Origin of the sequence: Streptomyces sp. DH24, assembly GCF_029813775.1 — a bacterium.
Classification (GTDB): Bacteria; Actinomycetota; Actinomycetes; order Streptomycetales; family Streptomycetaceae; genus Streptomyces.
In genome coordinates this window covers 1-57467 of sequence record NZ_JARVKW010000041.1, presented here as the reverse complement: position 1 = coordinate 57467, position 57467 = coordinate 1, and the positions used below count along the sequence as shown (strand labels likewise).

Annotated in this window: 44 protein-coding genes; 27 read left to right on the top strand and 17 right to left on the bottom strand. The window is 71.0% G+C overall.

What is annotated here, in order from left to right; all coding sequences use genetic code 11:
- Positions 1-295: 295 nt before the first annotated feature.
- The 3 genes from QC282_RS26545 to QC282_RS26535 all read right to left on the bottom strand — a co-directional run bounded on the left by QC282_RS26545 (position 296) and on the right by QC282_RS26535 (position 2487).
- On the bottom strand, positions 296-1195 hold the full coding sequence (locus QC282_RS26545; RefSeq protein WP_279552091.1) for an aminoglycoside phosphotransferase family protein: 900 nt from the start codon (positions 1193-1195) through the stop codon (positions 296-298).
- A 126-nt stretch (positions 1196-1321) separates the two neighbouring features.
- Positions 1322-1840: a ferritin-like domain-containing protein gene (locus QC282_RS26540; RefSeq protein ID WP_279552095.1), complete on the bottom strand. Its 519-nt coding sequence runs from the start codon at positions 1838-1840 to the stop codon at positions 1322-1324.
- A 5-nt stretch (positions 1841-1845) separates the two neighbouring features.
- Positions 1846-2487: a hypothetical protein gene (locus QC282_RS26535; RefSeq protein WP_279552090.1), complete on the bottom strand. Its 642-nt coding sequence runs from the start codon at positions 2485-2487 to the stop codon at positions 1846-1848.
- A 196-nt stretch (positions 2488-2683) separates the two neighbouring features.
- On the opposite strand from QC282_RS26535, the gene rimP reads away from it, so the two are divergent.
- The 9 genes from rimP (at position 2684) to QC282_RS26490 (ending at position 14638) form a co-directional block, all read left to right on the top strand.
- Positions 2684-3193, top strand: coding sequence for a ribosome maturation factor RimP (gene rimP / locus QC282_RS26530; protein WP_279552089.1), 510 nt, complete (start codon positions 2684-2686; stop codon positions 3191-3193).
- Between the two features lie 2 nt (positions 3194-3195).
- Positions 3196-4206: a transcription termination factor NusA gene (gene nusA, locus QC282_RS26525; RefSeq protein WP_279552088.1), complete on the top strand. Its 1011-nt coding sequence runs from the start codon at positions 3196-3198 to the stop codon at positions 4204-4206.
- A 90-nt stretch (positions 4207-4296) separates the two neighbouring features.
- Complete coding sequence (locus QC282_RS26520) at positions 4297-4590, top strand: YlxR family protein (protein ID WP_279552087.1); 294 nt, start codon at positions 4297-4299, stop codon at positions 4588-4590.
- A gap of 173 nt (positions 4591-4763) precedes the next feature.
- Entirely contained in the window at positions 4764-7826 is a 3063-nt protein-coding gene (gene infB / locus QC282_RS26515) for a translation initiation factor IF-2 (protein WP_279552086.1), read from the top strand.
- A gap of 154 nt (positions 7827-7980) precedes the next feature.
- On the top strand, positions 7981-8274 hold the full coding sequence (locus QC282_RS26510; protein WP_279552085.1) for a DUF503 domain-containing protein: 294 nt from the start codon (positions 7981-7983) through the stop codon (positions 8272-8274).
- A 38-nt stretch (positions 8275-8312) separates the two neighbouring features.
- The gene (rbfA, locus tag QC282_RS26505; RefSeq protein WP_279552084.1) at positions 8313-8768 is read left to right on the top strand and encodes a 30S ribosome-binding factor RbfA; all 456 of its coding nucleotides are present in this window, start codon (positions 8313-8315) and stop codon (positions 8766-8768) included.
- On the top strand, positions 8765-9670 hold the full coding sequence (truB, locus tag QC282_RS26500) for a tRNA pseudouridine(55) synthase TruB (protein ID WP_279552083.1): 906 nt from the start codon (positions 8765-8767) through the stop codon (positions 9668-9670). Before rbfA ends, truB begins: the two co-directional genes overlap by 4 nt.
- Positions 9671-10072: 402 nt before the next feature.
- Entirely contained in the window at positions 10073-13555 is a 3483-nt protein-coding gene (locus QC282_RS26495) for a serine protease (protein ID WP_279552094.1), read from the top strand.
- A 132-nt stretch (positions 13556-13687) separates the two neighbouring features.
- The gene (locus QC282_RS26490) at positions 13688-14638 is read left to right on the top strand and encodes a bifunctional riboflavin kinase/FAD synthetase (protein WP_279552082.1); all 951 of its coding nucleotides are present in this window, start codon (positions 13688-13690) and stop codon (positions 14636-14638) included.
- 42 nt (positions 14639-14680) lie between these two features.
- Here the strand turns inward: QC282_RS26490 and QC282_RS26485 are convergent, their stop codons facing one another.
- The 8 genes from QC282_RS26485 to eccE all read right to left on the bottom strand — a co-directional run bounded on the left by QC282_RS26485 (position 14681) and on the right by eccE (position 26377).
- Complete coding sequence (locus QC282_RS26485) at positions 14681-15700, bottom strand: ABC transporter ATP-binding protein (protein WP_279552081.1); 1020 nt, start codon at positions 15698-15700, stop codon at positions 14681-14683.
- Positions 15697-16698, bottom strand: coding sequence for an ABC transporter ATP-binding protein (locus QC282_RS26480; RefSeq protein ID WP_279552080.1), 1002 nt, complete (start codon positions 16696-16698; stop codon positions 15697-15699). Before QC282_RS26480 ends, QC282_RS26485 begins: the two co-directional genes overlap by 4 nt.
- Positions 16695-17621, bottom strand: coding sequence for an ABC transporter permease (locus QC282_RS26475; RefSeq protein WP_279552079.1), 927 nt, complete (start codon positions 17619-17621; stop codon positions 16695-16697). Before QC282_RS26475 ends, QC282_RS26480 begins: the two co-directional genes overlap by 4 nt.
- Positions 17618-18685, bottom strand: a complete 1068-nt coding sequence (locus QC282_RS26470) for an ABC transporter permease (RefSeq protein WP_279552078.1) — start codon at positions 18683-18685, stop codon at positions 17618-17620. The genes QC282_RS26475 and QC282_RS26470 overlap by 4 nt, the downstream gene beginning before the upstream one ends.
- Before the next feature lie 61 nt (positions 18686-18746).
- Positions 18747-20627, bottom strand: a complete 1881-nt coding sequence (locus QC282_RS26465) for an ABC transporter substrate-binding protein (RefSeq protein WP_279552077.1) — start codon at positions 20625-20627, stop codon at positions 18747-18749.
- 353 nt (positions 20628-20980) lie between these two features.
- Positions 20981-23953, bottom strand: a complete 2973-nt coding sequence (locus QC282_RS26460) for an SCO5717 family growth-regulating ATPase (RefSeq protein WP_279552076.1) — start codon at positions 23951-23953, stop codon at positions 20981-20983.
- A 313-nt stretch (positions 23954-24266) separates the two neighbouring features.
- The gene (locus QC282_RS26455) at positions 24267-24977 is read right to left on the bottom strand and encodes a hypothetical protein (RefSeq protein ID WP_279552093.1); all 711 of its coding nucleotides are present in this window, start codon (positions 24975-24977) and stop codon (positions 24267-24269) included.
- A gap of 65 nt (positions 24978-25042) precedes the next feature.
- On the bottom strand, positions 25043-26377 hold the full coding sequence (gene eccE / locus QC282_RS26450; RefSeq protein WP_279552075.1) for a type VII secretion protein EccE: 1335 nt from the start codon (positions 26375-26377) through the stop codon (positions 25043-25045).
- A 199-nt stretch (positions 26378-26576) separates the two neighbouring features.
- Here eccE and eccB point away from each other — a divergent pair, with 199 nt between their 5' ends.
- The 7 genes from eccB to QC282_RS26415 all read left to right on the top strand — a co-directional run bounded on the left by eccB (position 26577) and on the right by QC282_RS26415 (position 33797).
- A complete protein-coding gene (eccB, locus tag QC282_RS26445; protein ID WP_279552074.1) occupies positions 26577-28100 on the top strand; it encodes a type VII secretion protein EccB in 1524 nt (507 codons plus the stop codon).
- 14 nt (positions 28101-28114) lie between these two features.
- Positions 28115-29368: a type VII secretion-associated serine protease mycosin gene (gene mycP / locus QC282_RS26440; protein ID WP_279552073.1), complete on the top strand. Its 1254-nt coding sequence runs from the start codon at positions 28115-28117 to the stop codon at positions 29366-29368.
- A gap of 197 nt (positions 29369-29565) precedes the next feature.
- Positions 29566-29949: a hypothetical protein gene (locus QC282_RS26435; protein ID WP_279552072.1), complete on the top strand. Its 384-nt coding sequence runs from the start codon at positions 29566-29568 to the stop codon at positions 29947-29949.
- A complete protein-coding gene (locus QC282_RS26430) occupies positions 29949-31634 on the top strand; it encodes a hypothetical protein (protein WP_279552071.1) in 1686 nt (561 codons plus the stop codon). The genes QC282_RS26435 and QC282_RS26430 overlap by 1 nt, the downstream gene beginning before the upstream one ends.
- 148 nt (positions 31635-31782) lie before the next feature.
- Positions 31783-32934, top strand: coding sequence for a S8 family serine peptidase (locus tag QC282_RS26425; protein WP_279552092.1), 1152 nt, complete (start codon positions 31783-31785; stop codon positions 32932-32934).
- 151 nt (positions 32935-33085) lie between these two features.
- Positions 33086-33424, top strand: a complete 339-nt coding sequence (locus tag QC282_RS26420; RefSeq protein ID WP_279552070.1) for a WXG100 family type VII secretion target — start codon at positions 33086-33088, stop codon at positions 33422-33424.
- A 76-nt stretch (positions 33425-33500) separates the two neighbouring features.
- Positions 33501-33797, top strand: a complete 297-nt coding sequence (locus tag QC282_RS26415) for a WXG100 family type VII secretion target (protein ID WP_279552069.1) — start codon at positions 33501-33503, stop codon at positions 33795-33797.
- A 153-nt stretch (positions 33798-33950) separates the two neighbouring features.
- Here the strand turns inward: QC282_RS26415 and QC282_RS26410 are convergent, their stop codons facing one another.
- From QC282_RS26410 to eccCa, 4 genes are all read right to left on the bottom strand, one after another.
- On the bottom strand, positions 33951-34592 hold the full coding sequence (locus QC282_RS26410) for a hypothetical protein (protein WP_279552068.1): 642 nt from the start codon (positions 34590-34592) through the stop codon (positions 33951-33953).
- Positions 34593-34595: 3 nt separating this feature from the next.
- The gene (locus QC282_RS26405) at positions 34596-36905 is read right to left on the bottom strand and encodes a hypothetical protein (protein ID WP_279552067.1); all 2310 of its coding nucleotides are present in this window, start codon (positions 36903-36905) and stop codon (positions 34596-34598) included.
- Positions 36905-37423, bottom strand: a complete 519-nt coding sequence (locus QC282_RS26400; protein ID WP_279552066.1) for a hypothetical protein — start codon at positions 37421-37423, stop codon at positions 36905-36907. Before QC282_RS26400 ends, QC282_RS26405 begins: the two co-directional genes overlap by 1 nt.
- A gap of 97 nt (positions 37424-37520) precedes the next feature.
- Entirely contained in the window at positions 37521-41489 is a 3969-nt protein-coding gene (gene eccCa / locus QC282_RS26395; RefSeq protein WP_279552065.1) for a type VII secretion protein EccCa, read from the bottom strand.
- Positions 41490-41806: 317 nt separating this feature from the next.
- Between eccCa and eccD the strand changes: the two genes are divergently transcribed.
- Together eccD and QC282_RS26385 are read left to right on the top strand one after the other, a co-directional pair.
- Complete coding sequence (eccD, locus tag QC282_RS26390) at positions 41807-43324, top strand: type VII secretion integral membrane protein EccD (protein ID WP_279552064.1); 1518 nt, start codon at positions 41807-41809, stop codon at positions 43322-43324.
- Between the two features lie 106 nt (positions 43325-43430).
- Positions 43431-44885, top strand: coding sequence for a PQQ-binding-like beta-propeller repeat protein (locus QC282_RS26385; protein WP_279552063.1), 1455 nt, complete (start codon positions 43431-43433; stop codon positions 44883-44885).
- 70 nt (positions 44886-44955) lie between these two features.
- Here QC282_RS26385 and QC282_RS26380 read toward each other — a convergent pair whose 3' ends face one another.
- Positions 44956-45252 carry a DUF397 domain-containing protein gene (locus QC282_RS26380; protein ID WP_279552062.1) on the bottom strand — a complete coding sequence of 99 codons (297 nt, stop codon included), beginning with the start codon at positions 45250-45252 and terminating at the stop codon, positions 44956-44958.
- 152 nt (positions 45253-45404) lie between these two features.
- On the opposite strand from QC282_RS26380, the gene QC282_RS26375 reads away from it, so the two are divergent.
- The 6 genes from QC282_RS26375 to QC282_RS26350 all read left to right on the top strand — a co-directional run bounded on the left by QC282_RS26375 (position 45405) and on the right by QC282_RS26350 (position 52605).
- The gene (locus QC282_RS26375; protein ID WP_279552061.1) at positions 45405-46877 is read left to right on the top strand and encodes a PQQ-binding-like beta-propeller repeat protein; all 1473 of its coding nucleotides are present in this window, start codon (positions 45405-45407) and stop codon (positions 46875-46877) included.
- A 190-nt stretch (positions 46878-47067) separates the two neighbouring features.
- On the top strand, positions 47068-47355 hold the full coding sequence (rpsO, locus tag QC282_RS26370) for a 30S ribosomal protein S15 (RefSeq protein WP_010042739.1): 288 nt from the start codon (positions 47068-47070) through the stop codon (positions 47353-47355).
- A gap of 385 nt (positions 47356-47740) precedes the next feature.
- Positions 47741-49960 carry a polyribonucleotide nucleotidyltransferase gene (locus tag QC282_RS26365; protein ID WP_279552060.1) on the top strand — a complete coding sequence of 740 codons (2220 nt, stop codon included), beginning with the start codon at positions 47741-47743 and terminating at the stop codon, positions 49958-49960.
- Complete coding sequence (locus QC282_RS26360) at positions 49957-51336, top strand: pitrilysin family protein (protein WP_279552059.1); 1380 nt, start codon at positions 49957-49959, stop codon at positions 51334-51336. The genes QC282_RS26365 and QC282_RS26360 overlap by 4 nt, the downstream gene beginning before the upstream one ends.
- A 59-nt stretch (positions 51337-51395) precedes the next feature.
- Positions 51396-52148, top strand: a complete 753-nt coding sequence (gene dapB, locus QC282_RS26355; RefSeq protein ID WP_279552058.1) for a 4-hydroxy-tetrahydrodipicolinate reductase — start codon at positions 51396-51398, stop codon at positions 52146-52148.
- A 13-nt stretch (positions 52149-52161) separates the two neighbouring features.
- Positions 52162-52605, top strand: coding sequence for a hypothetical protein (locus QC282_RS26350; RefSeq protein WP_279552057.1), 444 nt, complete (start codon positions 52162-52164; stop codon positions 52603-52605).
- 110 nt (positions 52606-52715) lie between these two features.
- Here QC282_RS26350 and QC282_RS26345 read toward each other — a convergent pair whose 3' ends face one another.
- Positions 52716-53270 (bottom strand): hypothetical protein, encoded by a 555-nt coding sequence (locus QC282_RS26345; RefSeq protein WP_279552056.1) that lies wholly within the window; start codon positions 53268-53270, stop codon positions 52716-52718.
- Between the two features lie 161 nt (positions 53271-53431).
- Between QC282_RS26345 and thyX the strand changes: the two genes are divergently transcribed.
- The 3 genes from thyX to QC282_RS26330 all read left to right on the top strand — a co-directional run bounded on the left by thyX (position 53432) and on the right by QC282_RS26330 (position 57101).
- Entirely contained in the window at positions 53432-54169 is a 738-nt protein-coding gene (gene thyX, locus QC282_RS26340; protein WP_279552055.1) for an FAD-dependent thymidylate synthase, read from the top strand.
- A gap of 221 nt (positions 54170-54390) precedes the next feature.
- Positions 54391-55290 (top strand): 4-hydroxy-tetrahydrodipicolinate synthase, encoded by a 900-nt coding sequence (gene dapA, locus QC282_RS26335; RefSeq protein WP_279552054.1) that lies wholly within the window; start codon positions 54391-54393, stop codon positions 55288-55290.
- Positions 55291-55415: 125 nt separating this feature from the next.
- The gene (locus QC282_RS26330; RefSeq protein ID WP_279552053.1) at positions 55416-57101 is read left to right on the top strand and encodes a ribonuclease J; all 1686 of its coding nucleotides are present in this window, start codon (positions 55416-55418) and stop codon (positions 57099-57101) included.
- The last annotated feature ends 366 nt before the right edge of the window (positions 57102-57467 follow it).

Here is a 57467-nt window from a genome sequence, read left to right as displayed (position 1 = left end):
GGAAGGGGACGTGTCGGGGGGTGTCCGCCCGCAGCGGTTGGCGCGTCAACGCCAGGGCGTTTTCAAGTGACCGATTCCGCGCCGTTCCGAGGACGGACACCCCCCGGCGCGGCCCCGACCCACCCACAACGCGACGGCGCTACACACGCCACCCACCGAACCCGCACAGGCCGCCGCAGGCACCCCGCCCACACTGCCCCGCAGCCTGCCGCAGGCACCCCGCGCACCCTCCCCCCGGCGCGAGCCGCCGTCAGGCACCCCGCGCACCAGCCCCGCCCTCAACCAGCCCTCCGCCCTACAACCAGCCCGCGAACTCCAGCAACAGTTCCGCGTCCTGTCGTCGGCCCACCCGCCGCGCCCGCACGCCCGATTCCACCGCGCGGAACAGCGTCCAGCCCCGCAGCCGCTCCTGGTCCACCTCCAGCGACTCCGCCAGCCGCTTCACCCGCCGCCGCGTCGTCGCCGCCCCCGACGGCTGCGCGATCAGGTCCTCCACCCGGTCCCGCACCAGCCGCGCCAGGTCGAACGCGCTCTCCCCCACCACCGGATCCGGCCCCACCGCCAACCACGGCACCCGATCCCCGGCCAGCACCTTGCTCTGCCGGAACGTCCCGTGCAGCAACCGCTCCTCCGGCGGAGCCACCAGCAACTCCGCCCGCGCAGCCAACGCCACCTCTACCAGCGGCGCCACCTCGGGGTCCCGCTCGGCGCTCGCCCGCATCGCCTCGGCCTGCCGCCCGGTCCGCTCCGCGACGGTCTCGAAGGCATGCCCCGCAGGCGGCTCCACCCACAGCCGCCGCAACGCCCCCGCCGCCTCCAGCAACGCCTTCGCCTCCGGCAACGACCGCACCGACACGTCCGGATGCAACCGCTCCAGCAGCAACGCCCCGTCGCCCGAGGACTCCTCCAGCAGCTGAACGGCCCCCAGCCCACCCCAACGCGCCAACGCCGCCCGCTCACTCTCCGGCCGCGCCCGCCACGGCGCCAGCTTCAGCACCGCGGGCGAACCGTCCGCCCGCCGCACCAGCACCACCAGACTGCTGCGCCCCCCGGGCACCTGCACCCGCTCCACGGTCAACTCACGTACGGCGACGGCCCGTTGCGCCAGCCCGGACAGCTGCTCCAACCAGTCGTCACCGTCCGGTGCCGTCTCACCGAGCGCCCTGACCAGACGCGGCGGCGCTTCGAAAGCCATGCGCGAGCCGTTCCCTTCCTCGTTGCGCCGACGCCGCGACCACCACGACCGGCGACCACCACGACGCGGCCACCACGACCAGCGACCACCACAGCCGGTGACCGGCGAGGCCCACCCCGCCGACGCCTACCCCGCCGACGCCGACGCCGACGCCGACGCGGACGGTGTCGACGGCGCCCCCGACGCGGTGGCCGACCGTTCGGCGAGCCCAGGGAAGGCTACGCTCTCGCCGCGCCACCGCACCGCACGCACCGCGGCCTCCCGCAGCGCCCCGGCCGCCGCCGCCCGCCGCTCGCCCTCGGCCGACCGCACCAGATCGGAGTACACGCCGGCCACCCGGTCCTCCAGGTCGGCGGCCAGCCGTACGGCCGCGGCCGAGTCCGGCACCGCGAACGGCAGCGCGTACCCGGCGGCCGCCGCGACGGGCTCGCCGCCCAGGTCCCGCACCTCGCGGGCCAGCGCGTCCCGTCGCGCCCGGTGCGCGTCGTACGCCGCCCGCGCCTCCCCGCGCCGCTCCTCGCGGACGCGGCCGCCGACGACGCCGTAGCCGTACACGGCGGCGTGCTCGGCGGCGAGAGCCGCCTGGAGCGCCCGGAGAGCCTCCGCCTTCCCGTCCCTGTCCCCGCCGTCGTCCCCGTCCCGCAGCTTGCTCACCCGTCACCCTCCGTCAGCAGGTACACGTGCGCGGCCCCGGCAGCCGCCACGGAGGCGAGCAGCCGCGCCAGTTCGCCCGGCGCGTCGAGCAGCGCGCCCGAGCGCCGCTCGGCGAGCACGCGCTCGGCGGCGGCGAGCCCGGCCAGGGCGTCCTTCTCGTCGCCGGGCACGACGACGCCGGGCGCACCGGACGCGGACGGCGACACCGACGGCGATCCCGGGGGCCGGCCGGAGGCCTCGCTGCCCGCCTTCCCGCCGGTCCTCACTCCCGAATCGCCCCCGGCCCGCCCCGAACCGGCCGCCTCACCCACCGAATCCCCGGACGAATCGCCGGACGCATCCCGGCCCGGCCCCTCACCCGCCTCGAACGCCCGCGCATGCCGCACGACCTCGCCCCGCAACGGCGTCAGCCGCTCGGCCAGCCCCGGATGCGCCGCGATCACGGCGTCGTAGTGCTCGGCCAGCCGCCGGCTGTCCCGCGCCGCGCGCACGCGGACGCGCTCCGCGGCCGACGCCCGACGCCCGTCCGTACCGGGGGAGTCGGAGCAGCCGGCGAGCAGTACGGCCCCGGCGGCCGAGGCGAGCAGACTCCTTCTGCGCGGCCCGGAGGGCATGCGCGACGGTGGGGACAGCGGCACGGCGGACGTCCTCGGGCTCGTACGGAATCGGGGGCGGTATGGCACGCCGTGATCACGGTACCCGCGCACCCGTGCGTCATCACCCAACGGCACCGGTCACACCACGGGGTGGACGGCAACACCCCCTGGGACCGGATACCCTTTGTCAGACACGCGACCATCCCACAACAGCACACGCGGCCGAGGAGTCACCCGGATGAGCACCACCCAGAGCGAGAGGCTGCGAGAACTTCTGGAACCGCTTGTCAGCTCCCAGGGCCTCGATCTCGAAGAGATCGCCGTGGACTCCGTCGGCCGCAAGCGTGTGCTGCGCGTCGTCGTCGACTCCGACACCGGAGCGGATCTCGACCGGATCGCCGATGTGAGCCGCGCGCTCTCGGCGAAGCTCGACGAGACGGACGCGATGGGCGAGGGGGAGTACACCCTCGAGGTCGGCACCCCGGGCGCCGAGCGCGCCCTCACCGAGCACCGCCACTATGTCCGCGCCACGGACCGCCTGGTGAAGTTCCAGCTCCACGAGGGCGGCGAACTCGTCGCCCGCATCCTCGACGTGGACGACGACGGCCTCGACGTCGAAGTGCCCGGCGTGAAGGGCCGCAAGGCCACCAGCCGCCGGCTCGCCTTCGCCGACATCGACAGGGCCCGCGTGCAGGTCGAGTTCAACCGCAAGGACAAGAAGGACATGAAGGAAGAGGAGGAGGCGTAGCCGTGGACATCGACATGAGTGCCCTGCGGGGCTTGGTACGGGAGAAGGAGATCTCCTTCGACCTGCTGGTCGAAGCGATCGAGTCCGCCCTCCTCATCGCCTACCACCGCACCGAGGGAAGCCGCCGACACGCGCGCGTGGAGCTCAACCGGGAGACCGGGCATGTGACCGTGTGGGCGAAGGAGGACCCCGAGGACATCGAGGAGGGGCAGGCGCCCCGCGAGTTCGACGACACCCCGTCGGGTTTCGGCCGTATCGCCGCCACCACGGCCAAGCAGGTCATCCTGCAGCGCCTGCGCGACGCCGAGGACGACGCGACGCTCGGCGAGTACGCCGGCCGTGAGGGCGACATCGTCACGGGCGTGGTCCAGCAGGGCCGCGACCCGAAGAACGTGCTGGTGGACATCGGCAAGCTCGAAGCCATCCTGCCGGTGCAGGAACAGGTGCCGGGCGAGACCTACCCGCACGGCCTGCGACTGCGTTCGTACGTCGTCCGGGTGGCCAAGGGCGTCCGCGGCCCGTCCGTGACCCTGTCGCGCACGCACCCGAACCTGGTGAAGAAGCTGTTCGCGCTGGAGGTGCCGGAGATCGCCGACGGGTCCGTCGAGATCTCCGCGATCGCCCGCGAGGCCGGCCACCGCACCAAGATCGCCGTCCGTTCCACCCGTTCGGGCCTGAACGCCAAGGGTGCCTGCATCGGCCCCATGGGCGGCCGGGTGCGCAACGTGATGGGTGAGCTGAACGGCGAGAAGATCGACATCGTGGACTGGTCGGACGACCCGGCGGAGATGGTGGCGAACGCCCTGTCGCCCGCCCGCGTGTCCAAGGTCGAGATCGTCGACATGGCGTCCCGGTCGGCCCGGGTGACCGTGCCGGACTACCAGCTGTCGCTGGCGATCGGCAAGGAGGGGCAGAACGCCCGCCTCGCCGCCCGTCTGACCGGCTGGCGGATCGACATCCGGCCGGACACCGAGCAGCCCGCACAGCAGCCGGGAGAACAGCCCGGGGAATAGATCCAAGCCGCAGGCAGCTTGGATTACGACAACAACCGTTCGATTTTTGCCCCAACCGGGTGAGGTCGGTGCGGGGAGGTAGACTTAGCAGTGTCTGGCCGGACGCGAGCCCGAGCATGCCCTGAGCGCACCTGTGTGGGGTGCCGGGAGCGAGCGGCCAAGACCGAACTGCTGCGGATCGTGGCGGTCGAGGGCGCATGCGTCCCCGATCCTCGCGGTACGCTGCCCGGCCGGGGTGCGTATGTGCACCCCGCCCCGCTCTGTATCGACCAGGCGGTGCGCCGCCGGGCGTTCCCGCGGGCGTTTCGCGTCCCGGGGCCGCTCGATGTAATGGCGTTGCGCCACTACGTCGAGCAGGCACAAGGTTGCGGTCAGCAGCTCTGAGCTTGCTGAACAGGCAACATGCACGTAAGACGTGCCGCACGGAACCCCGTGCGGTCTGGTACCTCGCGAGTCGAAAGCAGGTCGAGATTGCGATGAGCACTCGATGAGTACGCGATGAGTACGCCCATGAACTAGCGACGGTCCGGACGCAACCCGGACCTCAAAGGAGCGAAGTGGCTAAGGTCCGGGTCTACGAACTCGCCAAGGAGTTCGGTGTCGAGAGCAAGGTCGTCATGGCCAAGCTCCAGGAACTCGGTGAATTCGTCCGTTCGGCGTCTTCGACCATCGAAGCACCGGTTGTACGCAAATTGACTGACGCCTTCCAGGGCGGTGGCAACGGCAAGTCCGCCGGCAAGCCCGCCCCGAAGAAGGCTGCCCCCAGGCCCGCCGCGCCGTCCCCGGCGCAGGCTGGCCCCTCCAACGGCGCCAAGCCGGTGGGGGAGCGTCCGGCTGCTCCCAAGCCGCCGGCCGCGCCCAAGGCCCCGACGGCGCAGCAGCCCGCTGCCCCGTCCTCCCCCGCGCCGGCTCCCGGTCCGCGTCCGACGCCGGGTCCCAAGCCCGCGCCGCGCCCGGCCCCGGCCGCTCCGGCCGCGCCCGAGTTCACCGCTCCGCCGTCGGCCCCGGCCGCTCCGAAGCCGAACACGCGCCCCGGCGCCCCCAAGCCCGGTGGCCGTCCGGCCGCCGGTCAGGGTCAGCAGGGCGGCCAGGGCGGCCGTCCCGGTGGTCAGGGTTCCCGTCCCGGCGCCTCCGCGCCGCGTCCGGGTGCTCGTCCGGCGGGTCCCCGTCCGGGCAACAACCCCTTCACGTCCGGTGGCTCCACCGGCATGGCGCGCCCGCAGGCGCCCCGTCCGCAGGGCGGCCCGCGCCCCGGCGGCCCCGGTGCCCCCGGCGCCGGTCCCCGTCCGCAGGCCCCCGGCGGCCAGGGCGGCGGTCCTCGTCCCCAGGGTCCGGGCGGTCAGCGTCCGTCCCCGGGCTCGATGCCGCGTCCGCAGGGCGGCGGCCCGCGTCCCGGCCCCGGTGGGCCGCGTCCCAACCCCGGCATGATGCCGCCGCGTCCCGCTGCGGGTCCGCGTCCCGGCCCCGGTGGCGGTCGCGGTCCCGGCGGCGGTGCGGGTCGTCCCGGCGGCGCCGGTCGTCCCGGAGGCGGCGGCGGCTTCGCCGGTCGTCCCGCCGGTCCCGGCGGTGGCGGTCGTCCCGGCGGTGGCGGCGGCGGTTTCGCCGGTCGTCCCGGTGGTGGCGGCGGCTTCGGCGGCGGCGGTGGCCGTCCCGGCTTCGGCGGTCGTCCCGGCGGTCCCGGTGGCCGTGGTGGCACGCAGGGCGCCTTCGGTCGTCCCGGCGGTCCCGCGCGTCGCGGTCGCAAGTCGAAGCGGCAGAGGCGCCAGGAGTACGAGGCCATGCAGGCCCCGTCGGTCGGCGGCGTGATGCTGCCTCGCGGCAACGGCGAGACCATTCGCCTGTCGCGCGGTGCGTCGCTCACCGACTTCGCGGAGAAGATCAACGCCAACCCGGCGTCGCTCGTCGCGGTCATGATGAACCTGGGCGAGATGGTCACGGCCACGCAGTCCGTCTCCGACGAGACGCTGCAGCTCCTGGCCGACGAGATGAACTACACGGTTCAGATCGTCAGCCCGGAGGAGGAGGACCGCGAGCTCCTGGAGTCGTTCGACATCGAGTTCGGTGAGGACGAGGGCTCCGAGGAGGACCTGGTCGTCCGTCCGCCGGTGGTCACCGTCATGGGTCACGTCGACCACGGCAAGACCCGCCTGCTCGACGCCATCCGCAAGACGAACGTCATCGCGGGCGAGGCCGGCGGCATCACCCAGCACATCGGTGCCTACCAGGTCGCGACCGAGGTCAACGACGAAGAGCGCAAGATCACCTTCATCGACACCCCGGGTCACGAGGCGTTCACCGCCATGCGTGCCCGTGGTGCGAAGTCGACCGACATCGCGATCCTGGTCGTCGCGGCCAACGACGGCGTCATGCCGCAGACGGTCGAGGCGCTCAACCACGCCAAGGCGGCCGACGTGCCGATCGTCGTCGCGGTCAACAAGATCGACGTCGAGGGTGCCGACCCGACCAAGGTGCGCGGTCAGCTGACCGAGTACGGCCTGGTGGCCGAGGAGTACGGCGGCGACACCATGTTCGTCGACATCTCCGCCAAGCAGGGTCTGCACATCGACTCCCTGCTGGAGGCCGTGATCCTCACGGCCGACGCCTCGCTCGACCTGCGGGCCAACCCGAACCAGGACGCGCAGGGCATCTCGATCGAGTCCCGTCTGGACCGCGGTCGCGGTGCCGTGGCCACCGTCCTCGTCCAGCGAGGCACGCTGCGGGTCGGCGACACGATGGTGGTGGGCGACGCCTACGGCCGCGTGCGCGCCATGCTCGACGACAACGGCAACAACGTGGCCGAAGCGGGCCCGTCGACGCCGGTCCAGGTCCTCGGCCTGACCAACGTCCCGGGCGCCGGCGACAACTTCATCGTGGTCGAGGAGGACCGTACGGCCCGCCAGATCGCGGAGAAGCGTGCGGCCCGCGAGCGCAACGCGGCCTTCGCGAAGCGCACGCGCCGTGTGTCGCTGGAGGACCTGGACAAGGTCCTGAAGGCCGGCGAGGTCCAGCAGCTGAACCTGATCATCAAGGGTGACGCTTCCGGTTCCGTCGAGGCCCTCGAGTCCTCCCTGCTCCAGCTGGACGTCGGCGAAGAGGTCGACATCCGCGTCCTGCACCGCGGCGTCGGTGCGGTCACGGAGTCCGACATCGACCTGGCGATGGGCTCCGACGCCATCGTGATCGGCTTCAACGTCCGCGCGGCAGGCCGTGCGGCGCAGATGGCCGAGCGCGAGGGCGTGGACGTCCGGTACTACTCGGTCATCTACCAGGCGATCGAGGAGATCGAGGCGGCCCTCAAGGGCATGCTCAAGCCGGAGTACGAAGAGGTCGAGCTCGGTACGGCGGAGATCCGCGAGGTCTTCCGCTCGTCCAAGCTGGGCAACATCGCGGGTGTTCTCATCCGCTCCGGCGAGGTCAAGCGCAACACCAAGGCGCGCCTCATCCGCGACGGCAAGGTCATCGCGGAGAACCTCAACATCGAGGGTCTGCGTCGCTTCAAGGACGACGTCACCGAGATCCGCGAAGGCTTCGAGGGCGGTATCAACCTCGGAAACTTCAACGACATCAAGGTCGACGACGTCATCGCGACGTACGAGATGCGCGAGAAGCCGCGCGCGTAAGCGCTCGGTTTCCGAGACGGTCCGGTCCGGGGCCGGTCGACGGAGAGTAATTTCCGTCGATCGGCCCCGGCCGTTCGTTGTACGGTTCTGATGTCCCTGCCACACGGATGGCGGGGCCATCGATCCCGTACCGGCGGGTGAACCGGCTACACACATGTATGTGGGGACGTTGTCCTTCGACCTCCTCCTCGGCGACGTACGGTCGCTGAAGGAGAAGCGCTCCGTCGTCCGCCCGATCGTCGCCGAGCTCCAGCGGAAGTACTCCGTGAGCGCCGCCGAGGTCGACCATCTGGACCTCCACCGCAGGGCCGGTATCGGCCTCGCGATGGTGTCCGCCGACGCGGGGCATCTCACCGACGTACTGGACCGGTGCGAACGGCTGGTCGCCGGCCGCCCTGAGGTGGAACTGCTGTCCGTACGACGGCGCTTCCACGGCGAAGACGACTGACCCAAGAACGCAGAAGAGAAAGAACGGGAGACGGACCAGTGGCCGACAACGCGCGGGCTAAAAGGCTGGCGGACCTCATCCGAGAGGTGGTGGCCCAGAAGCTGCAGCGCGGGATCAAGGACCCGCGGCTCGGCTCGCACGTCACCATCACGGACACCCGGGTCACGGGTGACCTGCGGGAGGCGACCGTCTTCTACACGGTGTACGGGGACGACGAGGAGCGGCAGGCGGCGGCCGCCGGCCTGGAGAGCGCCAAGGGCATCCTGCGCTCCGAGGTCGGCCGGGCCGCCGGCGTGAAGTTCACGCCCACGCTGACCTTCGTCATGGACGCCCTCCCGGACACCGCCCGGACCATCGAGGACCTCCTCAACAAGGCACGCCAGTCCGACGAGAAGGTGCGCGAGGCGGCCACGGGCGCCAAGTACGCCGGTGACGCGGACCCGTACCGCAAGCCGGGCGAAGAGGACGACGAGACGGACGACGCCGCCGAATGACCGCCAAGCACACCACGCCCGACGGACTCGTCATCGTCGACAAGCCGTCGGGCTTCACTTCGCACGACGTCGTCGCCAAGATGCGGGGCATCGCGAAGACGCGGCGCGTCGGGCACGCCGGCACCCTCGACCCGATGGCGACGGGCGTCCTCGTCCTCGGCGTCGAGAGGGCGACGAAGCTCCTCGGTCACCTCGCGCTGACCGAGAAGGAGTACCTGGGCACCATCCGCCTCGGCCAGACGACCGTCACGGACGACGCCGAGGGCGACATCACCGCCTCGACCGACGCGACCGGCATCACCCGGGACGCCGTCGACGCCGGGATCGCCAAGCTGACCGGCCACATCATGCAGGTGCCGTCCAAGGTCAGCGCCATCAAGATCAACGGCGTGCGGTCCTACAAGCGGGCCCGGGAGGGCGAGGAGTTCGACATCCCGGCCCGGCCGGTCACCGTGTCGTCCTTCGACGTGTACGACGTCCGGGAGGCCGTCGCCGAGGACGGCACCCAGGTGCTCGACCTCGTCGTCTCCGTGGTCTGCTCGTCCGGCACGTACATCCGGGCCCTCGCCCGCGACCTGGGCGCCGGCCTCGGCGTCGGCGGCCATCTCACCGCCCTGCGCCGCACCCGCGTCGGACCGTACCGGCTGGACACCGCGCGCACCCTGGACCAGCTCCAGCAGGAGCTCACGGTGATGCCGGTCGCCGAGGCCGCGTCCGCGGCGTTCCCCCGCTGGGACGTCGACGGGCGGCGGGCGAAGCTGCTGCTCAACGGCGTGCGGCTCGACATGCCCGAGGAGTACGCGGACTCCGGCCCGGTGGCCGTCTTCGACCCGGACGGCCGCTTCCTGGCGCTGGTCGAGGCGCAGCGCGGCAAGGCCAAGAGCCTGGCCGTCTTCGGCTGACGGCGCCACGGGCGGGTCCGGCGGGGCGGGTCTGCCCGGCACCCCGCACGGCTCGCCCCGCCCGTGGAGCGGCGGCCACGGGACCTCCACTGCCGCCGCTCCACGGTCCCCCCTCGGTTCCCCCACCCTTAGCGTGCGTCCTGCCGCCCCGCTCTATTCACCCGTCCGGACGGGCGCTCGGAGCGAACCGGGGGAGCGGAAGGGGGCGCGTTCCCCGGCCCGGCTGTCCCGCTGATCATCGCGCGCCTACCGTCGGAGCGGGCACGGCGGGGAGGTACGGCGATGACGGCGGAGCGCGGCTCGCACGACGGGGAGGACGCGCCCCGCGGTACGTACGGCGAGGCGCCCGGCGGTATGTACGGCGAGGCGACCCGCGACACGTACGGCGAGGCGCCCGGCGGCATGGACGGTCAGGCGCCCCAGGGCCCGTACGGCGAGGCGCCCCGCGGGCCGCGCGACTGCGCGCTCGTCCGTCTGCACGATTCCGTCGGCCGGTTGCGGGGCACCGGGTTCGCCGCCGACCACCACGGGACCGTCGTCACCAGCCACGAGGCCGTCGACGGCGCCGCCCGCCTCGTGGTGACCGACGCCGGGGGCCGCCGGTGCGCGGTGACCGCGGACGCCGTGACGCCGCTGCCCCATCTCGACCTCGCCCTCGTCCGCACCGAAGGCCTCGGCGCCGAGCCGCTGCCCGTGACCGTGCGGGACCGGATCGAGCCCGGCGCGTACGTACGGATCGCCGCCGGAGGCTGGCGCGAGGCGCGGGTGCTCGGCGCCGCCCCGGCCACCTACGCCGCCGCCGGCCGGCGTCATCTCCTGGAAGGCGCCGTGGAGTTGGCCATCGGCACGGCCGGGTGCGACGCGCTGCGCACCGGCGGCGGGGCGTCCGGGGGACCGGTGCTCGACGCGGCGACCGGTGCCGTGCTCGGTGTGCTCGGCACCGCGCTCGGCTCCGCCCACCGCGACGTCGGCTTCGCGGCGCCGCTGCGGCCCCAGGAGGGCGCCCCCGCCGCCGAGGGGCCGCTCGCCGCGCTGCTCGCCGAGAACGCCGCGACCGTGCCCGCGTACGGCGCCGACCTCAACCTCGCCGGGGTACTGGCACTCACGGCCACCTCGGTCGGCCAGGACGGCCCGCCGCCCGCGCCGCGCGGCCCCGGTGCCGTCGTGCCGGTCGAACGGGCCGCGTCCGCCGCGGAGTTCGCCGCCTTCGAGGCCGGCCCCGCCGCCGTCCTCGCCCTCGTCGGGCCGCCCGGCAGCGGACGTACCACCGAACTCGCCGCGCTCGCCGCCCGCCGCGGCCGGGGGCCCGCACCCGCGCCCACGCTGTGGCTGCGCGGCGCGGACCTCCACGACGACGACACCTCGGTCGCCGACGCCGCCCGCCGGGCCCTGGACCGCGCCGCCCGCATCGTCGCCGCGTCCCGCACCACCCCGCCCGCCGACCTGGGTGACACCACCCCGGACCGCCTCGCCCGGCTCGCCCACGAGGCCGGCCGCCCCCTGCTGCTCCTGCTGGACAGCCCCGAGGAGATGCCGCCGGTCCTGTCCCACCGCCTGTCCGACTGGACGACCGGCACGGCCGACTGGCTCCGCCGCACGGGCGCCCGCCTGGTGGTGGCGTGCCGGGCCGAGTACTGGGAGGTGGCCGGGGCCGCCCTGCCGGGGGATCTGCTGTACGGCGCGACGAGCGGGGGCGAGGAGACCCGGGCGCCCGCCGCCGGGCCCGCGGCCCGCGCCGGCCTGCCCGCCTGTGTGCCCCTCGGCGACCTGGACGCGGCCGAGGCCCGGCGGGCCCGGAGATGTTACGGGATTCCCGACGGCGCGCTCGGTGACCGGGACGCGTGCCATCCCCTCACCCTGCGGCTGCTGTCCGAGGTGCGGGCCGCGCTGCCCGGCGGGGGCGGGCAGCGGGTCGACCGGTACGACGTCTTCGCAGCCCACCTCGATCTGATGTGCCTGCGCGTCGCCGTCCGGCTCGCCGCCCAGAACGGGCTGCGCGGCACCGCCGTGCGCAGGCTCGCCGCGAAGGTCGCCGGGCAGGTGCACGAGGCCGCCCGGCGCAGCCTCGGCCCCGGGCAGGGCGCGCTGGACCGGGCGGCGTTCGAGGCGGTGTTCCCGTGGGGACCCGCGCCGGCCCGGCTGGGCGGCGGCACCGGCTGGGCGTCCGCCGTACTCGCCGAGGGCCTCCTCGTGCCCGCCGGCTCCGGGTACCGCTTCGCGCACGAGGAGCTCGCCGACTGGCTCCAGGGCACGCACCTCGACCTGGACGAGGCCCTGCGCGTCCTGGTGCACCGCCGCCGCACCCCGGGCGCCGCCCACCCGCTGCCCGTACCGCACCACCGCATCGGACCCGTCGTCCAGGCCCTGCTCCTGCTGTCCCGCCAGTACGGGCCGGACCGACTGGCCGCGCGGCTGGAGGAGTTGGTGCTCGCGCTGGACACCGACCCGGAGTCCTGGTGGGCCACCCGGCTGCTCGCCGAGGTGCTGCCCCGGCTGACCGACGCGGCGCCCTGCGCGAGGTCGCTGCGGCTGCTCGCCGACCGGCTCGTGGCCCGGCGGGAGCGGGAAGGACGGCCGGTGCCGGAAGAGTTCGGGCCCGCCTTCTGGATGGCGCTGCCCCTGCCCGAGGGCGTCCGCTGCGAGCTGCTGCGCGCCCTGGTGCGCGCCGACGGCCCGCCGGACGAGACCGGACCCCGCTTCCTCGACGCCACCGCGCGGCTGCTCGCCGCCCGGCCCGCCGCCGTCCAGCCGCACCTGGTGCGCTGGTTCGACGACGAGCGTCCGCTGCCCGCCACACCGCACGCGACCGTCGGCACGGCCGCGCAGGCCCTGCTGCACACCCACCGGCACCGGGCGCTGGACGACCTGACCGAGGCGCTCGCCGGCAGCGCGCACCCCCGCGCCGCCGAACTGCTCGCCGTCCTCGCCCAGGAGGAACCCTCGGCCGTGTGCCGGGCCGTCGACCGGTGGGCCCACGACGAGCGCCCCGAGCGCCGGGCGGCGGCCCTCACACACGGGCTGCGGGCCGCGCCGCACGCGACGTCCGAGGCCGACCGCATGCTGCTGCGCTACGCCGCCCTCGCCCTGCTCGCCCGCCCCGCCGACCACGCCCTGCACGGCGGCGCGCTCGCCCTCCTGGTCCGGGACCCGCACACCCGCGCCCGGCACCTGCCGCAGGCGCTGCGGCACTTCGCGGCCGGCGACCCGCTGTTCCCGCCGGGCGCCCTCGCCGGCGCCCTCGTCACCCACCCCGACCCCGTCCTCGACGCCTTCCGCGACCGGCTGCGGCTGCCCGGCGCCGGACCCGCGCTGCGCACCCTCGCCGACATCACCACGCCCGGCCTGGCACGCCGGGTCGCCGCCCTCGTCCGGGAGACCGTCGAGCGGCGCCCCGAGACCGCCGGGGACGTCGCCGCCCACGTCGACCGGCGCCTCGACCAGGGGCCCGCCGTCCGGGCCGTGCTGCTGCCGCTCGTCGGCACGCTGCTGGACGACGGTCCGGAGCCGGTGCGGGCCGCGCTCGCCGGGGTCGTCGGCGCCCCCGGCGCGCCCGCCTCCCGGCCCGTGCGCCGCGAACTGCGCGAGACGCTGCTGGCCCGCGAGGACGAGCCCGCCGTCCTGGACGCCCTGCTGCGCGCCGCCGCCGGGCACGACGGCGAGGACCTGCGCGACCTCGTGCACCGCACCGCACTGCGCCTGGCGCGCACCCCGCGGGGCGCCACCCGCCTCGACCTGGCCCTGGCCGATCTGAGCAGGCACGTGCCCGGCTTCGCGGCCCGCCTGGCCGGCTGGCTGACCGACGCCCCCGGCGACTGGCCGGCGCTGGTCGGCCCCAGCACCCGCCGCGCGATCGAGAACCTGGCGGGCGTACGCGTCCCCGCCTGAGCCCTCCGCGCGTGCCCTCCGTCACAGCCCGATGCCGATGCGGGCCGGACGGCCACGGCATGGCACCCTTAGACCTGCGTACGAGGCACCACGGACACGGGTTCGACGAGTTTGCGACAAGGAGCATTCACAGTGCAGCGCTGGCGTGGCTTGGAGGACATCCCCCACGACTGGGGGCGCAGCGTCGTCACCATCGGCTCCTACGACGGAGTCCACCGCGGTCACCAGCTGATCATCCGGCATGCCGTGAACCGCGCCCGTGAACTGGGCGTGCCCGCCGTCGTCGTCACCTTCGACCCGCACCCCAGCGAGGTCGTCCGGCCCGGCAGCCACCCGCCGCTGCTCGCCCCGCACCACCGCCGCGCCGAGCTGATGGGCGAACTCGGCGTCGACGCCGTGCTGATCCTGCCGTTCACGACGGAGTTCTCGAAACTGTCCCCGGCGGACTTCGTCGTCAAGGTCCTGGTCGACAAGCTGCACGCCAAGGCGGTCGTGGAAGGCCCCAACTTCCGCTTCGGACACAAGGCCGCGGGCAACGTCGAGTTCCTCGCCGAGCAGGGCGGGATCTACGACTTCGAGGTCGAGGTCGTCGACCTCTACGTGTCCGGCCAGGCGGGCGGCGGGGAGCCGTTCTCCTCCACGCTGACCCGCCGTCTGGTCGCCGAGGGCGACGTCGAGGGCGCCGGGGAGATCCTGGGCCGGCCGCACCGCGTGGAGGGCGTCGTCGTCCGGGGCGCGCAGCGGGGCCGCGAACTCGGCTTCCCGACCGCCAACGTCGAGACCCTGCCGCACACCGCGATCCCGGCCGACGGCGTCTACGCGGGCTGGCTGCACGCCCAGGGCGAGGCGATGCCCGCGGCGATCTCCGTCGGCACCAACCCCCAGTTCGACGGCACCGAGCGCACCGTGGAGGCGTACGCCATCGACCGCGTCGGCCTCGACCTGTACGGGCTGCACGTCGCCGTGGACTTCCTGGCGTTCGTGCGCGGCCAGGCGAAGTTCGACACGCTCGACGCGCTGCTGGAGCAGATGGCCGAGGACGTCAAGCGGTGCCGGGAACTGGTGGGGGCGGCGGAGGCGTAACCGCCGCCCCGGCCGGCCCGTCGGCCGGTCGACCGGCCGGGCTCAGGTCTTCGTCGCCCGGGCCCAGTGGCAGGCCGCCTGAGCCGGCCCGCTCCCGGCGAGCACCTCCGGGTCGATGCCCCGGCAGGCGTCCGCCACCCCCGCGCGTTCCGCCTCGCCGCTCGCCAGGACCTGGCAGCGCACGTGGAAGCGGCAGCCGCCCGGTACGCGGGACGGGTCCGGGGGTTCGCCGGTGAGGACGACCGGGTCGCCCGGCGCCTCCGGCAGCACCGACAGCAAAGCCCGCGTGTACGGGTGCCGGGGCGCCGTCAGGACCCGCTCCACGTCACCGGTCTCCACGATCCGGCCCAGGTACATCACGGCCACCCGGTCGGCGATGTTCCACGCCAGCCCCAGGTCGTGCGTGACGACCAGCGCCGACAGGCCCAGCTCGGTGCGCAGCCGCAGCAGCAGGGCCAGGATCTCACCCCGGACCGAGGCGTCCAGGGAGGCCACCGGCTCGTCGGCGACGAGGAGTTCGGGCTCCAGGACGAGCGCGCCCGCGATGACGACGCGCTGCCGCTGCCCGCCGGACAACTCGTGCGGATAGCGCAGGAAGAACCGCTCCGGCGGACGCAGCCCCGCCCGGGACAGCGCCCGCGCCACGGCCTCCTGCTCGTTACCGCCGTAGCCGTGGATGCGCAGCCCCTCGGCGACCGCGTCGTACACCGTGTGCCGGGGGTTGAGCGAGCCGCTCGGGTCCTGCAGCACCAACTGCACGCGCTTGCGGTACGCCTTCAGGGCCCGGCCCGCGTAGTCCAGCGGACGGCCGTCGAAGGTGACCTCGCCCGACGTCGGCCGGACCAGGCCCAGCAGGCTGCGCGCGAGGGTCGTCTTGCCGCAGCCGGACTCGCCGACCAGGGCGACGATCTCACCGGGCCGGATGTCGAGGTCCACGCCGTCGACCGCGCGGGCGCGGGCCGCGCCGTGCCGGCCGGGGAACGTGATGTGCAGGTCCCGGGCGCTCAGCAGGGGAGCGCCGGTGGCCTCGGAGGTCTCGGGAACCGCGGGGGACGTGGTCATGGCGTGCTGCGCCTCGCTTCCTCAAGGGGCCCCTGTGCCGCGGGCCCGTCCGCCGTCACGTGGACGCAGGCCGCCCGCCGGTCCTCTCCGGCCGGCCGCAGCGCCTGGTCCTCCCGCGTGCAGGAGTCGAGGGCCGCCGGGCAGCGCGGGTGGAACGTGCAGCCGGACGGCAGCGCCGCCGGGTCGGGCGGATCACCGGCGAGGCCCTGCGGCGCGAACCGGGAGGCCGGGTCGCCGATCCTCGGGACCGCGGCCGACAGCGCCTTGGCGTACGGGTGCCGGGCGTCCTCGTAGACCTGCTGGGCGGGGCCCTCCTCGACGATCCGGCCCGCGTACATCACGGCGAGCCGGTCGCAGGTGTCCGCGAGGACCGCCAGGTCGTGGCTGATCATGACGAGGCCCACGTCCTGCTCGGCGACGAGCTGTTCGATCAGCCGGAGGATCTGCGCCTGGATCATCACGTCGAGCGCGGTGGTCGGCTCGTCGGCGATCACCAGCCGCGGGTCGCAGGCCAGCGCCATCGCGATCATGACGCGCTGGCGCTGACCGCCGGACAGCTCGTGCGGGTAGGCGTTCGCCCGCGCCGCCGGCAGGCCGACCTGCTCCAGCAGCTCGCCGGTCCGCTGCTTCGCGCCGGCCGGGGTGGCCTTGCGGTGCAGCAGGATCGGCTCGGCGATCTGGTCGCCGATGCGGTGCACGGCGTTGAGGGAGTGCATCGCGCCCTGGAAGACGATGGACGCCCCGGCCCAGCGGACCGCGCGCACCCGGCCCCACTTCATGGCCAGCACGTCCTCGCCGTCGAGCAGGATCTCCCCGGTGGCCCGCGCCCCGGGCGGCAGCAGCCGCAGCAGGGCCAGCGCCAGCGTGGACTTGCCGCAGCCGGACTCGCCGGCCAGGCCGAGCTTCTGGCCCGCGTCCAGGCGCAGGTTCACACCGCGCACGGCCGCGGCCCCGCCGGCGTACGTCACCGTCAGGTCCCTGACGTCGAGCAGACTCAACGGGACACCCCCAGCCTCGGGTTGAGGACCGACTCCACGGCCCGGCCGCACAGCGTGAACGCCAGCGCCACCACCGCGATGGCGATGCCCGGCGGCACCAGGTACCACCAGTGACCGGCACTGACCGCGCCCGCCTCCCGCGCGTCCTGGAGCAGACCGCCCCAGGAGACGACCGTCGGGTCGCCGAGGCCGAGGAAGGCGAGCGTGGCCTCGGCGAGGATGGCCGAGGAGATGATCAGGGTCGTCTGGGCCAGCACCAGCGGCATCACGTTCGGCAGCACGTGCCGGGACATGATGTGCCAGTGGCCGCCGCCCAGCGCCTTCGCCCGTTCGATGTACGGCCGGGTCTCCACCGCCAGCGTCTGCGCGCGGACCAGCCGGGCCGTGGTCGGCCAGGTGGTCACGCCGATCGCCACGACGATCGTGGTCAGCGAACGGGACATCACGGTGGCCAGCGCGATCGCCAGGACCAGCGTCGGCATCACGAGGAACCAGTCGGTGATCCGCATCATCACCGTCGCGTACCAGCCGCGGAAGTGGCCGGCCGTGACACCGATCAGCGTGCCGATCGCCACCGACAGTACGGCGGCGAGCAGTCCCACCAGCAGCGAGACGCGCGAGCCCCACACCACCAGGCCCAGCAGGTCGCGGCCGAACTGGTCGGTGCCGAGCGGGAATTCACCGCTGGGGCTCTGCAACGGGCTGCCCGGCGCGTCGGTCACGTTGCTCACGTCGGAGCCGACCAGCAGCGGCGCGGCCAGCGCCAGCAGCGCGAACAGCGCGAGCGCCACCAGGCCGGCCACGCCCGCCCGGTGCGTGCGGTACTGCCGCCAGAAGCGGGCCACGGAGGCGCGGCGCCGCTGCCGGGCGAGCGCGCGCGGACTCGCGGGGGCCTTTCCGGTGGCTGAGGTCTCGGTCGTCATCGGCCCACCCGGGGGTCGAGCAGCGGATAGATCAGGTCGGCGAGCGTGTTCATCACGATCACCGCGGCGGCGAACACGAAGAACAGGCCCTGCACCAGCGGCAGATCGGGCACGCTCAGCGCCTGGTAGAACAGCCCGCCCAGACCCGGCCAGGAGAACACGGTCTCCACCAGGATGACGCCCGCCACGGTCCGGCCGAGGTTGATGAAGATCAGCGTGACGGTCGGCAGCAGCGCGTTGGGCACCGCGTGCCGGCGCCGCACCTGGTCGTCGCGCAGCCCCTTGGCGCGCGCGGTCGTCAGATAGTCGCTGCCCATCTCGTCCAGCAGCGCCGAGCGCGTCACGAGCAGCGTCTGCCCGTACTCGACGGCCACCAGCGTCAGCACGGGCAGGACCAGATGGTGCGCGACGTCCAGGACGTAGGCGAAGCCCTCCTCGCCGCCCGACTCCATGCCGCCGGTCGGGAACAGCCCCGGGAGCGGGCCGATGCCCACCGACAGCACGATGATCAGCAGCAGTCCCAGCCAGAACGACGGGATGGAGTACAGCGTCAGCGCCAGACCGGTGTTGACGCGGTCGCCGGTCCTGCCGTGCCGCCACGCCGAACGCGTGCCGAGGAAGATGCCGAGCAGCGTGTACAGGACGAAGGCGGTGCCGGTCAGCAGCAGCGTGTTCGGCAGCGCCTCGGTGATCTTGTCGATGACCGGCGCCCGGAACTGGTACGACGTGCCGAGATCGCCGGTGAGCGCCTTGCCGCAGTAGTCGGTGAACTGCTGCCACAGCGGCAGGTCGAGCCCGAACTCCTTGCGGTAGGCGGCCAGTTGCTCGGCCGACACCTGACGGCCGCCGGTCATGTGCTTGACCGGGTCGCCCGGGATCAGCCGGAACAGGAAGAAGCTGGTGACGAGGACGGCGAGCAGGGAGACGGCCGCTCCGGCCACCTTGCCCGCCACGTACCGCAGATACGCGGTGGTGGTGCACGCCCGTGGCCCGCGGGCCGCCGGCCCGGCCTCGGCCGGACCGGCGGTCTCCTCGACCAGCGCGGGTGTTGCGTCAGCGGTCATGTGTACTCAATCGCCTGGTCGGTTCGGGAGTGCGCGGAGCGCCGCGGGGCGCCTGCCCGGTCTACTCGCGGTCCTCGGCGGTGGACCGGCGGCGCATCGCGACGAACACGCCGAGCCCCGCGAGGACGACGACACCCGCCACGATCCCGACCACGACCCCGGTCGAGGACGAGTCGTCAGACGAGTCGCCGGAGTCCGCCGGAACCGCCGACCACCAGCTCCAGTAGCCGTCCTGGCCGTAGATGTTGCCCGCCTTGGCCGGCATGGTGGTGATCGACTTGATCTGGTCCGTCCGGTAGGCCTCGACCGCGTTCGGGTACGCCATGACGTTCATGTACCCGAGGTCGTACAGCCGCGACTCCATCTGCTTGATGATGTCCGCCCGTTTGGCCGGATCGTATTCGGCGAGCTGCTTCGCGTAGAGCTCGTCGTACTTCTTGTCGCAGATGAAGTTGTCCGTCGCGCCGGTGTCCTTGGGCGTCGCCGGGAGCGCCGCGCAGGTGTGGATGGACATCACGAAGTCCGGGTCGGGGTTGACCGACCAGCCGTCGAAGGCCAGGTCGTACTTTCCGGCCAGCCACGGATCGGTCACGTTGTCCAGGCAGTTGAGCGTGACGCCGATGCCGAGGTCGCCCCACCACTCCTCGAGGTACTTGCCGATCGCCTTGTCGTTCGGGTCCGTGGCGTGGCACAGGATGCGGTAGTTGATCGGCTTGCCGTCCTTGCCGACGCGCTTGCCGTCACCGTTCTTCTTGTAGCCGGCCTCGTCGAGCAGCTTCGCGGCCTTGGCCGGGTCGTACGCCAGCTCCTGCTCGGCGGACGGCTCCCAGAAGTACTGCGAGAAGCGCGGCGGGATGTACCCGGCGCCCTCGACGGCGTGGCCCTGGAACACCTTGTCGATGACGGTCTTGCGGTCGACCGCCATGAACAGCGCGTTCCTGACCCGCTGGTCCAGCAGCGAGGGGTGCCCGTCGCCGAACTTCTCGCCGTTCTTCGCCTTCGCGCCCGGGTTGGTGGCCAGCGCGTAGAAACGCCGGCCGGGGGCGTCGTTGACCTTGATGTTCTTCTCGCCCTTGAGCGAGGCGGCCTGGGCGGGCGTCAGGGACGGCGAACCGGCGACGAAGGACACCTCACCCTTGCGCAGGGCGGACACGGCGGCGTCCTGGTCCTTGTAGTAGCGGAAGACCAGTTCGTCGAACTTCGGCGTGCCGCGCCAGAAGTCCTTGTTGGCCTTGAGACGCACATAGCTGTCGGCCTTGTAGCCGGTGAGCACGAACGGCCCGTTCCCGACGATCGGGAAGTCCTTGTCGTTGTTGAACTTCGAGAAGTCGTCGACCTTCTCCCACACGTGCTTGGGCACGATCGGCACGTCCAGCGCCGTCATGGTGGCCTGCGGCTTCTTCAGCTCGATGACCAGCTTGGTGGGGCTGGGCGCGGTGACCTTCTTGAAGTTCCCGACGAAGCTGCCGTTGGCGGTCGCGGCGCCCTCGTCGGTCATCATCGTGTTGAACGTCCACGCCGCGTCCTCGGCGGTGGCCTGCTTGCCGTCGGACCACTTGGAGTTGTCCCGGATGGTGTACGTCCAGGTCAGCTTGTCCGGGGACGACTCCCACTTGGTGGCCAGACCCGGGATGACGTGGTTGTCCTTGGGGTCGTAGTTCGTCAGGTACTCGTACGTCAGCCGGTGGATGCTCGTACTGAGCAGCCGCACGGCCAGGAACGGGCTGAGCGAGTCGACGCTCTGCGCCACGGCGACGGTGAGCACCTTCTTGCCGTCGTCGGCCGCCTCGGCCTGCTGCGGCGCCGGGTTGAGCGGGGTCGCGAGACCGGCGGTCAGGGCGAGCGCGGCCGCACCGGCCGCCGCCACGAGCCGGAAGCGGCGCGGAAGATTACGAGACTGCGGGCGCGGACGCCCTCTGCCGTACTGGTCGTTCTTGTCCATTGCGTCGGTGACCTCGCGTCATGGCTCGCACGGGAAGGAGGGTTGAGCGGACGGGTTGATCAGGTAGATGAGGTTGTCTATCAGCGAGTATCTGCATGCGTCAACGGCAGGTGAACCCCATGTGGCCTGCGGAAATAACGAATTGACGAGCATTTCGGGGCCCATTGGTCGAGACCACTGAAGGTGGCCTGGCCAGGGGCTGGCGCCGGTTTCGGGCACGGTGCGCCCGGTGCGAGCCCGGTGGGTGCCCGGTGTGCGCCCGGGACGGGGGCGGGATGCGCGAAGGCCCGCGCCGAGGGGATCGGCGCGGGCCTTTTTGTGTGCGTTGGTTACGGCTGTACGGGTGACCGGGGCTACTGGGACGGCGGGTTCTGGCCGGGCTGGGGCTGGTACGGCCGGCCGTAGGGCTGCCCCGGCTGCGGCTGGCCCGGGTAGGGCTGCTGGCCGGGGTGCCCGGGCTGGGGGTAACCGCCCGGCTGGGCATACGGTCCAGGCCCGCCCGGGGCCTGCTGCGGACCGCCGTACGGCTGACCCGGCGCGGGCTGGCCGGGGTACTGCCCGCCCGGCATGGGCGGGGCCGCGACCGGCGGCGGGTTGCCGTCGGAGGTCCACAGACCGTGGGCCTGCTGGTGGCGGACGAAGTCCTCGGCGACCATCGCCGCGAGGTTGAAGTACGCCTCCCGCACCTTCGGCCGCATCATGTCCAGGTCGACCTCGGCGCCCGCGGCCAGATGCTCGTCGAAGGGGACGACGACCACGCCGCGGCAGCGCGTCTCGAAGTGGGACACGATGTCCTCCACCTTGATCATCTTGCCGGTCTCGCGGACCCCGGAGATGACGGTGAGGGAGCGCGAGACGAGATCGGCGTACCCGTGCGCGGACAGCCAGTCCAGCGTCGTACTGGCGCTGGAGGCACCGTCCACGGACGGGGTGGAGATGATGATGAGCTGGTCGGCGAGGTCCAGCACACCGCGCATGGCGCTGTAGAGCAGACCCGTGCCCGAGTCGGTGAGGATGATCGGGTACTGCTTGCCGAGCACGTCGATCGCGCGCCGGTAGTCCTCGTCGTTGAAGGTCGTCGAGACGGCCGGGTCGACGTCGTTGGCGATGATCTCCAGCCCGGAGGCCGCCTGCGAGGTGAACCGCCGGATGTCCATGTACGAGTTGAGGTACGGGATCGCCTGGACGAGGTCACGGATGGTGGCCCCGGTCTCGCGCCGCACCCGGCGGCCGAGCGTGCCGGCGTCCGGGTTGGCGTCGATCGCCAGGATCTTGTCCTGCCGCTCGCTGGCGAGGGTGGAGCCGAGGGCCGTGGTCGTGGTCGTCTTGCCGACGCCGCCCTTGAGGCTGATGACGGCGATGCGGTAGCAGGACAGCACCGGTGTGCGGATCAGCTCCAGCTTCCGCAGCCGCTCGGCCTCCTCCTTCTTGCCGCCCAGCTTGAACCGCGAACCACCGGCCGCCGGGCGGCTGCTCTTCGCCTTCTGCTTCTTGTTGTTGAGCAGCCGGTCGGACGACAGCTCGACCGCGGCGGTGTAACCGAGCGGCGCGGCACCGGGGTTGGTCGGCTGCCGCTGGTCGTGCTGGACGGCCTGCGGCCAGGCGGCACCGGTCCGGGGGTCGACGGGCGGCTGCGGGGGCTGACCCGGCTGCCCGTGCCCGGCGTGCGGCGGCCGGCCGGGCTGCCCCGGCTGCGGGCTCTGGGGGCCCTGGGGCTGGGCCTGCGGGGGGATACCGGGCTGACCGTGGCCGGGTCCCGGCTGCCCCGGCTGCCCCGGCTGGGCGGGGGGCTGCGGGAAGCCGTAGCCGCCGGCCTGCGGGGTGGGGTGGGGGAAGCCGTAGCCGGCCTGGGGGTCGGGAGTGCCGGGAGTGCCGGGACCGCCCGGCTGGGGGAAGCCGTAGCCGCCTTGCGGGTCGGGGCTGCCGGGGGCGCCGGGCTGCGGGAAGCCGTACCCCGCCTGCGGGGCGGTGGCAGGAGCCGTCGGCGGTGCGGCGGGCGGGTTCTGCCACGCGGCGGGCGCGGGCTGCGGAGCCTGCGGCTGGTAGGCGGGCTGCGCCGGAGCGGCCGACTGCCCCTGCGGAGGCACGCCGGGCTGCCCGGCCTGCGCCTGGTCCTGCTGGGCGGGCGGCTGCGGGAACCCGTACCCACCGGCCTGCGGGGCCTGGGGCTGCGCCGGCCACTGACCCCCGGGCGCGGGCGCTGCGGGCTGGTAGGAGGGCGGCAGAGGCGGCACGGCGTCCGGCGCGGGCGGGACGGGCGCCGAGGGGGCGGATGCCGAAGGGGCGGCGTCCCGGGGAGCTTCGGCGGGGGCCTGGTCGTCGGGGTCGACGGCCTCGCCGGCGTCGGAGGAGGGGGACGCGGTGGACTTGGCGTCGTCGCCGGCGTCGGTGTCGGCCTCCGGAGCGGCGGGAGGCGTGTCGGTGGCGGTGTCGGTCTCGGAGTTCTGATCCCGGGTGTCCGCGGTGTCCGCGGTGTCCGAGGTGTCGGCGGTGTCCGTGGCGCCCGTGACATCCGTGGCGTCCTGGGCGTCGCTCTCCGCGGTCGGGCCGGCATCGCCCGCGCCGCCGAACGACGCGTCGCTGCCGAACACCGCACCGAGCGGGGCGTCGTCGTCCCGGCGGTCGTCGACGCGACTGTCGCCGACGCCGGAGTCGTCGTGGGACGTGTCTCCTCCGGCGGCCGTGCCGGAGGCGGCCACGTCGTCCGTGCTGTCGGTGGACCCCGGCCGCGCCCCGGCCTCGGCGGCGCGCTCGGCGATCTCCCGCTTCAGCGCGCCGGCGGAGAACCGCATGGTCGCGCCGCTCTCCAGGTCACCGCTGCCCGACTCGGAGGCCGCGGTGGCGGACGTGCCCGGCGCCCCTGGGGCACCGGCACCCTCGAACCCGGGCCGGACGGGCGCCTGCGGCTCGAACCCGCTGCCGACCGGAAGCCCCGGCACCGCGACCGGACCGCCCACGGGCGGCGGAGGCGGGGCGTAGGGGGCGGTGGGCGACGGGGGAGTGACGGGCGCCTGCGGTGCGGGAGGGGCCGCAGGCGTGCTCGCGGCGTCCACCGGCGTGGCGGCCTGCGGCGGCGGAGGCGGGGAGTCGGGAGTGGCCGGCGGCGGGGCCACCGGCTCGTCCGGCGCGGGAGGCGCGGGCGCGGCGGGAGGCGGCGCGGGGGTGCCGGACGACGCCGAACCCCCGGAGGTGTTCTGCGTGTACCAGGCCGGTGGCGCGTAGTCGATGGTGAACTCTCCGGTCGCCTCCACGGCCGATTCCACGTCGGGCTGGTCATCGCCGGGTGTTGCCCAGCCCCCGCGGTTCCCGTCCCGATCGCTGCTCACAGTTCCTCCTGGTGTGGTCGAGCACCCTCATGCCGTGCCGGGGCGCCCTTTGCTCGTCGTCCGCGTCGGCCGAGTCGCCCGAAGCCGTACGAATTCGCCCGAGGTCGTCCGAAGTACTGGTTCCCCCTGGGACGCCGACGCCGGGTCCACGGGTTCAGACGTCGCGCCCGATCCCAGCCTAATCATCCGGGCCCCACCCCCGTCAGGCCCGCCCGCCCCCGCTCTCCGGCACCTAACGCCACAACCCGGGCGAAAGGGGCGCCTCTTCGTGATGTGGGGGCGCACACATCGCGCGTGCGCTCCGGGGGATGCGTCAATCCATGCGGCGGGGGGTGCCGAGGAGACCGATCTCGGCGTCCGTGGGCTGGGTCGTCACGTACTGCCGGTCGCGGTCCGCGCACCACAGCGTGACCCCGTCCGGCAGCGTCGGCAGCGAACCGGAGACGGCCTGCGGCAGCGCCATCGTGCGGCCCAGCTCCGCCGCCTCGTCCGGCGAGATCCGCTGCACGCCCACGAGACGCGCCTGCCGTATCAGCCGGGGGGCCACCGGGCTCAGGTACGGCAGCAGGGTCAGCACCGACTGCCACGGGCCCGAGGCGACCCGTCCACGGGGCGGACGCATCCCGCAGTCCCGGATCACGAGCACCGGCGTCCCGGCGGACGTGCCCTGCGGCGGCACGCGGCCGACGTCGTACACCGCCAGTCCGTTCTGACCGCCGCCCATGGCGTGCACCATCTGCATCCAGGACTGCGGCCGGCCCGTCTCCACCGCCACCCGCGCCCCCGTCGCCGCCGCCCGGAGGGCGATGACCTGCGCGGTCCACAGGCCCCCGATGAAGACGACGTCGTACGGGGTGGGCCGGTTGAGCCCGAGCACGGCGGGCTGCCCCTCGGAGTCGACGCCGATGACCACGCCGTCGTCCCCGATGGGCAGAGCGAGCGCGTCCAGCTGGTCGGCGGACACCGCGTGCCGCCCGTGCCGGGGGCCGAGCAGCCCCGCGCCCTTGCGCGCCCACTCCCGCACGCGCCCACCGGGGGCGGCCGGGGTGTCCGGCGTCGCGCCCGGCCGCGCGACCTGTCCGGTCGTCGTCACCTGGCACCTCCGAGGGGCAGGGTGGCGAGGATGCCGGGCACCTGTTCACGGTCCAGCCGGGACAGCGCCAGGCCGCCCTGGCGCGCGGCGGTCTGCAACGCCTGCCGCGCCTCGACCAGTTCGTTGTCACTGCGCCCGGTCACCCGCACATGGGCGCTGACCGAGACGTCCTGCCGGTCGCCCGGCGCGAGGGTGAGGCTGAAGGTCGTGGCGAGGGCGGGGACGGCGGTCATCCGGGCGACGAGCTGCGGCAGCGAGGGCCCGTCTTCGCCCAGCGCGGGCCAGCGGCGCACCCAGTACGTCGTGTGCCGGCGGTTGTCGCAGCGCCAACTGCGGGTCGACTCCTCGGTTCTCCGCTCCGGCGTCCCCGTCCGGCCCGCCTCCGCCGTCACCAGGGGGTTGGCGCAGGCCGACGTGGCGAGGGCGGCCGTCAGCTCCTCCTCGTCGAGGAGCGTCACCCGGAACCCCGCGCCCGTCAGCCGGCTCGCGAGGTGGTCCGCGGCACGCACGACGCACTTCTGCGCCCCCACGAGCCCGCCTCCGCGCGCGGCCACCGCGTCCGCGCACAGCTCGGGGTCGAGCTTCAGCGCGATCCACGTGATGCGCACGGCGGGCGCGCCGGTCAGCTCCTGCAGCGGCTGGTAGTTGGCGACGGCCACGGACTGCCGCGGCAGGTGCAGCGCCGGCGCCGGCTGGGTGTGCAGCACGATCTGGGCCGACTCCAGCCGGATCGCGTCCACTTCGAGGGCGTCCCGCACCAACCCGAGGGGCAGCGGCTGCCGGCTGCGCTCGGCCCGCAGCGCCGTGGTGTCGGCCTCCACCTGCAGAACCGCGGTGACGAACGTGCCGTCCCCGACCAGGCCGACGGGGCGCCGGTCGCGTCCCGCGTACGTGTAGGTCCGCAGGCTCGGATCGCACTCCAGCGCCGGGGCCAGGGCGGGCTCGGTGCCGGGCGGCAGCGGTGCGTCACCGGCCTGCCGCTGCCGCGCGCGCAGGGCCCGCGCCGCCGAGAACCACTCCGGCAGCGAGCGCCCGCGACGGCGGACGAAGGACACCGCGACGAGGGCGACGGCAAGCACGGAAGCGGCGATCAGGGCCACCGGCCCGATCGCCCGGCCGACCAGCAGAGCGGCGGCCGCGATCTCCAGCAGCACCAGGCGTTGCAAACGAAACGCGCCACCCTGGCGGGAACGCGACGAGAGATGGAACGAGATCGGCCCCCGGGGCGACGTGTCCGGCGCCGTCGGCCGCTGCCCGGCGCCCGTCCGGGACGCCGGGGAGCCCCGTCCCCGCGACCGGTCACGCGACCGGGTACGCGTTCCGGAAGTCATCACTCCGTCCCCCCGACTTGCTCACGACTCGCCGCTGTTCCAGCACCACACAAGGCACTTGAAGGCCCAGGCACCCTACCCGCTCCGCAAGTCCCTCGTGATACACGGCATAGTAGAGGGCTGGTCCGACATCGGCAGGGCGGGGGACGGCGTCACCCCGTGCGTGGCCACGGCAGAACACGGGGAGAGACAAGCACACATGGCATCTCGGCGGGACCAGCTCAATGCCTACACCTTCGCGAAGCGCCGCCTGCTCGCGGCCTTCCTGCAGTCGCCCCCGGCCGGATCGGAGGAGGGCGCTCCCCGGCCGCTCCGTGCGGTGGTGCCCGGCACCATCGTGGGCGTGGTGGTGATGGCCGTCTTCGGAGCGTGGGGCATGTTCAAGCCGACCGCGCCGAAGGGCTGGGACGAACCCAACGAGAAGGTGATCGTCGCCAGCAAGTCCACCACCCGTTACGTCGTCCTCAGGACCGACGGAGAGGTGCAGCTGCACCCGGTCCTCAACATGGCGTCCGCCAAACTGCTCCTGAACGACGGACAGGGCGAGGTCGTCACCGTCTCCGAGAAGGTCCTGGACAGCGGCAGGATCCCGCACGGCGTGACGATCGGCATCCCGTACGCCCCCGACCGCCTTCCCTCGGCGTCCGAGGCGGGCAGCCGCAAGCGCTGGGTGGTGTGCGAGCGCCCGAGCGCCGGCGGCGGCTCCGTGCAGAAGGCCGCACTCGTCCTCGACGACCGCGACATGAAGCAGACCGAGGGCAGGGAACGGTTGCGCGGCGGTCAACTCCTCTACGTCACCGACCCGGACGGCAAGCGGTACGTCGTGGACAGGGCCGGCTGGTCGTACGCGGTCGACGGCGACGACGAACTGCTCCTGAGGGCCGTCGTCGGCTCCGACCGCAAGCCGCAGCAGGTGTCGAAGGAGTGGCTCGCGACCCTCCACGGGGGTGACCCCATCACCTTCCCGTCCCTCGACGCCGAGCCCGGCACACCGGCCGGCGCGCCCGGTCAGCTCGACGAGACGACCAACCGGGTGGGAACGGTCCTCAAGGCGTTCGACAACAACAGGGAGCAGCACTACGTCGTCCTGCCCGGACGCGTCGCGCCGATCTCCGCCTTCGTGGCCCAACTTCTGCTGTTCAGCGAGGATCTGGCGGACCTCAAGCAGGCGGGCAAGGCACGCGAGACGAGCCCCGGCGCGATCGTCCCCGGCAAGCCCTTCGGTACCGAGCACCGCTGGCCGACCGGCGACCCCGTACCCGTCAACGACACCACGGGCACCGAGGGCGGACGCAGCACGGTCTGCAACGTCCTGCTCGGCGTCGACGAGAACTCCGGTGCCACGACCCTGAGCACCTGGGCGGGCACGGACTTCCCGGCCAGGCTCGCCACCGGTTCCTCCAGCGCGTACGTCACGCCCGGCTCCGGCCAGCTCTACCGCCAGTTCCAGGGCACGGAGACCACGGCGGGCCCGGTCTTCCTCGTCACCGACACCGGGCTGCGCTACGTCCTGCAGTCCAACGCGGACAGTGCCACGGACGACGCGGGAATCGGGATGTCGCAGAAGCAGCGCGAGCAACAGCAGCAGGAGGCCAAGCAGGCTCAGACGCGGCTGGGTTACGCCGACGTCGCCCCGGCGCCGATTCCCGCGGCCTGGTCGGAGTTCCTGCCCACGGGCCCCCGCCTGTCGACGGCCGCGGCACGCCAGCCGCAGGGCTCCTGAGAGGAGGGACGTTCATGCCACGCCCGTACCGCGTCGCCGCATGTCTTCTGGCGGCAACGGCAACCCTGGCCGCGACGAACGCGGCCTTCGCGACACCCGCCACCGCGGCCGATCCCCCCTACTCGGACGAGTGCTCGTTCCCGAACGGCAAGTACCCGGGCCGCCCTTGGGCCCTGCAGCGAGTTCTGCTGGACCAACTGTGGAGCCGCACCAGGGGCAAGGGCGTACGGGTCGCCGTCATCGACACCGGTGTGGACGTGAAGAACCCACAACTCACCGACGCGGTCGATGTGGAGAGCGGGCGCAACCTGCTGCCCAAGAACCTCAAGGACAAGGACGGCAACCCGATCGAGCGGGGCAACGAGAGGGGCACGACCGACACCGTCGGACACGGCACCAAGGTCGCGGGCATCATCGCGGCCCGGCCCGCCAAGGGCACCGGCTTCGTGGGCCTCGCGCCCGAGGCGACGATCATCCCTATCCAGCAGAACGACGCGGAGGGGAACGGCTCCGTCGAGACGTTGATCGATGCGATCCAGCACGCCGTCGCGGCCGGAGGCGAGGTCATCAACATCTCCCAGGACACGTCGAACGCGGTAAAGCCCGACCCGGCCCTGGAACAGGCCGTCAACGAAACCCTGGACAGGGGAATCGTCGTCGTGGCCTCCGCAGGCAACAACGGCGCCGACGGCCAGAGCAAGAAGACCTACCCGGCCTCCTACGACGGGGTCCTCGCGGTCGCCTCCTCGGACCGCAACAACGAGCGTGCCTCCTTCTCCCAGTCCGGCGACTTCGTGGACGTCGCCGCTCCCGGCGTCGACATGATCTCCACGGTGCCCGGCGGCGGCCACTGCTCCGACAACGGCACGAGCTTCTCGGCCCCGTACGTCGCCGGCGTCGCGGCGCTGCTCAAGGCGGAGCACCCGCGGTGGACGGCACGCCAGATCGCCGCGCAGATCGCGCAGACCGCGGAGCGGACGACCGCCGGCCACGACCGCCTGGTCGGCTGGGGAGTCGTCGACCCGGTACGCGCGTTGACAGAGGACGATCACCCGATCGAGTCACCGGACCCCCGCGAGGGCATGCCCCGGGCGGAGGCCCCGGAACCGGCCGCCTTCCAACTGGGCGAGACCCCGGACGAGCGCAACGCCCGCCTGGGCACGTACGTGGCCGTGGGCGCGGCCGCCCTGGTGGCGGGACTCGGGGGAGTGGCGGTGACGGTGCGGGATGCGCGGAGGCGGGCGCGCCGCAGTGCGGCTGACGGATGACGATGCTTCGATGACGGCCGGCCCGGCTGTCTCATAAGGCAGTTGGGAGTGTCACAGGCAGTCATTACAGTGGTTGTGTCGCGATCGCTAACGCTTGAGAGACAGGGGGCCGCCCGGGAAGGGCGGCGCAACGGGGGAGGACAAGCTTCGTGCTTCCGGCAGACACGGGGGGCGCCGCCGACGTACGGCGCGGTTTGATGGCGCTTTCAACTTTCAAGAAGCGCGTGGACGATCTCCTCACCGCTTTCGAGGAGTCGGCGGGCGGTTCGTCGAAGGTGGCCAGACACCGCCTGTCGGAGGCCGCGTTCGGCTCGGGAAGGTTCCCGGAAGCGAAGGCGCTGCACCTGGAGTACGAGCGCGTCCACGAACGCATCACGGCACTCTCCAAGCTGCTCAGCCTTCAGATGGAGGCGATGCAGATCGCCGTCCACGGCGTGGACGTCACCTTCGACAACCTCGAAGACGAACAGCGCTACCGCTTCCACGAGATCCGCACCGAGGTCAACCAGAGGCGGGACAAGGCGCTGCAAGAAGAGATCCGGCGCGACAACGACGCCGATCGCACCGACGCGGGGTACTGATGAGCGGGGACGAGAACAAGCCGAATCCTCATGCGGCGGAGCGGCAGGAGGCCAACAAGCAGAACGGCAGCATCGACGGCATTGCAGACATCACCTCTGCGGTGAATCCGTTCGGTTCCGCCCCCATCCGAGGTTTTCATTTCGGCAAGACCAGCTTCGAGGGCTACGACCTCAACGAAATGATCGACATCGTCGAGTCCGCCAGCCCCGAGCTCCTGGAGAGCGCGGCCACGGCACTCGTCGACGCCCGCGACGCCATCAAGGAAGCCGCCGACGAACTCAAGACCAACCTGGGCGAGGTCGACTGGGAGGGCGAGGCACACGGCGCCTTCTACAAGTGGGGCCAGAGCCTGGTCACCACCGCCCACGACCTCGCCGGCTACGCCGACGTCGTGGGCACACAGATCCTGGCCGCGGGTTCGGGCCTCGCCTCCGTACGCAAGTCGATGCCACCGCGCGACAACCGTTCCGACCGCAAGACGGTGGACGACATCCCCGAATCGAAGCGCGTCGAGAGCAACGACGAGTACGCGGCGGCGCTGAAGGCGGAGAAACACCGCCAGGAAGCCATCAACCAGATGTACCGGCTGGCGTCCTTCTACGCGGTGTCGCAGGGCACGATGACCAAGGCGGAGGAGCCGGTCTTTCCTAAGATGCCGGATGTGGGGGTTCCACAGCCGAAGGAGTGGATCGGGGCGGAGCCTTTTCCTGGTCCCGGGCAGACGGGCTCGCTGACCGGCACGAGGCACTCGGAAACGGCGCGTCACCCTTCGGTGGCGGGCTCGGCCGAGCGGCCGCAGCCTGATGCACTTCTGCCATCTGCAAAAGAGTTGGACGATTCCGGCAGTCGCCCCGGCCGACATGTTGGTACGGAGATCGACAGTGTCGGTACGTTGCCGCCACAGGAGACAGCGAAGCCGACGCCTGCCGCGCCTCCGTCGACTCCGAGCCCCAACGCGCCGTCAGTGACGGGGCCGCCCCCTCTGCCGCCCGCTGCAGCACCATCCGTCTCGCGCGGCGGAACCGGGCGCACGCCAAGGTTCAACGGTGTGCCGGGGTTCAAGAGCGCCACTCCAGCGCCGGGGCATGGCGGAGCTACGCACCCTGCCACCCCAGCAGGCCGCACGGGAACCACACCCCCGGGGTCGGCAGGGCGTGCCACAGCGACAGGAGCGGTCCCCATGGGGCGAGGCATGGTCGGAGGGGCGCCGAACTCCGGGGGACCGGCGCCCCGGCAGACCGGCGGTGCTTCACGCGTTCCTGCCAACGGCTCCGGCGCCCCCAACCCCGGGCGCACCGGCGTGGGGCGTGCCACGAACGGCGTTGTCGGTGGAAAGCCCATCCCCGGAAATGCCCCTGGCGCCGGCGGTAACCGGGTGCCGCGTGGCACCGTCATCGGCGGTGAGAACATGCCCGTCCCACGTCCCACGGGGGACAGGCCCGGTCAACGGGGAGTGATCGGAGCCCCGAGCTCCACGACGGGCGTCGGACAGGCCGCTCGCCGCTCCGTCGCCCGCCCTGACGGCGTGGTGGGCACGCCGAACGGCCGAACCTCTGCCACCAGGAACAACGGACACACATCCGGCGGAATCGGAGGCACCTCCGGCGCTGCGAGTCAGCAAACCTCTGGCGATGCGAGGGCACGCCGTGAGGACCGACGCGATGGCGCGTCGTCGACCGACTGATCAGACAAGAGCGAGGACAGGCAGAGGCATGGGGCCAAGGAACAGTCGATGCGGTGGGTGGAGCGTGCCCTTCGCAGGACGAGACGTGAGACGGGTGTCCGCCGCCTGTGTGGTGCTCGGTGCCCTGGCTGCGTTCGCGACGGGCCCGATGTCGAGCGCGGCAGCCGCAGACGTTCAGTCCCAGCAGTGGTACTTGTCGGCGATGAAGGCCGATGACATGTGGACGGTGAGCACCGGAAAGGGCGTCGAAGTTGCCGTCATCGATACCGGAGTCAACCCTGACACGCCCTCTCTCAGAGGGCAGGTGACTGCCGAGGACGTACCCCCGTCCGTGGCGCATGGCGCGACAGAGGACTACGACGGTCACGGAACCACCATGGCGGAGCTGATCGCCGGCACGGGTGCCGGCGGCGGTCTCAAAGGACTTGCTCCAGGAGCGAAGATCGTTCCGTACCGGATCAAACTCGATGGGCTGATGGACGAAGCGCAGAGGAAGAACACCGCGACCTCGGCGCAGGCGATCAGGGCCGCTGCTGACAGCGACGCCAAGATCATCAACATGTCGTTCGGCAGTCCCGGTGACGACGCCGAGGAAAGAGCGGCGATTGAGTACGCTCAATCCAAGGGAAAGCTGATGTTCGCCGGAGTCGGTAACGGCGGAGAGAAAAGCGGCCTCATCGACTATCCGGCTGCCTATCCCTACGTGGTCGGAGTGGCAGCATCAGACCGGAACGGCAGCGTTACAAAGTTCTCTGATCACGGAAACTACGTGGATCTGGCATCTCCCGGTTTGAATATTCCGAGTTGGTGCGACAAGACGTTCCGTTCATACTGCACAGGCAGGGGCACCAGCCATGCTTCCGCCATCGCCTCCGCCTCCGCCGCCCTCATCTGGTCCGCCCACCCCGACTGGACGGCCAACCAGGTCCTCGCCAGCCTGATCGACACCGCCGGACGGGACTGGGCGAGGGACGACCCGAGCACGTACCTCGGATACGGGCTCATCCGCCCGCGGAAAGTGCTGGAGGACGACACCTACACTCCCGTTCCGGCCGACACCGACCCTCTCGCGGTGGAGAATTCGGTGGGTGTCACGGACAAGGAGGGAAACCCGGCCTTGTCGTCTCCGCCCGCCTCGCCCCAGCCCGGGAAGGGCACATCAGGCAGCCAGGCCGCGGCGGCAGACACCGGTTCCGACACGTCGGACAGCATGATCTGGGCAGCCATCGGAGCCGCCGCGGCAGTTCTGGTGGCTGGAGGCGGAGTCTTCGCCTACCTCCGTTCGCGACGCGGCGCGTGACACCTCGTCAGAACTGACCAGCCACGCAGGGCTGTCCGACGCGTCCGGCAGCACCCTCCGAATGCCCAACCGGGCAGCGCAGCACCACCCGGTGATGCGAACCGATCCACAACTCTCACGATCCACAACTCTCATGAAGGGGAAGTGCTAAATGGCCACGGGTCGCGAATTCGACGACACTCATGCACAGAAGCTCAAGACGGAAATCATCGACCGGTACGACGGAATCCGAGGCACGCTCGCGCAACTGCAGGGCACCATCGACATGATCGAGAAGGCCTGGCAGGGCGAGGGCGCAAACGCGTTCAACAAGAAGCAGACGGAAATCAACTCCCACATGGTCGAAATCGGGAAGATGCTGCAGGACTTCCTTGAGGGCGTCCAGTTGAACACGCGGGACAAGAACACGCTCGAAGACCAGATCAAGGCCGACATGGCCAGCATCTCGGTGGACCTGGGCGGCAAGACCTCGGCCCTGAACAGCTACTGATGAGTGACAGCCCCGAGACACAGAGTCTGTCGGGGCGGACAAGCTCGGCTCGAAACGTCAAGGAAATGAGGTACGAATGGACGTCCACTACGGCAAACTCGCCGTCAACTATGGTGCCATGGACGCACTCGCCACGGAGCTCGGCAACAATGCCAAGAAGCTCGAGGAGGAGCTCGAGGCGCTGAAGGCGGCTGTGCTCAACGTGTCCGGCGGCTGGGCCGGTGAGGCGCACGACGCGTTCGCCAAGAAGGCGCACATCTGGGACAACCACGCCAGGGCCATCCACGAGGCGCTGCTCAACATCGGAAAGCGGGTCCACGCGGCCGGCGGTGACTACCGGGGCGGCGACCTGAAGGGCGCCAGCTACTTCTAGCGGCCGCAGGGAGCCGCGGTCTCCGGCACAGGGTGGGCACGCACGGGAGGTGCCCACCCTGTTCTGCTGTTTTTGGGTCGCCAGCCCCGCCTGACGACTCTATCTGCTCTTGCAGGCTGACCGTCTGAGCTGAGGGTGAAGTTCCGTCTATTTCTAGCCGACGTTCAGCTTCAAAGGGATGTTGCACTTTGCGGCTTTCACTGCATATGTTGCTGAACTCTTCACGAGTTCAATCAGATGGGCCCGCGCCGTTGTGTTCTCAACGTCGCCAGCTTTCTTCAATTCGACGGAAATGCTGAGATTGTACGCCCCGCCGGGAATCTTCCCTTTCCCTGTACATGCGATGGAAGCTGCTGCGAATCGGCTAGAGGCTGAGGCTGAGTCGCCAAAAGAGAAGGGGTGAAGAGTTGTTACTGATTCACGGTCGGCAGCCGTCCCCTTCACCCATGCAACCCAGTTTTCCGGTGATTCTTTCTGGATCAGGACAGCCTTGGCGGTGAGTAGTTGATCGCCGTCACCGGAGGCGAAGCACGAGGACTCGTACGACGAGTCTGAATCGTCGAGGCGTGGGTTTACTTGGTGATCAAATGAATACGAAGACGCGTCAGGAAGAACTTCGTTCAAGGCGTCAACGGAATGTGAGGAGCGCCCAAGTGGGGGGCAGATGTCGGTTGCCTCAACTTCCGCTTGGTTTTTGAAAGGCGAGAGGTTGGCGGCGTAGAGGATCCCCGTAGCAACTGCCAGTGCCACGAGAGTTCCGACGGTGAGAGAGATCTTGGCGCGGGAAGTCTTCAATGGTCAGTCCTCCGAGTCGAGTGCGCGGGGGATGCCTTCCCCTTCAAAATAGTCATGAATCTTGGTTCGGGCGCTGTCGAAGCCACTTTCAGCGGCTGTTCCGACGGAGGCCACGATGAGCGGATACTGGTTGCCGGTGTTTTCCCCCGCCTTCTGGGCTGCAGCTTCAACTGCGACGTAGGTGGAGGCTTTTGTGTCTTGGAATTCTGTTCCATTGCGGTACACGACATCACCAGAGCTGTCCTTGAGTGAACCCTCAATGATGGAACCGATGATTTCATCGGCTGCCGTCCCGGCAACCCCGCCGACAATCACTCCACCTGGTCCCGTCGCCGGGGTTGCGGCCAAACCGATACCGATTCCGACAACGGTGCCGCCCCATGTTTCCACCTTCTCCAGCGTCGCGTTGTACTCGGCGTCCTTTTCCGCTCCTTCGAGCTCACTTTCGTATGCCCGTCCCGCGCCGATAAAACCTTCGATCTGTCCAGCGGTCCTGGCGACATGCTCGATCGCCTGCTTCAACCTGTCTTCTTTTGGGAACGCCGGATCTGGGGCGTATGCGTCTGGATTATCGAAATGATGGTGCATCAAGTGGGTCGTATAGCTCTGCTGGCCGAGATTGACTGCTGCGTACCCTTCAGGGTTTCGTCCCACAGTGTAGAGGAAGCGGGTAAGGTCGGCCTCGCCAAGTCGAGCTGCCGTCCCAGCAATAGGGAAGAGCTCACCTTCTCCCTTACTACCTGGATGTAGTCCACGATGGATATCTGGCATGTATTCTGCAGCGATCTGCCCCATACTGTCTGACATGTATTCGTGGTCGGTCAGTCGCGCAGGTTTCTCGGAGACGGAACTCACAAGGCTCTCCACCAGCAGTGCCTGGGCTGCGGTGTGTGGCGGTGTATCCGCCGTCGGCTCTTCGCCTGCCGGATGCCCTGTGGCAGCCGCCTCCAACGCCAGAGCCATGTAGTTGCGACCGGCAATGCTGGTTTCGCCCTCGTCATCCAAGTCCTCGGGCCAGTCCCGTTCCTCGAAGAAGTACTCGAAGTTGGAAAGGGTCCTCTTGACTTCCTTGCCGTCGACCTTTTCCGTGAAGTCGTGCTTTTCGTCTTTGGTGACGAACGTGTCGTTGAAGAACGTTGTCGCGGCGTCCGGGCTGTTGGAGAGCGCCTTCAAGTAGCCCGTCGTGGGGTCCCAACCCGAGTCGGTCGCGGTGCGGTTGAGGAGGGAGTCCGAGGCGATGCGGTTCCAGGCTCCGTGTGTGCCGTTGCCGGTAAACTTTTTTTCGGCATCAACGAGTTTCTCGCCATACTGGACGAGAAAGTGATCGTCATAGTTTCCCCATCGCATCAGATTGCTCATCACCTGTCCGCCCAGAGGGAAACCACCTCCCTGGCCGACAGGCTTGTCGGCCAGGTCCACCATCTTGGTCTTCCAATCGATCATGGCGGCGGAATCGCTCTGGGTCGCGGTCGCCAGCGTCAGGCTCAGATTCTTCTGAAGCTCGGCGTATTTCTCGCTCCGCTCGCTCCCCACGCCGTAGGCGCGGTGCGGGTCGGTGAGCCCGGTCCAGAAGTCCAAAGTGCCCTGGGCGCCGAGGCGGCCGGCGAATCTGTCCGCGAAGAGCTCGTCGTTCGCATACTCCTTGAGACCTTTGTTCAGGTGATCGAAGTCGCGGGCCGTGAGATCCTCGGGCTTCTTCTTTGCCAGCTCGGCCAGTTCGTTCGCTGTCCTGACGGCGCGGTCCGCCTCGTCACGGTCACTGTAAACCGGCGCGTCGGAGAATCCGACCTTGGTCTGGTCGACCAGGGCGCGCAGCACGGTATTTGCGGAATTGTCACGTTTCGCGGCATCGTCGAGGATCTTTTGAACTTCGTCGCGCAGTGCAGTGACGTCGCTCTGGTTGTGTTCGGGAACTGTCGTCCCCTTAGCTGCGCGGTCGGGATGGACGTTCATGGTGACGGTGAATCCGCCGTTCCCCGTCGGCGTGACCGTCAGATTCTTTTTGAGGCCGCGCTCGATGGCATCCTTGAGCTTGGTCTGATACCCCTTCAGCTCTGAGCATGTGTCGCGCAGAATGTTTCGAATCGACCTTGCTTGGTTGAGGGCATCTTTGAACTCTTCGGCGGTCTTGCCGATAAACTGTCTTGAAACAGCGGCGTTCACGCCGGACCAGTTCGCCTTGTTGGCCGAACGGCGGAGACCATTGTCCGCGGACTTTTCGAGGGTTTCGAGGTCCCGGATCATAGTGGACCAGTCGTCCACGGCGTCATCGAGAGGGCCAAAGTTGGCGAATCGGAGAGCGTCGAGGTCCATCAGTCGGCCTTCTTCTTGCTGTCGTTCTTGTCGCCGTACACGTTGTTCCTCTCACCGGGCGGGCCAACGCGTTCGTCGAAGCCTCCGTCCAGTAGGTCGATGCTGCTCATCTGCCGTCGGATGTACTCGTCGTCACCGGAGTGGATCTTCTTGGTGACGCGCATGTGGTTCGAGATGTGCGCGCAAGCGTCACGGAGGGAGGACAACTGCTCGTCCCAGCGTGTCGCTACGTGCTGCAGGCCTCCACCGAGCGCGAAGCCGTCCTTGGACAGCTTTCCGGCGGCTGTCTCGCTGGAGGGAACGGCTCTGCGGGCCTTGTCCCAGAGGTCGTTGTAGAGACTGAAGGCGTGTTCACCGATTTTCGCGAGATCGCTCTGGCTGACTGTCAGATCGCCGTACTTGCTCGGAGTTCCGGTAACGCCGCCACCACCGCCGTCGACCTGGTTCAACTGCATTTGCGTTGTCGGCTCCCGAGCTGCCGCCTCGGCCTTCAGCTGATTCCACTCTTCCCACGCCACGCGTGAACTCCTTCCCCCGTCAACTGACGAGCGTTCTGAACCACCCACTGACAGAGCCACTTGTGCGGCACCCCATACAGTCGAGTGCTCATCGCCCTCAGAAGGCCTCCTCCGGCATGAGCGCCGTCTGCACCAACGGCTTACCCCTGCGCCGGGAAACGAAGATGCCCCGGCCGGCCGGCATGGGCCGCGCGCGTACGCCTCCCAGCAGGTCGCCCTCCGAGGGATCGCCGGACAACACCACGCCCTGCGCGCCCAGTTCCTTGACGCGCTGCATGAACGCCTCATAAGAGGCCCGCCCCGCCCCCGCCGTGGACCGCGCGATGATGAAGCGGACCCCCACGTCCCGCGCGAACGGCAGCAGTTCCGTCAGGCCGGACAGCGGATTGCCGCTCGACGTCGACACCAGGTCGTAGTCGTCGATCACGACGTACACCGTGGGACCCCTCCACCAGCTCCGGTCCCGCAGCTGCTGCGCGGTCACGTCGGCCGCGGGCGTCCGGCGCTTCATCAGGTCCGCCAGGGCGGCCATGTGATGATCCATCGCATTCGACATCGGAATGTACTCGGCAAGGTGCGAATCCGGCGTCACCCCCAGCAGCGAGCGCCGGTTGTCCACCACGAACAGCTTGCACTCGTCGCCCGAGTACCGCTCCGTCAGCTGCTTGATCAGCAGTCGCAGCAGGTTGGACTTGCCCGACTCGCTCTCGCCGAAGACGAGGAAGAACGGGTCCTGCTCGAAGTCGACGAAGACCGGTTCCAGGTTGTCCTCGTCGAGGGCGAACGCCACGCCGCGCTGCGGGAAGCGGTTGCCCGGGGGCAGGAGGTCCGCCGGGAAGTCGCGCGGCAGCAGCCTGACTTCGGGAGCGCCGGGAGCCTGCCAGTGGCGGGTGACCTCGCCGGCCAGTGCCGCCGTCGCCTCGGCCAGTTCCGTGTCCGAGGCCAGACCGTCGATCCGCGGCACCGCCGCCATGAAGTGCAGCTTCTGCGGCGACTGACCGCGGCCGGGCACGCCCGCCGGGACGTTCGCGGCCACCTTGCGGTCCAGCTCGGAGTCCATCGTGTCGCCGAGCCGCAGCTCCAGCCGGTTCATCAGCAGGTCCTTGAGGGCGGACCTGACCTCCATGGAGCGGGAGGCCGTGATGACCAGGTGGACGCCGTAGCCGAGGCCCCGCGCCGCGATGTCCAGGATGATCTGGTCCATCGCCTCGTACTCGGAGCGGAAGTTGCCCCACCCGTCGATGACGAGGAACACGTCACCCCAGGGCTGGTCCGTCACCGAGATGTCGCCGCGGGCCCGCCGGGTCCGGAACTCGGCGATCGAAGAGATGCCCGACGCGCGGAAGTACTCCTCGCGGCGCGTCAGCACCCCGTACACCTCGGCCACCGTGCGCCGCACCCGCTCCGGGTCCAGGCGCGAGGCCACGCCGCCCACGTGCGGCAGTCCGGCCACCGCCGACATGCCGCCGCCACCGAAGTCGAGGGCGTAGAACTGCACCTCGTGGGGCGTGTGCGTCAGGGCGAAGGACGAGATGAGCGTGCGCAGGAGCGTCGATTTGCCCGACTGCGGACCGCCGAGGATCTGCATGTGACCCGCCGCGCCGGAGAAGTCGACCCACAGCGGGTCGCGGCGCTGCTCGTACGGCTTGTCCACCAGGCCGACCGGCACGACCAGCCGGCCCGCACCCTCGTAGCCGGGCTGCGTGAAACCGCGGCCCTCGACCGCCGTGAGCCCCGGCAGCAGTTCGTCCAGTGACGGCGGGCTGTCCAGCGGGGGCAGCCACACCTGGTGGGCTGGCGGACCCTGTGCCTCCAGGCGCCGTACGACCACGTCCAGCACGGTGTCCGCGAGCGCCTCGTCGACCTCCGGGTCCCGCTCGGGGCGCTGCTGCGGCACCGTCACGTACTGCACCGGCACCTCGGCCGCCGTGAACAGCACGGGCCGCCGGTCCACCGGGAGGGGACCTCCGCCGAGCGCGGCGCGCTGCGTGCCCGAGCGGTACGTGCCCGAGACGTACGCCGCCTTGAAGCGGACCATCTCGTCCGTGCCGAACTTCAGGAAGCCGGAACCGGGCACATTGGGCAGCTCGTACGCGTCCGGCACGCCCAGGGCGGCCCGGGACTCGGCGGCGGAGAAGGTCCTGAGGCCGATCCGGTAGGACAGGTACGTCTCCAGGCCCCGCAGGCGGCCCTCCTCCAGGCGTTGCGAGGCGAGCAGCAGGTGCACGCCGAGGGACCGGCCGATGCGGCCGATCTGCACGAACATCTCGATGAAGTCGGGCTTGGCGGTGAGCAGTTCGCTGAACTCGTCGATCACCAGGACGAGTGACGGGATCGGCTGGAGGGGGGCTCCTGCCGCGCGTGCCTTCTCGTAGTCGTGGATGTTGGCGTAGTTGCCCGCGTCGCGCAGCATCTCCTGGCGGCGGTTCAGTTCGCCTCGGATCGAGTCGCCCATGCGGTCGACCAGCGTCAGGTCGTCCGCCAGGTTCGTGATCACGGCGGCGACGTGCGGCATCTTCGCCATGCCCGCGAAGGTCGCGCCGCCCTTGAAGTCCGCGAGGACGAAGTTCAGGGTCTCGGAGGAGTGGGTGACCGCGAGACCGAGCACCAGCGTGCGCAGCAGCTCCGACTTGCCGGAACCGGTGGCGCCGACACACAGACCGTGCGGGCCCATGCCCTCCTGCGCGGCCTCCTTGAGGTCCAGCATCACCGGCCGGCCGTCCTCGCCGACACCGATCGGCACCCGCAGGCGCTCGGCGAGCGAACGGGGCCGCCAGGTGCGCCTGGTGTCGACCGAGGCGGCGTCGCCGAGGTTCAGCAGGTCGGTGAACTCCAGGTTGGCCAGCAGCGGTTCGTCGTCGTCACCGCCGGACGCCATCCGCAGCGGGGCCAGTTGGCGGGCGAGGGCCTCGGCCGACTCGGGGGACAGGGCGTCGGGCGTGCCCTCGTAGGCGACTCCGTGCGCCGACTCCAGACGCAGTGCGTCGGGCCGTACGACCACGGCCAGGTCGCCGCCGGGGCCGGCGGGCTCGCCGGGCACGATGTCGAGGACCGTGACCCCCTGGAGTCCCTCGGGGTTGGCGAGGAGCGAGTCCGGCGGCAGGGACAGACCGTCGAGGACGACCACGATGTGCGGTTCCTCCGGCAGCGGGGCCGCGTTCGGATGGAAGCGGGGACGGCCGCCGAGCCGGGACGCGACCAGGTTCTCCAGCTCACGCGTGTCGCTGCCGATCAGTCTGCGGCTGCCCGCGCCGTCCACGGCGCCGGAGGCCTGCACGTGCGGCAGCCACTTGGCCCACTCCCAGTGCGGGAGTTCCTCGCGCCCCGCGGCGATCACGACGACGAGGTCCTGCGGCGAGTGCAGCGCGGCCAGCGAGCAGGTCAGCGCGCGGGCGCAGGAGCGTACGGACGGCACGTCCCCGCTGAGCGTGACGTGGTAGAAGGCGCGCAGCGACACCGCGATCGGCAGGTCGTCCAGGCTGCCGTGGACGTCGAGGAACCGCTGCACGGCTCCCGCGGTCAGCGGTTCCAGCTGCTCGACCGGACCCGTCTCGGGCGCGACGAGCGGGGTGGCCAGGCCCTGCGAACCGAGGCCGATGCGCACATGGGCGAAGTCCTCGTCGCCGGGGCGCCGTTCCCAGACCCGGCTGCCCTCGGCGGCCAGGGCCCACAGCTGGTCGGGGGAGGGGTGCAGGTAGAACTGCGCGTCGCGCTGCGTCCTTGCGGTCTTGGAGACGGTGTTGCGGACCTGCGCGAGATAGCCGAGGTAGTCGCGGCGCAGGTCGGCGAGCTGCCCCTGGGTGCCGCGCCGGAAGCGGACGATCATCGCGATGGACATGGCCACCGTCGAGGCGATCATGACCATGCCCATGATCTTCATGAACGGGTGACCGCTCGTGAAGAAGAAGACCACGGAACCGCCCATGCCCAGCGTGGGCAGCAGTTGCATCAGCACGCCCTCCTGGTGGCCGCGCGGCAACTCCGGTGGGGGCTGCAGAGCGATCTCACCCGCGGGCACCTCGGGCGGCAGCGTCCGAGGCGGGCGCTTGACGACGATGTGGCTCACTGCTCACCAATTCCCTTGCGGCCCACGAGGATTTGTCCACCCACCCCGTGTCGGGCGGACGCGGACCACCGCGTGATCCTACTGACTTCACGGGCCACCGATGGGCGATAGGGTGCCGAATGTTCGCGTGAGCACACGCGAACAGGGCTGGACCAACGGGGCATCTCCATGCGTTCCGGAGCTCCGTGGGAGCCCGGCGGGCAACGCGACGGCACGTTTCGCGCCGCCATGGCTCGGAGCCGCCCGCGCCCTGCGGCGGGAGTGCCGCAGGATCTTCACGAGGCACACGCAGGACCATCATTGAGGGGGAGCAGCAGGTGAGCATGACGGCCTCCGCGGCGGCCACCGGAGCCGGCGGGCCCGGTGTTGGGGCCCCTTCCGGGGCGGGAACGGGGCTCGGTTTCTGCCGCGTCACGATCGTCGCGCCGGACAGCCGGATCGACGTGGCACTGCCCGACGACGTCCCCGTCGCCGACCTGTACGCGGAGATCCTCAGGCTGTCCCAGCAACGGCCGGAAGCGGGTGCCCCGGTCGGTTATCACCTCGTCCGCCGCGACGGCGCCGTCCTCGACAGTTCACGTTCCTTCGCCGCGCAGCGGATCCTGGACGGCGAACTGCTCACGCTGCGCCCGTTCTCCGACTCCCTGCCGCCCGCGGTCTTCGACGACGTCCCGGACGCGGTGGCCTCCGCGGTCACCCGCGACCGGTCCCTGTGGAGCGCCGACCTGACCCGGGCGGCCGGCCTGACCGGCGGCGCGGTGCTGCCCGCCCTGCTCGCCTTCGTCGCCTGGACCGCCGATCCGCGGCACGACATGAACAGCCTGCCCGGCGTCCTCGCGGGCCTCGTCGGCGTGGTCCTGGTCGCCTTCGCCGCCGTACGGGCGCGGGTGTACGCCGACCGGGCCTCGGCCGTCGCCCTCGGGCTCGGTGCCCTGCCCAACGCGGGTGTGGCCGGTTCGGGTCTGCTGCCGCTCGCCGACGGTCAGGGCATCGGGAAGCTGCAGTTCCTGCTGGCGTGCGCGGCGGTCCTGCTCGCCTCGGTGATCCTGACGCTGTGCTCGCCGCGCCGGGACGGGCCGTTCGTCGCCTTCGCCTTCGCTTCCGGCATCGGCCTGATCGCCGTTTTCGTCGGACTCCTCGCGCACTGGACCCCCGCCGAGGTGGCCGGACTGTGCGCCCCGGTCGCCGTCGGCCTGCTGGCGTTCCTGCCGGGGCTCTCCCTGCGCTTCGCGCGCCTGCCGATCGGATTCGACCCGCCGGACACCGCGTCGCGCGGGGCCTACGGCGCCGATCCCGAGCCGCAGGCCCCGGTGGACGCCGAACGGATCGAGGCCCAGGCGCGCCGGGGTCACGAACTCCTCGTGGGCCTGGTCAGCGGCTGTGCGCTGCTCGGCGTCGTCTCCACGGCGGTGCTCGCCTTCTCCGGCGGCGTCTGGGGGCAGCTGCTCGCCCTGGCCACCGGGATCGCGCTGCTCATGCGCGCCCAGCTGTTCCGCTACACCGCGCAGGTCGCCCCCGTCCTGGCGGCCGGCCTGGCCTCCCTGGTCCTGCTCGGCCTCGGCCTGGCGCTCAACCCGCCCCACTCGGCCTTCCGGGCGGCGCTGGAGGGGAACCGCGCCGATCTCGACCTGCGCACCATCTGGCTCGTGGCCGCGATCGCGGCGGCGGCCGCACTGGTCACGTTCATCGGACTGATCGCGCCGCGCAGCGGTCTCAGCCCCTTCTGGGGCCGCTTCATGGAGCTCGCCGAGGGCTTCGTCCTGCTGACGCTCGTGCCGCTGGCTCTCGCCGTCTTCGACGTGTACGCCACGGTCCGGGCGATGACCGGCAACTGACCACCCGAACCAGGGGTGCGGCGGTGTGCCGTGCCGTCCCGGTGACCCGAAGGGACGTGTGAGCGTGAGCTTCGGCCCGCCTCCCTCCATATACACGCAGTCCTCAGTGGCGGCGGACCGGCGGCGCAGGAAGCGCCGCACGGTGCTGCTCGGCGCCGCGGCGGCCGTCCTCGCCGTCGTGCTGGGAGCGGGCGGATGGCTCCTGTGGCCCGGTGAGGAGACCGGCGGCACGAGCGGACCGGAGGCCGTGCGGCAGGCCCCGGACGACATCCGGGAGACCACCGAGGAGCTTCCCGTCTCCCCGGAGGGCGAACTGGTCCTGGAGCACGACGAGGAGGACGTCGGCAAGGCCACGGACACCAGTCCGCGCTACGCGCCCGGCACCTGGGCCACCGACAAGGTCTTCGCCAAGGGCGTCGCCCGCCGCATCGAGGGCTACCGCATCAAGGAGCACGCCACCGAGAAGGCGTGGACCCTCGAACTGGACGGCCACCTCTGCGCCACCAGCAGGCACGTCACCGCCGACGGCCGCACCGCGGTCGTCGTCCAGCCGCCGCGGGCCGAGGGCGCGGCGGAGGACAAGGGCGTGTGCGACCAGGTGGTGTTCGTCGACCTGAACACCGGCAAGAAGCTGTGGCAGAAGAAGATGCCGTCCGCCGACTTCGCCTACGCGACCAACACGAACCTCACCCTGACCAAGGGCGTCGTCGCCGTCGCCTGGGGCCGCGGCTCGGTGGCGTACGGCATGGAGGACGGCAGGCACCTCTGGAACGGCACGACCGCCTCCCAGTGCGAGGACAAGGGCTTCGCCGGCGGACGCGCACTGGTCGCGCTGGTGAAGTGCGGTGAGGTTCCGGACGCCACCTACCGGGTCCAGAAGCTCGACCCGCGCACCGGCAAGGCGCAGTGGACGTACCGGGTCTCCGACGGCGTCCAGGACGTGTACCTGCCCTCCTCCGACCCGCCGGTACTGGCCGTGGCGGCCGGGGACAGCGTGGTGACCGACCTGATCAGCCTGGACGGCCGGGGCAGGCACCTCACCACCGTCTCCCTGTCCGGCTACGAGGCGAAGTGCGGTACCCGCTACTTCTCCTCGCCGCTGTTCGGCGTGGTGGAGAACTGCGACGGCATGGTCGTGGGCGGCGCGCAGGCCTTCGTCATGAGCAAGGAGAACATCGCCAACGGCCAGCCGTCCGACTGGATCGTGGCCTTCGACCTGAAGACGGGCGAGACGCGGGGCAAGTTCGAGGGCCGCTGGCTCCAGATGGTCTACCCGCTGCGGATGAGCGGCGACGAGCTCCTCGTCTACCGGCGCAGCGGAGCGCTGTCACCGGCGTCGATCGTGAGCTGGAACCCGCGCACCGACAAGGAGACCCCGTTCCTCCTCTTCGTGCTGCCGGAGGACGAGGAGGGCGTCCTGAGCGACCCGGAGCAGTCCGACATCCTCGTCGAGAACGGCAAGGTCTTCTTCGCCCGGCGCACCGTGGTCCGCGACGACGAATACCCCAAGGACCCGGTCCTGCTGGCCGTCGGCTACGGAAGCGCCGGCCTGAAGCACTGACGCGAACGCGCGAACGCGCGAAGGGGCGGCACGCGCGCGTGCCGCCCCTTTCCCGTTACCCGTACGAGGGTCACTCCGCGGCGACGCCCCCGTTGCGCGGCGACGGTTCCAGGTCGAACTCCCCGTCCCGCGCGCCGAGTACGAACGCCCGCCACTCCGCCTCCGTGTACCGCAGCACGGTGTCCGGGTCGAGCGACGACCGCATGGCCACGGCGCCGCCCGGCAGTTGGGCGATCTCGACGCGCTCCTCGTGTTCCTCGGCGCCGGGAGCGCACGTCCACTCCACGCCGGAGATGTCGAGCGCGTACAGCTCATCCCGTTCCCGCTCCTTGCGCGCCTTGAGTTCCTGGTCCTTGGCCTCGGCCATCGCGGATCCGACCCTTCTGTCTGTGCCAACGAGCTGCCCGGTTAACATACTTCGCCCCGTCCTTCCAGGTCAGCGGATTCCCCGGTCCGAGGGAAGCACCGGGCGCGCACGGGGGCGCGCTCCCGCCTCCCCCGGTGAGAAAGGCGCCACCCGTGAGCTTCGGCCCACCGCCGGCCCCCTACACCGCGTCCGTCCTGGACGCCCGCCGCCGCAACCGGCGTCGCAGGGGCCTCGTCCTGGGCACCGTGGCCCTGCTGGCCGCGGCGGTGACCGTGGCCGTCTGGACACTCGCGGCCGGCGGTGAGACCCCCGCCGACCGGCGCCCCGCGGCGGCACGGCAGGACCCGGACGACATCCGGGAGACGGTCGAGACCCGCCCCAGGACTCCGGACTCCGTCGGCGTACTGCTGGTCAGGAAGACGATCCGCACGGTCGGACAGAACGTCCCCGCGGCGGGTACCTGGGCGACCGGCACGACCTTCGCGAAGGGCTACGGCAACCGCGTCGAAGGCTACCGGCTGGGCGCCCCGGCCGCCGAGGACGGCAACGACGCGTCCCGGGAGGCCTGGCACATCACCTTCCCGGCCGCCCCGTGCGCCGTCACCCAGCACGTCAGCGTCGACGGCCGTACCGCTGTCGTCCATCCCGGCAGGGCTCCCGGAAAGAACGCCGACGAGACGGACCTCCTCGACCTGCCCTGCGACCGCCTCACCGTCTTCGACGTCGACACCGGCAAGAGGCTGTGGACGGTGAAGCTCCCCGGCGACGGCTCCGCCATGAACGCCAACGTCACCATGGCGGACGGCGCCGTCGCCGTCTCCTGGGGCACGGGCTCCGCGGCGTACGACATGACCGGCGGCAAGCGGCTGTGGGCCGATCCGACGCCCTCGGCGTGCACGGACCTGGGGTTCGGCGGCGGCCGTGAACTGGTGGCCCTGCAGACGTGCGGCGAGTCGGCCGATCCCACGTACCGGGTGCAGAAGGTGAATCCGCGCACCGGCAAGGCCCTGTGGACGTACAAGGTGGCCCCCGGCGTGAACGAGGTGTTCGTCGTGTCGTCGTCACCCGCGGTCGTCGCCGTCGCCGCCGGTGACTACCAGGTCACCGATCTGATCGCGCTGAGCGACACGGGCCGCGCGCGCGGAACGATCAGGATCGACCGCGACCACCAGGCGGTGCGGTGCGACGGAACCTTCAACGCCGCCGTGGAGGCCTGCCGGGGCATCGTCGTCGGCCAGGAGCAGGCATACATCTCCACGAACGGCGAGGTGGTCGCCTACGACCTGGACACGGGGAACACCGTCTTCAAGTTCGATTCCCCCGACGGCCGGGAGACGCACCCGCTGCGGATGAGCGGCGGCAAGGTCGTCGCCTACCGGAAGGGCTCGTCGTTCGGCCCCGACTCGATCGTCAGTCTCGACCCGGCGACCCGCCGCCAGACCGCCCTGCTGTACTTCTCGGGCGGCCACGAGCTCCTGGACGTCAACGATCCGGTCCACTCCGACGACGTACTGTACGAGCAGGGCCGCGTCTTCTTCGCCGCACGCGGCGTGACCGGGCCGGCGGACAAGGGCGAGGTCGGAGGCTCCGAGGTGCTCGCGGTCGGGATCGAGAGCGTCGGCTGACCCCCGGCCGCCCCCGGACAGGCCCGCTCCCACACCCTGGTACCCTGGCTGACGGCCGTATGCGTACGCACCCCCGGAGCCCCGCTCTGGAGGTCGCGCCCAGCGGACCCCGCCTTCCGAGTCACGGAAGATCCCCCGAGAAGTGGACCGGGGGCACTCGGTGGCCATTCACAGACCATGAGGAGTACGCGTGTCGCTCGACGCCGCTACGAAGAAGCAGATCATGTCCGAGTTCGGTACCAAGGAGGGCGACACCGGCTCCCCCGAGGTCCAGGTGGCGCTGCTGTCCCGTCGGATCTCCGACCTGACCGAGCACCTCAAGACCCACAAGCACGACCACCACTCCCGTCGTGGTCTGCTCATCCTGGTCGGTCAGCGTCGCCGCCTGCTGCAGTACCTGGCCAAGAAGGACATCCAGCGCTTCCGTGCGCTGGTCGACCGCCTGGGCATCCGCCGCGGTGCGGCGGGCGCCAAGTAAGACGCCGTGAGGGGAGCGGTTCCCGAAACGATCGGGGACCGCTCCCTTTGCCGTACGTGGAGAAGTCCCGGCGGTACGGCGGAGAAATCTCCGCCGTTCGTACGGAAAGATCCGCCGACGTGTGGGAACCCTTCCCGTGCGTAGGAAACGTGCGGAGTGTCACTCACGCTTTGTAGTGTGGTAGCACAACGCAATCCGCACGACACAGAACGAGGAGAAGCGCGCCTCGCCGCCGCCGGTCCTCGGTAGTGGCCCCCGGGGCAGCGAACCCCGGGTGCTTCGATCGAAGACCGGCCCGCACCAGACGGAGCGCTTCTCCGGCACCGTCCCCCTGCCACACGGGCAGACCAGGGACGAAGGACGAGAAGTATCGGAGAATTTGCTGGTGGAGAACGAGACCCACTACGCCGAGGCCGTGATCGACAACGGTTCCTTCGGCACCCGCACCATCCGCTTCGAGACGGGCCGCCTGGCCAAGCAGGCCGCCGGCTCCGCCGTGGCGTACCTGGACGACGACACCATGGTGCTGTCGGCCACCACCGCCTCCAAGAACCCCAAGGACCAGCTCGACTTCTTCCCCCTCACGGTGGACGTCGAGGAGCGGATGTACGCCGCCGGCAAGATCCCCGGCAGCTTCTTCCGCCGTGAGGGCCGCCCCTCCGAGGACGCGATCCTCACCTGCCGCCTGATCGACCGCCCGCTGCGCCCGTCCTTCAAGAAGGGCCTGCGCAACGAGATCCAGGTCGTCGCGACGATCATGGCGCTCAACCCCGACCACCTGTACGACGTCGTGGCGATCAACGCCGCCTCCGCGTCCACGCAGCTGGCCGGTCTGCCCTTCTCCGGCCCGATCGGCGGCGTCCGCGTCGCGCTGATCCGCGGCCAGTGGGTGGCCTTCCCGACGCACACCGAGCTCGAGGACGCCGTCTTCGACATGGTCGTCGCGGGCCGCACCCTGGAGGACGGCGACGTCGCGATCATGATGGTCGAGGCCGAGGCCACCGAGAAGACCATCAAGCTGGTCGAGGGCGGCGCCGAGGCGCCGACCGAGGAGGTCGTCGCCGCCGGTCTGGAGGCCGCGAAGCCCTTCATCAAGGTGCTCTGCAAGGCCCAGGCCGACCTCGCCTCGAAGGCCGCCAAGCCGACCGGCGAGTTCCCGATCTTCCTGGACTACCAGGACGACGTCCTCGAGGCGCTGACGGCCGCCGTCAAGCCCGAGCTCGCGCAGGCGCTCACCATCGCCGGCAAGCAGGAGCGCGAGGCCGAGCTGGACCGCGTCAAGCAGCTCGCCGCCGAGAAGCTCCTGCCGGAGTTCGAGGGCCGCGAGAAGGAGATCTCCGCCGCGTACCGCTCCCTGACCAAGACCCTGGTCCGTGAGCGCGTCATCAAGGAGAAGAAGCGCATCGACGGCCGCGGCGTGACGGACATCCGTACGCTCGCCGCCGAGGTCGAGGCCATCCCGCGGGTCCACGGTTCGGCCGTGTTCGAGCGTGGCGAGACCCAGATCCTGGGCGTCACCACCCTCAACATGCTCCGCATGGAGCAGCAGCTGGACACCCTCTCCCCGGTGACCCGCAAGCGCTACATGCACAACTACAACTTCCCGCCGTACTCCACCGGTGAGACCGGTCGCGTCGGCTCCCCGAAGCGCCGCGAGATCGGTCACGGCGCGCTCGCCGAGCGCGCCCTGATCCCGGTCCTGCCGACGCGCGAGGAGTTCCCGTACGCGATCCGCCAGGTCTCCGAGGCGCTGAGCTCCAACGGCTCGACGTCCATGGGCTCGGTCTGCGCGTCCACCATGTCGCTGCTGAACGCCGGTGTGCCCCTGAAGGCCCCCGTCGCCGGTATCGCCATGGGCCTGATCTCCCAGGAGATCGAGGGCGAGACGCACTACGTCACCCTCACCGACATCCTCGGTGCGGAGGACGCGTTCGGCGACATGGACTTCAAGGTCGCCGGCACCAAGGAGTTCGTGACCGCCCTCCAGCTCGACACCAAGCTGGACGGCATCCCCGCCTCCGTCCTGGCCGCCGCCCTCAAGCAGGCCCGTGACGCCCGCCTCCACATCCTCGACGTGATGATGGAAGCGATCGACACGCCGGACGAGATGTCCCCGAACGCGCCGCGGATCATCACCGTGAAAATCCCGGTCGACAAGATCGGCGAGGTCATCGGCCCCAAGGGCAAGATGATCAACCAGATCCAGGAGGACACCGGCGCCGAGATCACGATCGAGGACGACGGCACGATCTACATCGGTGCCGCCGACGGCCCGGCCGCCGAGGCCGCCCGCGCCACGATCAACGGCATCGCCAACCCGACGATGCCCGAGGTCGGCGAGCGCTACCTGGGTACGGTCGTCAAGACGACCACCTTCGGCGCGTTCGTCTCCCTGCTGCCCGGCAAGGACGGTCTGCTGCACATCTCGCAGATCCGCAAGCTCGCCGGCGGCAAGCGCGTGGAGAACGTCGAGGACGTCCTCGGCGTGGGCCAGAAGGTCCAGGTCGAGATCGCCGAGATCGACTCCCGCGGCAAGCTCTCCCTCATCCCCGTGATCGAGGGCGAGGAAGGCGACGAGACGAAGAAGGACGACGCCGACCAGTGACGTCCCGTGGCTCCAAGGCGACGGCCCGCACCTCTTCGGAGGCGCGGGCCGTCGCCCGTACCCAAACCCTGATCAAGGGCGAGAACGGCATCGGCACGGTCCGCAAGACCACCCTCCCCGGTGGCCTGCGCATCGTCACCGAGACGCTGCCCTCGGTCCGCTCCGCGACCTTCGGCATCTGGGCGCACGTCGGCTCCCGCGACGAGACCCCGGCTCTGAACGGCGCCACGCACTACCTGGAGCACCTGCTCTTCAAGGGCACCGACCGCAGGTCCGCCCTGGACATCTCCTCCGCGATCGACGCGGTCGGCGGCGAGATGAACGCGTTCACGGCGAAGGAGTACACGTGCTACTACGCGCGCGTGCTCGACGCCGACCTGCCGCTCGCCATCGACGTCGTCTGCGACATGCTGACCGGCTCGCTGATCCTGGAGGAGGACGTCGACGTCGAACGCGGCGCCATCCTCGAGGAGATCGCGATGACCGAGGACGACCCGGGCGACTGCGTGCACGACCTGTTCGCGCACACGATGTTCGGCGACAACCCCCTCGGCCGCCCCGTCCTCGGCACCGTCGACACGGTCAACGCCCTCACGGCCGACCGCATCCGCCGCTTCTACAAGAAGCACTACGACCCGACCCACCTCGTGGTCGCCTGCGCGGGCAACGTCGACCACAACAAGGTCGTACGCCAGGTCCGCGCCGCGTTCGAGCGGGCCGGCGCCCTCAAGGACCTCGCGGCCGAGCCCATCGCGCCGCGCGGCGGCCGGCGCAACCTGCGCACCGCGGGCCGCGTCGAGCTGGTCGGCCGCAAGACGGAACAGGCGCACGTCGTGCTCGGCATGCCGGGCCTCGCCCGCACCGACGAGCGGCGCTGGGCCCTCGGCGTGCTGAACACTGCCCTCGGCGGCGGCATGTCGTCCCGTCTGTTCCAGGAGGTCCGCGAGAAGCGCGGTCTGGCCTACAGCGTGTACTCGTACACGTCGGGCTTCGCCGACTGCGGCCTGTTCGGGGTGTACGCCGGCTGCCGGCCGTCGCAGGTCCACGACGTGCTGAAGATCTGCCGCGACGAACTCGACCACGTCGCCGAACACGGGCTGTCCGACGAGGAGATCGGCCGCGCCATCGGCCAGCTCCGCGGCTCCACGGTTCTCGGCCTGGAGGACACCGGCGCGCTGATGAACCGTATCGGCAAGAGCGAGCTGTGCTGGGGCGACCAGATGTCCGTCGACGACATGCTGGCCCGGATAGCCTCGGTCACCCCGGACGACGTCCGCTCCGTCGCCCGGGACGTCCTGGGCCGGCGGCCCTCGCTGTCGGTCATTGGCCCGCTGAAGGACAAGCAGGCGTCCCGGCTGCAGGACGCCGTCGCCTAGGGCTCGTCCGGCGGACGGACAAGCCCTGCGCCCACCCCCTCCCGTAAGGAAGCAACAAGATGAGCAAGCTGCGCGTGGCGGTCCTCGGAGCCAAGGGCCGCATCGGGTCCGAGGCGGTACGGGCAGTCGAGGCCGCCGAGGACATGGAACTGGTCGCCACCCTCGGCCGGGGCGACAAGCTGGAGACGCTGGCCGACACCGGCGCCCAGGTCGTGGTCGAACTGACCACGCCCGCCTCGGTCATGGGCAACCTCGACTTCTGCGTGCGCCACGGCATCCACGCCGTCGTCGGCACCACCGGCTGGACCGACGACCGTCTCGCGCAGCTCAAGGGCTGGCTCGACCAGTCCCCGGAGACGGGCGTGCTCATCGCGCCGAACTTCTCCATCGGCGCCGTCCTCACCATGAAGTTCGCGCAGCTCGCCGCCCCGTACTTCGAGTCCGTCGAGGTCGTCGAGCTGCACCACCCGAACAAGGTCGACGCCCCCAGCGGCACCGCCACCCGCACCGCCCAGCTCATCGCCGAGGCCCGGCGCCGGGCCGGCAGCGCCCCGGCGCCGGACGCCACGGTCACCGCCCTGGACGGCGCCCGCGGCGCGGACGTCGACGGCGTCCCGGTGCACGCCGTCCGGCTGCGCGGCCTGCTCGCGCACCAGGAGGTCCTGCTCGGCGGCGAGGGCGAGACCCTCACCGTCCGGCACGACTCCCTGCACCACAGCAGCTTCATGCCGGGCATCCTGCTCGGCGTGCGCCGTGTGGTGAGCACCCCGGGCCTGACCTTCGGCCTGGAACACTTCCTGGACCTGAACTGAAGCCCTGACACCCATGCGCGCAAAGCTCACCTACGCCGTCACGGCCGCCGTCCTGGTCTTCTACTTCGTCCTGGTCGGCAGCCGCGGCGTCATGCTCATCGAGACCGGCACGCCCGTCACCGTCGCCTTCGGCCTCGCGGTGCTGGTCCTGCCGGTGATCGGGCTGTGGTTCCTGTGGAAGAACACCGAGTTCGTCCGCCGGGCCAACCAGCTCGCCGCCCAGCTCGACGCCGAGGGCGGACTGCCCGTCGACGACCTCAAGCGCATGCCCTCGGGGCGCATCGACCGTGACTCGGCCGACGAGGTGTTCGCCAGGCGCAAGGCCGAGACGGAGGCCGCCCCCGACGACTGGCGCAGCTGGTTCCGGCTCGCCGTCGCCTACCACGACGCCCGCGACACACCGCGCGCCCGCAAGGCGATGCAGCGGGCGATCACCCTGCACAGGAGCTCGCGGTGAGGGCACGGCAGCCCTGACGTCAACCGTGACGTCGTCCCGCCCTGCGGCACGGCGAGGGGCCCGGTCCGCGATCCCGGACCGGGCCCCTCGCCGTGACACCGTCGTCGCGCTCAGCCGCGCCGGTACTCCTCGGCCCACGCCTCCACCGAGTCGGCGGCCCGGTCGAAGGCCTCCGGCCGCGCCAGGAAGTCCGCGTTGTGCGACGTCAGCAGCGTCGGCGCCGCCTCGGCCGGACGCCCCTGCCGGGCGAGCACCAGCGCCTGCCCCTGCACCGCGCGCGGCAGCCCGAGCCAGCGCACCGGCTGCTGCACCGTCCGCACCGCGACGACGCGTTCCCAGGGCGTCGTCCGCGTGGTGAAGAAGCTCACGTGGCGCAGCCCGTACGCGCTCACCCACACGCCCACGCGCAGCAGCCGCAGCGCGCAGACGATGGCGACCCCCGCGACGGCGAAGACCAGACCGGCCGAGGCCACGCTGTCCGTCAGCGCGATGACGACGGCGGCGAACAGCACGAACGACGCGAGCAGCAGCAGCACCGCGGCGGTACCCACGCGCCACGGGCCGGGCCGGTAGGGGCGCCGCCAGCGGTCGCGGTCGTCGTACGGCAGGGCGACGTCGTCCGTGGACTCGAAGGCGCGGTCGGCCGTCAGAAAGGGCAGGGGCACGGCGGTTCCTCATTCGATCCATGCGTGGGCTGGCCCGGTGAGGTTATCGACCTGTGTCGCCCGTCACCACACTTGGGGGCCCGGACGGCGTGTGCGTCGCCGTGGGGGATCGCCCGTAGAGTTGGCGTCCCAAGAGACGAGATGGGAAGGCCCTTCGTACCGTGACCGGCACAGACGACGACTTCAAGATCGAACTCCGCGGCGACGTCACCGTTGAACTGGTGAAGCACAGCGCGGCCGACTCCGACGTACTGTTCGCAGCCCGGGTCTCGACCGTCGGGGAGCAGTCCCTGGACGAGCTGAAGAAGGACCCGGAGCGCTCGAAGGGGCTGATCAACTACCTCATGCGGGACCGGCACGGCAGCCCGTTCGAGCACAACTCGATGACCTTCTTCATCAGCGCCCCGATCTTCGTCTTCCGTGAGTTCATGCGGCACCGCGTGGGCTGGTCCTACAACGAGGAGTCGGGCCGCTACCGGGAGCTCCAGCCGGTCTTCTACGTCCCCGACACCTCCCGCAAGCTGGTCCAGCAGGGCCGCCCGGGCAAGTACGAGTTCGTGGCCGGCACCGAGGAGCAGCACCAGCTGGTGTCGGAGTCCATGGCGGAGTCCTACCGGGGGGCCTACCGCACCTACCAGCAGATGCTGGAGGCCGGCGTCGCCCGCGAGGTCGCCCGTTCGGTCCTGCCCGTCGGGCTGTACTCCTCGATGTACGCCACCTGCAACGCCCGCTCGCTGATGCACTTCCTCGGTCTGCGCACCCAGCACGAGCTGGCCAAGGTGCCGTCCTTCCCGCAGCGGGAGATCGAGATGGTCGGCGAGCAGATGGAGGCCGCGTGGGCCGAGCTCATGCCGCTGACGTACGCCGCCTTCAACGCCAACGGGCGGGTCGCCCCGTAGGGCGCGGCGCCGCGCACCCGCGTCCCGGTCGGGCACACATGTGCGGGTCAGCCCTGCGAAGTGTCCGTATTGCGGCATTTAGCGAAGTTCATCTAGCCTGATCAAACGGACCCGGCACTGCTTGAACCCCCGAGCAGGCAGTGCCGGGATCCGCATTTGTCCCGCCTTGTCGCCTCCCCCTAGGGCACACCCCGACTTGAGCAACGAGTAGCGTGTAACCCATGGCTCCGACCTCCACTCCGCAGACCCCCTTCGGGAGGGTCCTCACCGCCATGGTCACGCCCTTCACGGCGGACGGCGCACTCGACCTCGACGGCGCGCAGCGGCTCGCCGCCCACCTGGTGGACGCAGGCAACGACGGCCTGATCATCAACGGCACCACCGGCGAGTCCCCCACCACCAGCGACGCGGAGAAAACGGATCTCGTACGGGCGGTCCTGGAAGCGGTCGGCGACCGGGCCCACGTCGTCGCCGGAGTCGGCACCAACGACACCCACCACAGCATCGAGCTCGCCCGCGCCGCGGAGCGCACGGGCGCCCACGGGCTGCTGGTCGTCACCCCGTACTACAACAAGCCCCCGCAGGAGGGCCTCTACCGCCACTTCCGGGCCGTCGCCGACGCCACGGAACTGCCGGTCATGCTCTACGACATCCCGGGCCGCAGCGGCGTACCGATCAACACGGAGACGCTGGTCCGCCTCGCCGAGCACCCGCGGATCGTCGCCAACAAGGACGCCAAGGGCGACCTCGGCCGGGCCGGCTGGGCCATCGCCCGGTCCGGCCTCGCCTGGTACTCCGGCGACGACATGCTGAACCTCCCGCTGCTCTCCGTGGGCGCGGTCGGCTTCGTCTCCGTCGTCGGCCACGTCGTCACCCCCGAGCTGCGCGCCCTGGTCGAGGCGTACACCGCGGGCGACGTCCAGAAGGCGACCGAGATCCACCAGAAGCTGCTCCCCGTCTACACAGGCATGTTCCGCACCCAGGGCGTCATGACGGCGAAGGCCGCGCTCACCCTCAAGGGCCTGCCCGCCGGGCCGCTGCGCGCGCCCATGGTCGAATGCATGCCCGAAGAGATCGAGCAGCTCAAGATCGATCTTGCCGCCGGCGGGGTACAGCTCTGACATCGGACTTCACAACTGAATAGCGGGCCACCGGTGCCCGCACCCCACGACAACTGCTTCTGCACGAACGTCACGCGCGCCACGTGCCCCACCGGTACGTGGCGCGTGTGGTTGAGGAGAGTCTTTTGAGTCATCCGCACCCTGAACTGGGCCCGCCCCCGCCGCTCGCCGAAGGCGGCCTGCGGGTCACCCCACTCGGCGGCCTCGGCGAGATCGGCCGCAACATGACGGTCTTCGAGTACGGCGGCCGCCTGCTGATCGTCGACTGCGGAGTGCTCTTCCCCGAGGAGGAGCAGCCCGGAATCGACCTGATCCTGCCGGATTTCAGCTCCGTCCGGGACCGCCTCGACGACATCGAGGGCATCGTCCTCACGCACGGCCACGAGGACCACATCGGCGGCGTCCCCTTCCTGCTGCGCGAGAAGCCGGACATCCCGCTGATCGGCTCCAAGCTGACCCTCGCCCTGATCGAGGCCAAGCTCCAGGAACACCGCATCCGCCCGTACACCCTGGAGGTGACGGAGGGGCAGCGCGAGCGCATCGGCCCGTTCGACTGCGAGTTCATCGCGGTGAACCACTCCATCCCCGACGCCCTCGCGGTCGCCATCCGCACACCGGCCGGCATGGCCGTCCACACCGGCGACTTCAAGATGGACCAGCTCCCGCTGGACAGCCGCCTCACCGACCTGCACGCGTTCGCGCGGCTGAGCGAGGAGGGCATCGACCTCCTCCTGTCCGACTCGACGAACGCCGAGGTCCCGGGATTCGTCCCGCCCGAGCGGGAGATCTCGGGCGTGCTGCGCCAGGTCTTCGCCGGCGCCCGCAAGCGGATCATCGTGGCGAGCTTCGCCAGCCACGTCCACCGCATCCAGCAGATCCTCGACGCGGCGCACGAGCACGGCCGCCGGGTCGCCTTCGTCGGCCGCTCCATGGTCCGCAACATGGGCATCGCCCGTGACCTCGGCTACCTGAAGGTGCCGCCGGGCCTGGTCGTGGACGTCAAGACGCTCGACGACCTGCCGGACAGCGAGGTGGTCCTGGTCTGCACGGGCTCCCAGGGCGAGCCGATGGCGGCCCTGTCCCGCATGGCCAACCGCGACCACCAGATCCGCATCGTCGAGGGCGACACGGTGATCCTGGCGTCGTCGCTCATCCCCGGCAACGAGAACGCGGTCTACCGCGTCATCAACGGCCTGACCCGCTGGGGCGCCAACGTCGTCCACAAGGGCAACGCCAAGGTGCACGTCTCGGGCCACGCCTCGGCCGGCGAACTGCTGTACTTCTACAACATCTGCCGGCCGAAGAACCTGATGCCGGTCCACGGCGAATGGCGCCATCTGCGGGCCAACGCCGAACTGGGTGCCATGACCGGCGTACCGCACGACCGCATCGTCATCGCCGAGGACGGCGTGGTGGTGGACCTCGTCGCGGGCAAGGCGAAGATCTCCGGCAAGGTCCAGGCGGGCTACGTCTACGTCGACGGCCTCTCCGTCGGCGACGTGGGCGAGCCGGCGCTGAAGGACCGCAGGATCCTCGGCGACGAGGGCATCATCTCGGTCTTCGTCGTCCTCGACTCGTCCACCGGCAAGATCACGGGCGGCCCGCACGTGCAGGCCCGCGGCTCCGGCATCGAGGACTCCGCCTTCGGGGACGTCATCCCGAAGATCACGGAAGTGCTGGAGAGATCGGCCCAGGACGGCGTCGTCGAACCCCACCAGATGCAGCAGCTCGTCCGCCGCACGCTGGGCAAGTGGGTCTCGGACACCTACCGGCGCAGGCCGATGATCCTCCCTGTGGTGGTGGAGGTCTGACGGTCCGTCGGTCGCGCGACAGCGCGAACGCGGGAGCGGGGCCCTCGATTTGCATCGGGGCGCTCCGCTCCAGTACGTTTACGACCCCACCCAGACGGGAACCCGGCCACTTCGTGCACCGGGGGGACCATCCTCGCCGAGCCTCATCGAGTCTCACGAGGGTGACCGGACCGGGTGGGAATTCCGACTCAGAACCTCTGATAAAGTCGGACCCGCCGGAAAGGGAAACGCGAAAGCGTGAACCTGGAAAGCACCGAGGAAATCGGATCGGAAAGATCTGATAGAGTCGGAAACGCAAGACCGAAGGGAAGCGCCCGGAGGAAAGCCCGAGAGGGTGAGTACAAAGGAAGCGTCCGTTCCTTGAGA

What these genes read in the sequence shown, in the direction of transcription:
- QC282_RS26545 (WP_279552091.1), bottom strand. Translation starts at nt 1,195, where the DNA reads ATGGCTTTCGAAGCGCCGCCGCGTCTGGTCAGGGCGCTCGGTGAGACG.
- rimP (WP_279552089.1), top strand. Translation starts at nt 2,684, where the DNA reads ATGAGCACCACCCAGAGCGAGAGGCTGCGAGAACTTCTGGAACCGCTT.
- QC282_RS26510 (WP_279552085.1), top strand. Translation starts at nt 7,981, where the DNA reads ATGTATGTGGGGACGTTGTCCTTCGACCTCCTCCTCGGCGACGTACGG.
- truB (WP_279552083.1), top strand. Translation starts at nt 8,765, where the DNA reads ATGACCGCCAAGCACACCACGCCCGACGGACTCGTCATCGTCGACAAG.
- QC282_RS26495 (WP_279552094.1), top strand. Translation starts at nt 10,073, where the DNA reads ATGGACGGTCAGGCGCCCCAGGGCCCGTACGGCGAGGCGCCCCGCGGG.
- QC282_RS26485 (WP_279552081.1), bottom strand. Translation starts at nt 15,700, where the DNA reads ATGACCACGTCCCCCGCGGTTCCCGAGACCTCCGAGGCCACCGGCGCT.
- QC282_RS26475 (WP_279552079.1), bottom strand. Translation starts at nt 17,621, where the DNA reads ATGACGACCGAGACCTCAGCCACCGGAAAGGCCCCCGCGAGTCCGCGC.
- QC282_RS26470 (WP_279552078.1), bottom strand. Translation starts at nt 18,685, where the DNA reads ATGACCGCTGACGCAACACCCGCGCTGGTCGAGGAGACCGCCGGTCCG.
- QC282_RS26465 (WP_279552077.1), bottom strand. Translation starts at nt 20,627, where the DNA reads ATGGACAAGAACGACCAGTACGGCAGAGGGCGTCCGCGCCCGCAGTCT.
- eccE (WP_279552075.1), bottom strand. Translation starts at nt 26,377, where the DNA reads ATGACTTCCGGAACGCGTACCCGGTCGCGTGACCGGTCGCGGGGACGG.
- eccB (WP_279552074.1), top strand. Translation starts at nt 26,577, where the DNA reads ATGGCATCTCGGCGGGACCAGCTCAATGCCTACACCTTCGCGAAGCGC.
- mycP (WP_279552073.1), top strand. Translation starts at nt 28,115, where the DNA reads ATGCCACGCCCGTACCGCGTCGCCGCATGTCTTCTGGCGGCAACGGCA.
- QC282_RS26435 (WP_279552072.1), top strand. Translation starts at nt 29,566, where the DNA reads ATGGCGCTTTCAACTTTCAAGAAGCGCGTGGACGATCTCCTCACCGCT.
- QC282_RS26430 (WP_279552071.1), top strand. Translation starts at nt 29,949, where the DNA reads ATGAGCGGGGACGAGAACAAGCCGAATCCTCATGCGGCGGAGCGGCAG.
- QC282_RS26425 (WP_279552092.1), top strand. Translation starts at nt 31,783, where the DNA reads ATGTCGAGCGCGGCAGCCGCAGACGTTCAGTCCCAGCAGTGGTACTTG.
- QC282_RS26420 (WP_279552070.1), top strand. Translation starts at nt 33,086, where the DNA reads ATGGCCACGGGTCGCGAATTCGACGACACTCATGCACAGAAGCTCAAG.
- QC282_RS26415 (WP_279552069.1), top strand. Translation starts at nt 33,501, where the DNA reads ATGGACGTCCACTACGGCAAACTCGCCGTCAACTATGGTGCCATGGAC.
- QC282_RS26405 (WP_279552067.1), bottom strand. Translation starts at nt 36,905, where the DNA reads ATGGACCTCGACGCTCTCCGATTCGCCAACTTTGGCCCTCTCGATGAC.
- QC282_RS26380 (WP_279552062.1), bottom strand. Translation starts at nt 45,252, where the DNA reads ATGGCCGAGGCCAAGGACCAGGAACTCAAGGCGCGCAAGGAGCGGGAA.
- dapB (WP_279552058.1), top strand. Translation starts at nt 51,396, where the DNA reads ATGAGCAAGCTGCGCGTGGCGGTCCTCGGAGCCAAGGGCCGCATCGGG.
- QC282_RS26350 (WP_279552057.1), top strand. Translation starts at nt 52,162, where the DNA reads ATGCGCGCAAAGCTCACCTACGCCGTCACGGCCGCCGTCCTGGTCTTC.
- dapA (WP_279552054.1), top strand. Translation starts at nt 54,391, where the DNA reads ATGGCTCCGACCTCCACTCCGCAGACCCCCTTCGGGAGGGTCCTCACC.